The sequence below is a fragment of the Qipengyuania flavescens genome (assembly GCF_029688735.1).
Lineage (GTDB): Bacteria > Pseudomonadota > Alphaproteobacteria > Sphingomonadales > Sphingomonadaceae > Qipengyuania.
On the sequence record NZ_JARULD010000004.1, the window covers coordinates 226,359 to 279,057 of the forward strand.

Here is a 52,699-nt window from a genome sequence, read left to right on the forward strand (position 1 = left end):
CAGGCGATCCTGCAGCACGCCGCGGTGCGGTGGCACGGTAAGGTCGACCGCCTTGCTTCCCGGCAAGCTCATCCGCCCGCCAATGTGGTCGTAGAGAAACAGGCCGGCGCGCAGCATCCAGCGCGGGCGCATGCTCGGCTCGTGCGGCATGACGAAGCGCAGCGGCCAGATGATATGCGGCGCGGCACGCAGTAGCACTTCCCGCTCGCGCAGGGATTCCGCCACCAGCCGGAATTCGTACATCTCGAGATAGCGCAGGCCGCCATGTACCAGTTTGGTGCTGGCGGAAGAGGTGTGGGAAGCAAGGTCGTCCTTCTCCACTAGCAGCGCGCGCATGCCGCGACCCGCCGCATCGCGCGCAATGCCTGCGCCATTGATGCCGCCGCCGACGACCAGTAGGTCGTAAGCCTGGCTCATCCCCTGCCCAGCAGGCGGCCTGCCACCGCGTCCAGCTTGGCGACCAGCGCCCTGTCGTGTTTGTCCGGCGCGGTAATCACCGCGTCGGCGAGCGCCTGGTCGATGGGCGAAGGATTGCGCTTCTTTGGCAGGCCCTTGCAGAAGATTTCGACCGCCTTGCGCGCGATGGCGGCATTAGCGTTCATCTGCTTGACGATCTCCGCGACATCGACGCTTTCCGCATCGTCGCGCCAGCTGTCGTAATCCGTCACCATGGCAAGCAGGGCGTAGGGCAGCTCCGCCTCCCGCGCGAGTTTCGCTTCGGGCATGCCGGTCATGCCGATAACCTCGGCGCCCCAGTGGCGGTAGAGCTTGCTTTCCGCACGGCTCGAGAACTGCGGGCCTTCCATCGCGAGGTACGTCGCGCCCTCGCTGCACCCGCCGCCCGCTTTCTCGACTGCCTTGAGCGCGTGCTTCGACAGGCGCGGGCACACCGGTTCGGCCATGCTGACATGGGTGACGAAGCCGTCACCGTAGAAGCTCGAGGGGCGGCCCCTGGTGTTGTCGATGAACTGGTCGACGGTCACGAAGCGGCCGGGCGGCAGCTCTTCGGACAGCGAACCGACCGCGCTGATCGCGAGAATATCGGTGCAGCCCGCCCGCTTGAGCGCATCGATATTGGCGCGCGCGTTGATGCTCGAAGGCGCGATGCGGTGGCCGCGCCCGTGCCGCGGCAGGAAGCGGACGCGAACATGGCCGATCGTGCCGCACAGGATCTCGTCCGACGGCTCGCCCCAGGGCGACTTGACCGAAATCCACTGCGCATCCTCCAGCGCATCCATCGCATAGAGGCCGGAGCCGCCGATAATTCCGATGGTCCAGTCGCTCATGCCAGTCGTTCCATTGCTTGCATCATGCGCGCATCGGTGAAGCTTCGCACCCGCGCTGTCCAGCCCCTTGCGGACCTTCCTGCAACCAGTGCACGCCGCATGCGTATTCATGGACAACGGGGGCGCACTCGCCTTGACTTGCGCGGCGCATTCCCGCCGAACGGATCGCGATTTTATGCCGGAGGACACCCGAATGCCCGACCAGACGCTTGCCATCACGCTTGCTGGCCTAAGCGAAAGATTGCAGGAGCTTCATCGGCAGACGGCGCTGACCCCGCTGTTCAATCCCGTGTTCCAGCTGTCGCTCGACCTGTCGCGGCGGCTTGAGCGGGACGAGATCGGCATTGCGGAGCTTTCCCGGCTGATCGAGGAGCTGGAGGCCAAGTCGCTCGATGCGCGGGCGGAGCGGCTGCGCTGTCTTGTCGTGCCGCAGGACGCAGAGCAACGGCTTGATCGCCAGACTTCGGCCGATGGCGAATTCGACGCATTCCGCAATTTCTGGGAGCACCCGCACATGCAAACGGTGTTCACCGCGCATCCGACCTTCCTGCTGACGCCCGACCAGTCCGCGGCCGTAGCGCAGGCGGCCTCGCACGGCGGCGGGATCGCGCCCGGCAAGAGCGGCGAGCGGCCCGAGATCACGCTGCGCTATGAACACGAGCGAGCGATGTCTGCCATTGCCAATGCGCAGGACGCGCGCGATCGCATCGTGAGCGAGACGCTGGATACTGCGCATGAGAAATGGCCAAGCCGCTGGTTCGATTTCACCCCGCTGCCGTTCCGCTTCGCCACCTGGGTCGGTTACGACATGGACGGGCGGACGGATATCAAGTGGTACACCTCGATCGCTTTCCGCCTCGCCGAAAAGGCGCAGCGGCTGGAGCGCTACGCAGCGCAACTCGAAGCGATCGACGACGACCATGAATTGCTCGGGACGCTGCGGGCCGCAGCCACCCGCACGAGGGCAAGCGCCGACGAGTTCGCGGGAGACCTTTCGGACGCAAACGACTTGTCGGCAGCCGCCAACCGGCTGACCGAGGACGGCGAAGGTAAGCTACTATCCTTGCGCCAGACCATCGCGCAGCTTGAAGGCGAGGCGGCATCCTCCACCGCGGAAAAAGCCATCGCCCTGCGGACCCTCACTGCCGCGATGCGCGCCGACGGCCTCGGCATGGGTTGGATCCACTTCCGCGTGAACGCCAAGCAACTCCATAATGCGATCCGCACCCGGCTGGGGGATGCGGCGGACATCGATCTCGGCAGTCGCGGTGCGCTGGCTGCACTGCGCGAGCTGATCGCCAATGTGGAGCCCGCCAGCGCGAACTTCGCCAGCCTCGCGGTCGAAAGCTCGACTGCCGTGCGGCAATTCCTCGTGATGACGCAGATCCTCAAGCATATCGACGCCGATGCGCCGATCCGCATGCTGGTCGCCGAGTGCGAACAGCCCGCGACCGTCCTTGCCGCGCTCTATTTCGCCAAATTGTTCGGGATCGAGGACAAGGTCGACGTCTCGCCGCTGTTCGAAACCGAGACTGCGCTGGAGCATGGCGGCCGCTTCCTCGACGCGCTGCTGGCCGAGGACGAATATCGGACATACGCCAATCGCCGTGGCCGGATTGCCATCCAGACCGGCTTCTCCGATGCCGGACGCTTCGTCGGCCAGATCCCGGCCAGCCTCGCGATCGAGCGCCTGCAAGGCCGCCTGGCGCAGGCGATGGAGAACAACGGGCTGACCGATGTTGCCGCGCTGATCTTCGATACTCACGGCGAGGGAATGGGCCGCGGCGCGCATCCCTCCAGCTTCGAGGATCGTATCGAATGGCCGCTGTCGTCTTGGTCACAGCGCCGCTTTGCACGCGCCGGCATCCGGTTGGAGCCGGAGGCCAGCTTCCAGGGCGGCGATGGTTATCTGTTCTTCGCCACGCCCGAGCTGGCTTTGGCGACGCTTACCAAGATCGTCGAGCACACGCCCGCGCACACCGATGCGCAGGTGCCGACCGATCCTTTCTATCGGCGCACCGACCTCAGCCTCGATTTCTATCGCGCGATCAAGGAACACCAGCGCGACCACTTGGAAAGCCGGACCTACAGCCGCGCGGTGACGGCCTTCGGCCTCGGCCTACTGAACAAGACCGGCAGCCGCGTCTCGCGCCGCCAGTCGGACCTCTCTGCCGATCGCGAGATGAGCCTACGACAGATCCGCGCGATCCCTCACAATTCGATCCTCCAGCAGCTCGGCTATCCGGTGAATATCATCGCCGGCATCGGCAGCGCGGCGGAAGGAAATATCGAGGACATCGCCACGCTGCTCAACGAAAGCGCGCGTGGGCGGCAAATCATGCGGCTGGTCCGCGCCTCCAATTCGCTCGCCAGCATCAAGACCGTGGCTGCCTATGGCGAGCTGTTCAATTCCGCCTATTGGGCGAGCCGGCCCTATCGCGGGACCGAAGATCACCTTGGCGAAGCCTGCGAGGCGCTGGCGGAATATCTCATTTCGGACGATCGCAACGGAGTCTTCCGCCGCCTCGCCTCGCGCCTGCGCGTCGATGCGCTCAAGCTCCATCGTTTGTTCGAACTCGTGCCCGATGAAGAGCCGCATCCCGATCGCGAGAATGTGCGCCGGATCATCGGTGTGCTTCAGGCGGTGCGCCTCGCACTGCTCCAGCATATGTTCCTGAAAGCGGTCTCGGTCCCTGCCTTCAGCCGGGCGAACGACATCAGCCGCACCGACGTGCTGGAAATGGTCTTCTCGCTCCGCATCGACGATGCGCTGGCGCAGTTGCGGCGTGCTTATCCGGTCAGCTTCCCGCGCAAGGACGATTTCTCGATGGATGAGGAAGGCGAGTATCCGCGCGGACAGGGCGAAGGCTATGCCGATATTCGCGAGCGCTATATCGACCCGATCGACGATGCCTATGCGCTGTGCCTGCGTATTTCGACCTGCATCGCCAATGAGTTCGGCGCGCACGGCTGATTGATTCGCCAGCGGTTTGGCCTATCCTACCCGAAATCCATCGGGTGGGGGACCGGATCGTGATCGATATTCTTATTTGCATTGGCGCAGTGCTACTGAGCGTCGCAGTTATTCTTGCGATTGCGTTCAGGATCGTGCGGCGGGGTGCGCTGACCTTCGAGATCGACGGCTTTTACACCCATGTGATGGACGGCGATCCCGGCCCCATCATCCGAGATGTCCAGCGCGACGCGACTGCGGCGCTGGAATGCAAGCTCGACGATCCGATGAGCTGTTCCATCAAGGAAGCGGTGGAATGCCATGTCGAGGCCGAGGCGCCGGAGTGCAACGTGCTCTTGCTCTCGGGCGGCGGCCAGTGGGGCGCTTTCGGCGCGGGGTTGTTCAAGCGGTTGAGCGAACAGAGCGGTCCCAAGGAACTGGGGCTGGAAGGGATCGGCGTCATCACCGGAATATCGACCGGTTCGCTGCAGGCGCTGATGCTGATGGTGGCCCTCGATCCGAAGCAGAGCCCCGTAATGCGTCGCCATGCGCTCGACCGGCTGGTGTGGGGCTATTCGCCAGAGAAGGAGAGCGAGGTCGTGCGCCATACGGGCCTCGCGCTGGTCCCGTTCTTCGGCTCGGCCGCAGGCACTGCGCCACTGCGCAAGCGGATCATCGAGGCACTGTGTCCGGGCGGCGATTGCAAACTCGTCGAGGCCATCGGAAAGTCCAGCATCGCGGGTTATGCGGGCTTCGTCGAAGCCGACGACGGCAGCTTCCGCTACGCCGATTTGCGCGAACTGGTGAACAAGGCGCCGAGCCTGGAGAAAGCGGCGGAGGCGCTGGCGGCGGCCACCATGGCATCGTCGGCCATGCCGGTCTTCCACCAGCAGCTGAGGGTGGCCGGATCGGATGGCAAGGCAGTGTCGCTCTATGACGGCGGTGTGCGGCGATCGGTCTTCTTCGACCGTACCATGGCTATCGTCGATCGGCAGGTGCGCAAGGAAATGGCGTCGCATGGAGTGACCAAGGCTTCGACCATATCGCAAGAGAGCTTTGCAGCGGAATATCGCAAGACCGCGCCCAAGGTCTACGTCGTCCGCAACGGGCCAACGGTGCGCAAGCCTGCGCCCGAGCTTAACCGCAAGTCCGGCCCGCTCAAGAATGGCCAGCGCGGGTACGACCTGCTCGTCAACGAAAGCGAGATCGGCGCGATCGCTGCGCTGCGCCTTGGCAATCCCTATGGCGAGATCCTGCTGACCACGGCCGATATGTACGATACCTTCCCGAGCACGGTCGGCGAGAACTTCAAGGACGACGAGATGTTCAAGCCCGCTTTCATGGCGCGGCTACGCGACCTCGGCCGGTTCAAGGCGGATCGCAAGGACGGCCCCTGGTGGGAGCTCAGCAGGCTCGAGACGTAAGGATAGGATGTCCGGACAAAGACTGTTGGTGCGGTCGAGAAGACTCGAACTTCCACGGGTTATTCACCCACAACGACCTCAACGTTGCGCGTCTACCAGTTCCGCCACGACCGCACACAGTCTGCATCGAGAGCGCGTGAATCGCACGCCGTCCCGCCGGTAGAAGCGCGCCACTAGCAGCGCCGCCACGCCCTCGCAAGCATGTTTGTGAGTGGTTCGGCCCGGCTAACGCGGGGCCCAGCCGATATCCGCGAATACGGCCGATTTCGGCACGTCGGTCACGGCTTCGTTGATGGTCATTTCCTCGCCCGGAGCCAGCGTCGGCTGCGGCGGGTTGACGACCCAGCTGTAAACCTGCCGCTCCCGCTGGTCGAGCAGCACGATAAGGATCGGCGGTACATTGCGGCTTTCGCGCGCAGTGTTGCTCACCACGATCTTCGCACCGAAAAATTCCGTCCCGTTGGGCAGCGTGCGCCGCTCCTGCTCCTCGACCGGAAAGGACAGTTCGAGATCAGGCTGCGCCTGCCCGAACAGCGGCTTCGACACCGGCACCCAATCCGGCAGGCCGACGTAATTCACCGTGAGGATCGTGCCTACCGCCAGCAAAGCGAAGACCGCCGCGGCGATCGTCCACATCTTGGTGATGTTGCGGCGCGGGCGGAACGGCGGGGCATGGTCGAAGCTGGACGCGCTGTCGTCCGTATCTTCGGGTTCGGGCGCGGGCGGCAAATCGTCCTGCACCTCACCATAGGGTGGTTCCGCCTCGTCGAAATCCGGCCCGTCGCGCTGTTCCTCGGCAGCAGGGTCGGCACCGCCATAGCTGACGTCCGAGGCGGTGGCTGATGCGTCCGCATTCGTGGTGGCCGGCTGGGGGACAGGCGCGGGTTCGGGGGCCGGTTTCGGAGCCGGAGCCGGAGTTGGCGTGGCGGCAGCAGGGGGAGGCGGCGCAGGCACCGCAGCGGCCGCTGCGATCTGCTCTGCATCGGGTCCGTCCTGGTACCAGCTGTGCTTGCATTTCGCGCAGCGCACCGTCCGGCCTTCGATCCCGATGGCGCTATCGGGCACCACATATCGGGTCGAACAGGCGGGACAGGCGATGATCATGGTGAATACCTGCTTAGGGCGGCAGGCGAATCACGACAAGCGAGATGCCTGTTCGCAACCGCGCAGGGCGGCTTTTTTCCACATCGATGCGCGGTTATAGGCCTTGGCGACGATGAACGGCGCCATCAATCCTCCCTCGATCCGGGCCGAACGCGCGTGAGCGTGCCGGAAAGCGAGATCGTGCAGTTCGACAATGTCGGCCTGCGCTACGGCACCGATCGCGAAATCCTCTCGAACATTTCCTTCACCCTGTTTCCGGGCCGGTTTTACTTCCTCACCGGGGCGAGCGGGGCGGGCAAGACCTCGCTGCTCAAGCTGCTCTATCTGGCGCAGCGCCCGTCGCGCGGGGCGATCCGCATGTTCGGCACGGATGTCATCACCCTCCCGCGCGAGCGGCTGCCCGCCTATCGCAGGCGCATGGGCGTGGTATTCCAGGATTTCCGGCTGGTCGATCACTTGAGCGCTTTCGACAATATCGCGCTGCCGCTGCGCGTGTCGGGCGTGCGCGAAGCCGATCTGCAGGGGCCGGTCACCGACATGCTCGAGTGGGTCGGGCTGGGCCACCGCGCCGAGGCGCGTCCGGCGACGCTGTCTGGCGGCGAGCAACAGCGGGTGGCGATTGCCCGCGCGGTCATCGGTCGCCCCGACATGCTGGTGGCCGACGAGCCTACGGGTAACGTCGATCCCGAAATGGCGCTGAAGCTGATCCGTCTCTTCGAAGCGCTCAATCGCCTGGGTACGACGGTGGTGGTTGCAACGCACGACGTTCACCTGATCCGCAAAGTGCCGGATTCGCTCATCATGCGGCTCGACAAGGGGACGCTCGCCGACCCGACCGGTGCCTTGCGCTATCCGCCCCGACGGGTCGAGGCCGGGCGATGAAGCGCCCTCCCGTCGTCACGCGCGCAGTCGAGCGCGGCCTGTCGCCCTTCCGCGGGAAGCGAGCGGCACATCTTCTGCCGCGCGCCCGGTTGGGTGGGCCGATGCCTTGGGTGATCGCGATCATGGTCGCCATCACGGTGCTCGCGACGGCGGGCGGGCTGGCCCTGTCCAATCTCGTCGCGCGGGCGAGCGGGGATCTGGCCGGTAGCGCGACAGTGCAGATCGTCGACCCCGATCCCCGCACGCGTAGCGCGCAAGCGGAGGCCGCGCGCGATATCCTTGCTTCCGATCCGGTCGTCGTGAGCGTCGCTGTCCTGCCTGAAGATGAGGTGGAGGCATTGCTCGAACCGTGGCTTGGTGCCGGGGCCGAGGACGATGCCCTCCCGATACCGGCTTTGATCGAGTTGCGTTTGCGCGACGGTTCGAGCGAAACGGAACTGGCCCGGCTCGCCGATCGGTTGGCAGAGGCCGCACCTGACGCGCGGATCGATGCCCAGTCGGACTGGCTTGCACCGGTGCTCGGCGCCCTCTCCGCCTTGCGCTGGATGGCGTTCGGCCTCATCACCCTTCTTGCCTTCACCGGTGCCGCCGCCGTCTGGCTGGCAGCGCGCAATGCGCTCGGCTCCAATCGCGACACGATCGAGATCGTCCATCTGCTCGGCGGAAACGACGACCAGATCGCGCGCATCTTCCAGCGCTCCATCCTGCTCGATGCGCTGGTCGGCGGGCTGCTTGGCCTGTTGGCCGGATTTGCGGCCGTGCTGCTTATGGGAGCACAATTCGCGGTACTCGATTCCGGTCTCGTCGCGGGTGGCGGGCTCGAGAGGCTCGACTGGATGCTGCTCGCGCTGGTTCCGCTTTTCGCCATCGCGATTGCCGTCTACACGGCGCGCATGACCGTCCTCTCGTCCCTCAGGAAAATGCTGTGATCCTGCGTTTCGTCGCTGCCATACTGCTTGTCTATGCTTTCGGTTTCCTCGGCTTCGCGATGACGCTGCCCAAGCCGCTTGCCGGTGAGCCGACCGACGCGGTAATCGTTCCGACCGGCGGTCCCGGGCGGATTGCGCGCGGTCTCGATATCGTCGATCGGGGCCTGGCCAAGGAACTGTTCGTATCCGGTGTCGATCCCGAGGTGACAACGGAAGAGTTCGCCGCCGAATTCGACGTGTCGTCGAGAACGATGGATTGCTGCGTGACGCTGGGCCGCCTTGCGGTCGATACGCGCAGCAATGCGGGGGAGGCGGCGGAGTGGCTCAAGGAGCACGACTTTTCGTCCGTCCGCCTGGTTACGACCGACTGGCACATGGCCCGCGCGGCAAACGAATTCAGCGGAGCGCTGCCGGAGGGCACGGTGATCGAGAAGGATGCGGTGGTTTCGTCGCCCGAACTCGCAACGCTGTTCCTCGAATACAACAAGCTGATCGCGGCGGCGGTCTCGCAAGGCCTACCCGTCTGACGCCGCCATGCGATACTTGCGCAATTTCGCTTTCTACCCGGCCTTCTATCTCGGCTCGCTGTTGATTACGTCGGCGTCGCTGATCGCCCTGCCGTTCAGTGTTGAGCGCTTTCGCTATTTCGTACGCATGTGGTCGAATTGGCAGCGTTGGTGCCTGACGCACCTGCTTGGCTGCGAGATCGTGATCGAAGGGAGCGGCCCGCTCGACGAGCCGGTGCTCTACGCGGTCAAGCACGAGAGCTTTTTCGAGGCGATCGATGCGCCCGCACTCTTCGACACGCCGAGCGTATTCGCCAAGGAAGAGCTGTTTCGAATTCCCCTATGGGGTCGCGCTGCCGCTGCGTTCGGACTGGTCCCCGTGCAGCGCAATGCCGGCGCGCGGGCTCTGATGCAGATGATCCGCTCGGCCAAGGCGCTGGTGGCGGACGGGCGGCCGCTGGTCATCTTTCCCGAAGGCACCCGCGTGCCGCATGGCGAAACCAGACCACTCCAGTCGGGCTTCGCGGGGCTTTACAAGATGCTCGGTCTGCCGGTCGTACCGGTGGCGGTCGACAGCGGGCCGGTCTATCACCGCGGCCTGAAAAAGCCGGGCCGGATCACCTATCGTTTCGGCGAGCCGATCCCGCCGGGTCTCCCGCGAGACGAGATCGAAGTCCGCGTGCGGGAAGCCATCAACGCGCTGAACTGAACGCGGCTCAGGTCCCGGTAAATTCGGCCTTGCGCTTCTGCAGGAAGGCCATGCCACCCTCCATCGCGTCCTTCGTGCCGCCGGCAATTTTCTGTGTCTCGGCTTCGGCGCGCAGCGTGCTGCCGAAGTCGGACTGCAGCCCGTCGCGCAAGGTCTGCTTCATCAGGCCGAGCGCTACGGTGGGGCCATTGGCCAGCCTTTCGACCAGTGCATTGGCCTCGTCCATCAGCGCATCGTCCTCGACGCATTTGTAGATCAGGCCGATCCGCTCTGCTTCCTCGCCGTGGATCTTCTCGCCCAGCATCATCATCCGCGTGGCCTGCGCCGTGCCGACGAGGCGGGGGAGCATCCAGCTCGATCCGCCGTCGGGCACCAGGCCGATATTGACGAAGGCCTGCAGGAAGTAGCCGCTTTTGCCCGCCAGCACGAAATCGGCCGCCAGCGCAATCGAGCAGCCGACACCTGCGGCAGGACCCTGCACGGCCGAGACCACCGGCACCGGCAGGCTGGCGAGTGTCTGCACCATCGGGTTGTAATGCTGGGTCAGCGAGCGGAATGCGCCTTCGCCGCCCGTCACCGAACGCTCACCGCGCGCAGACAGGTCGGCACCCGAACAGAAGGCGCGGCCTTCGCCGGTCAGCAATACTGCGCGGGCATCGTCCAGATTGCGGACCGCGTCGAAAATCTCGTCCGCCATTTCGGGCGGGCAGGCGTTAAGGCGTTCCGGCCGGTTGAGCGTGACCTTGAGGACATTGCCGGTCTTTTCGGTCTTGATCGTCTGGTAATCGCTCATTGGTCGGCCTCTCTCGTCTCTTTCGTTGCGGTTTTGCGGTCTGCGCAATCGCGTTCGTAATTGCAACCCATCGCGCAGCTTGGCATGCAGGCCGCAACGCGAGAGGAGAGATACGCTTATGACCGATACCGCCAGCCACGGCCCGCTCACCGGCCTCAAGGTCGTCGAATTCCAAGGAATCGGGCCGGGCCCGCATGTCGCCATGCTACTCGCCGACATGGGGGCCGAGGTCGTGCGGATCGAGCGGCAGGGCTACCAGCCGATGAACCCGGTGGTCGAACGCGCCCGGCACCGCGTCGCCGTTGATTTGAAAAGCGATGAGGGCAAGCAATTCTGCCGCGATGCGTTGGCCAAGGCCGACGTGCTGATCGAGGGATTTCGTCCGGGCGTGATGGAGCGCCTTGGCCTCGGTCCCGACGAGCTGCTCCAAGCCAACCCGCGCCTCGTCTATGGCCGCATGACCGGTTGGGGGCAGGAGGGGCCGCTGGCGCAGGCCGCTGGGCACGATCTCAATTATATCGCCATCACCGGCGCGCTCGATGCTATCGGCAAGAAGGGCGATTTGCCGATCCCGCCGCAGAATCTGGTCGGCGATTTCGGTGGCGGCTCGATGTATTGCGCGCTGGGCATTCTCGCCGCGCTCTACGAACGTGAACGTAGCGGGAAGGGGCAGGTGGTCGACGCGGCGATCGTCGACGGCGTGACCAGCCTGATGAGCTTCTTCTTCGGCCAGCCGCCAAGTTCGATCCGCACGACCGAGCGCGGCACCGGCCTGCTCGGCGGTGCGGCCCATTTCTATCGTTGCTACGAATGTGCGGACGGCAAAGAGATCAGCGTCGGCGCGATCGAACCGCAATTCTATGCCGAGCTGCTCCAGCGCGCCGATGCGCCGGAGAAGTTGCGCGATGGGCAGATGAACCCGGCGAATTGGGACGACTACGCTGAAGACCTTGCCGCGATGTTCAAGACGAAGACGCAGGCCGAATGGGTCGAGCTGCTCGAAGGCACCGATGCCTGCTTCGCCCCGGTCGTGCCGATGGACGAGGCGCGCGAGCATCCGCACATGAAGGCGCGCGAGGCCTATGTCGAACATGGCGGCCGCTGGCACACGGCGCCCGCGCCGCGTTTCGACCGGACGCCGAACACCATCCGCGATGCGGCGGAAGACGGCGAAGAGGTGGTGGCGCGCTGGCGCGAAGGGAGCTAGTGGCTGCGCGCATAGAGGAGATACCCATGCGCGACTGCACCAAGTTCTACATCGACGGCCAGTGGGTCAACCCGGTCACCGAGAACCCCCAGCCGGTCGAGAACCCGGCGACCGAGGAAACCATCGGCCACATCAGCTTCGGCACCAAGGCCGATGTCGACAAGGCCGTCGCCGCGGCACGCCGAGCGTTCGAAAGCTTCTCGCAGACGAGCAAGGAAGAGCGCCTGACGCTGCTGCGCGCGATCCAGGCCGAAATCGAGAACCGCAAGGAAGAGCTCGCGACAGCGGTCAGCGACGAAATGGGTGCACCGATGAGCCTCGCCAACGGACCGCATGTCGGCCTGCTCGCCGGGCACTGCGCCAAGGCTATTGAAGTGCTCGAAGGGTTTGCGTTCGAGCGGCAGGATGGTCCGACCCTCCACGTCTGGGAACCGATCGGCGTGGTCGGCATGATCACGCCGTGGAACTGGCCGCTCAACCAGATCGCCTGCAAGGTCTTCCCCGCGCTGGCGACCGGCAACACCATGGTGCTCAAGCCGAGCGAGATCGCGCCGTTCAACGCCTATATCTTTGCCGAGATCATGGATGCGGCCGGCGTTCCGGCAGGCGTTTTCAACCTCGTCAACGGCGACGGGCCGGGTGTGGGCGAGGCCATCAGCGGCCATCCCGATATCGACATGGTCAGCTTCACCGGCTCGACCCGCGCGGGTGTGCTGATTGCCAAGAACGCGGCCGACACGGTGAAGCGCGTCGCGCAGGAACTGGGCGGCAAGAGCCCGAACATCGTGCTCGACGACAGCGCTTTTGCCAAGTCGGTGGCCAAGGGGACCGTCGGCATGATGGGCAATTCGGGCCAGACCTGCACCGCCCCCAGCCGCATGTTGGTGCCGCATGCGCGCATGGAAGAAGCCAAGGCCGCCGCAAAGGAAGCCGCCGAGGGCGTGGTGCCCGGCGATCCGAAAGGCAATGCCGCTATCGGCCCGGTCGTCAGCCGCACGCAGTGGGACAAAATTCAGGGCCTGATCGAGAAAGGCATCGAGGAAGGCGCCACGCTGGTCGCAGGCGGCCCCGGCAAGCCCGAGGGGCTGGAGACCGGCCACTACGTCAAGCCGACCGTGTTCGCCGATGTCGATAACGACATGACTATCGCCCGCGAGGAAATCTTCGGACCCGTGCTGACCATCATCGGCTATAAGGATTACGACGACGCGATCCGGATCGCCAACGACACCGAATACGGCCTCGCCAGCGCGATTACGGGCGAGGACATCGAACAGGCCCGCAGCCTCGCCAAGCGCATCCGCGCCGGCCGGGTGGCGATCAATGGCGGCTACGACATGAATGCGGCTTTCGGCGGCTACAAGAAGTCGGGCAACGGCCGCGAATGGGGCGAGTGGGGCTTCCACGATTTCCTCGAAGTGAAAGCCGTGATGGGGCATAGCTGATGGCGGGCCGGCATTTCGACGAATGGCAGGTCGGCGACCGGATCGAGCACGAGATTCGGCGCACCGTCACCGAGACGGATAATCTGCTCTTCACCACCATGACTCACAATCCGCAGCCGTTGCATCTCGATGCCGAAGCGGCGAAGGACAGCGAGTTCGGCCAGATCCTCGTCAACGGCACCTTCACATTCTCGCTGATGGTGGGGCTGTCCGTGGGGGACACCACACTCGGCACGCTGGTCGCCAATCTCGGTTACGACAAGCTGGTGATGCCCAAACCCGTGTTCATCGGCGATACCCTGCATGCGACGAGCGAGGTGATCGGCCTGCGCGAAAGCAAGTCGCGCCCCGGATCGGGCATCGTCACTTTCGTGCATGAGGCGATCAACCAGCGCGGCGAGGTCGTCTGCCGGTGCGAGCGTTCGGCGTTGCTGAAGTCCGCAGCTGCCTGACAGCGAACACTTTTTCGCTTCTCGCACGTTGAGGGCGTTGAGGAGAGCAGGATGAATAAGGAGGAGCCCGAGGGCGTCGAGGAAGTCCTCGGGCAGCTCGACGACCTGACGACGAAGTCGGGCAAGGTTTGCATCAGCGACGTACTCGACGATTTCGGCGGGCGCAGCTTCGGCCCGTTCATCATGCTGCCGGCTCTGCTGGAGCTTACTCCGGTGGGCGGAATACCCGGCGTCCCGACCTTCCTGGCCGCACTCATCGCGCTCGTCGCCGTCCAGTTGCTCATCGGCAAGGAGCACATATGGATGCCCGGCTTTCTCCAGAACCGGGCGGTCGAGAGCAAGAAACTGCACAAGGGAATCGCTAAGCTGCGTGGTGTCGCGCACTGGCTCGACGAGCACAGCCACGGGCGGCTAAAACCGATGACGCAGGGCGTGTGGGTCAAGATCGCCGCGCTTGTGGTGATCCTGCTGTGCATGACCGTCCCGCCGCTCGAAGTCCTTCCGTTTGCCAGTAGCGGACCCATGCTGGCGATTGCCGCCATCGGCCTGGCACTGACAGTGCGCGACGGCGTCGTCATGCTGATTGCCCTGGCGCTCGGCATCGCAGCGATCGGAGGAGGGACGTATTACTATTACACCTCCGACGAAGAAGAGGGCGGCGGCCAGACGGCGATGGCTCCCATTGTGATCGAGCATCTCTCTGCCTGAGAGCGAAAATATCGCGGGCGCAGTCAACTTGCCATTCACCGCAGCGATCCTACATTACCGGCGATGAAAGGATTCCGCGCATGAGCGACCAGAACACTCCGCCCGAGCCCGAGGGCAACGGCCCGAACCCGTGGGTGAAAAGCCTGATGGTGTGGGGCGGTATCTTCCTTGCCCTGCTGATGGTGGTGTCCGCCTTCGGTGGCGGGGGCCAGGGCAGCGGCGCGCAGATCCTTTATTCCGACTTCCGCAGTAAGGTAGCCGAAGGGTCGGTCGCTTCGGTGCAGATCTCGGAAACCCAGATCACCGGCGAAATGAAGAACGGCGAAGCGTTCAGCACCATGCGCGTCCCCGATGATTCGTCGCTGACCGAGCTGCTCAACGCAAATGGCGTACAATATACCGGCAAGGAAGCCGACGGCGGGAATATCCTGCTCTATGCGCTGATCCAGATCCTGCCCTTCATCCTGATCCTCGGCATCGCTGTGTTCGCCTTGCGCCAGGTCCAAAAGGGCGGCGGCGCAGGCGGTGCGATGGGCTTTGGCAAATCGAAGGCCAAGCTGCTGACCGAGCGCCAAGGCAAGGTGACCTTCGAAGATGTCGCAGGCATCGACGAGGCGCGTGAGGAGCTGGAAGAAATCGTCGAGTTCCTGAAGGACCCAAGCCGCTTCTCCAAGCTCGGCGGCCAGATCCCTAAGGGCGCGCTGCTGGTCGGCTCGCCCGGTACCGGCAAGACGCTGCTCGCCCGCGCGATTGCAGGCGAGGCAGGCGTCCCTTTCTTCACCATTTCGGGTTCGGACTTCGTCGAGATGTTCGTCGGCGTCGGCGCGAGCCGTGTGCGCGACATGTTCGAGCAGGCGAAAAAGAATGCGCCCTGCATCCTCTTCATCGACGAGATCGACGCCGTCGGTCGCAGCCGTGGCCACGGCCTCGGCAATTCGAACGACGAGCGCGAGCAGACGCTGAACCAGCTGCTGGTCGAGATGGACGGCTTCGAGGCGAACGAGGGCATCATCATCATCGCGGCGACCAACCGCCCCGATGTGCTTGACCCCGCGCTGCTGCGCCCGGGTCGCTTTGATCGCCAGGTCGTGGTGCCGGTGCCGGACATCGACGGGCGCGAGAAGATCCTCGCCGTCCATATGAAGAAGCTGCCGCTGGCGCCCGACGTGAACCCGCGCACGATCGCGCGCGGCACGCCGGGGTTCTCGGGCGCGGACCTCGCCAACCTCTGCAACGAAGCCGCCCTGCTGGCTGCTCGCCGCAACAAGCGCCTCGTCGCCATGCAGGAATTCGAAGACGCGAAGGACAAAGTCATGATGGGCGCGGAACGTCGTTCCATGGTCATGACCGAGGACGAGAAGAAGATGACCGCCTATCACGAGGCCGGCCACGCGCTGGTTTCGCTGAACGAGCCTGCATCGGACCCGATCCACAAGGCCACCATCATTCCGCGCGGCCGCGCGCTGGGCATGGTGATGCGCCTGCCGGAACGGGACAGCTACTCCTACCACCGCGACAAGATGCATGCGAACCTTGCCGTCGCCATGGGCGGACGCGTGGCGGAAGAGATCATCTTCGGTCACGAGAAGGTTTCGAGCGGCGCCTCGGGTGACATCCAGTATGCCACCGATCTGGCCAAGAACATGGTCACCAAATGGGGCATGTCCGACAAGCTTGGCCCGCTGCAGTACGAGCAGAGTCAGGAAGGCTATCTCGGCATGGGCCAGACCGCGCGGACGATGTCTGGCGCCGAAACAAACAAGCTGATCGACGAAGAGATCAAGCGGCTGGTGGAAGAAGGCCTCAAGCGTGCGACCGACATCCTGACCGATCAGGAAGACAAGCTGCATTTGCTTGCCCAGGCGATGCTCGAATACGAAACGCTGACCGGCGAAGAGATCGATCAGCTGATGAAGGACGGCAAGCTCAACCGCCCGGACGAGCCGAAAGGCCCGATTTCGGTCAAGCCGTCCGCCGGGGCTGCAGTCCCGAAAGCCGGCAAGAAGTTCGGCGGCGGGGCTGCGCCACAACCCGGCTGACAGGATCTGTGCTGGCGTTTAGCCGGTGTTCAGCAGACATCATGAAAGGCTCCGTTCGTGGTGTTGGGACGGATCCTTTTTCTATGCGAACATATCTCCTGGCCGGTCTCGGCCTGCTGGCATTTACAACTTCGGCGAGCGCAGGGCCGGCCGATGTGAATGCGCAAGCATTTTACGCCGATGCACAGCAACTCATGGGGAAGGGCATGCGCGCGATGTTCGACAAGCGGACCAAGCCGCGCATGGCGCAGCTCAAGGCCGCAGCAGAACTGGCCAAGGCCGAGAACGAACGGGCGACTGCCATGGGCCAGCCCATCTATTGCGTCAGCGATGCGGAGCGAAAGATGGGGCTTAATGCCAATGCTGTCGTAGCAATGCTCGGCGCAGTACCGGAGAGTGACCGACGGCGTATGACGCTGGCGCACGCATGGCGCGCCGCGCTGATTCGTAAATACCCCTGCCGGTGATCGCTGCTCCCGGAAACGCGACGGGCAATTCGCGCGTTATGGGGTCAGAACACCACGATTGATGAGGATATCGCCATGAACCGTCTCGCCATTGCCAGCCTTGCCGCCGTCGCTCTCGCAGGCACTGCTGCTTGCTCCGAGCAGACCCAGCAGGATGCCGCGCGCACAGCCGATCTCGTCGAGGACGATGCGCAGGCAAACCTCGAAGTTGCCGGGGAAGCGATCGAGGAAGGGGCGATCGAAGCCTCCGACGCGGTGAGCGAGGGAGCGGCAAATCTGCGCGACAATCTTGAGACTGGCGACACCGAGGAACCCGGCCCGGCGCCGATCACCGGCGGCGAACCGGCGCGGGACTAGAACGCGCCCAGTAGCAGCAGAAGCTGAAGGAACAGCAGGGCGATGAGGTTGATGAAGACCATGAGCACCGCCAGCCGCCAAATCGCCGATCTGCGGCGCAGGGCGTATGCTCCGCGCAGATGCTTGTAGATATGGATCGGAGGGATGAAGGCGATCATCGTGCCATAAAGCCATTCTGGCGCGCCGACCTTCACCAGCACCGAGATGACGATGAATAGCAGCGACATGAAGGCGATCGAGTAGGTTACGAATATCGCGTGGTCGTAAGCGCCGAAGCGTCGCTTCCAGAAGAAGAGCAGCCACACGAACGGGACCGAGAGGGGGATTAGCAGCCAGCTGAATTTATAGCTGTTGGCTTGCAGCTTGTAGAGCATGAGACCGGGATTGCTGCGCCATTTCTTGACGATCCCTTGATCGATCAAATCGATACCGGTCAGGTTGATCGACTGGCTCTGCCGGTTTCCGTCCTTGTCGCGGAAAGCATAATTCTCGCCTGCGTCGATGGCCTCGATGGCCGTGGTCAGGCCGGCGATTTCATCCTCGATCTCGGCGAGGCGTTCCGGATTGCTTTCGCCACGGGTGCTGCGTTCCTGCTCGAGCGCGGCTCTAGCCTCGACCGCCTGTCCCCGCGCCGAAAAACCAACCTGATCGATATCGCTCGGCGCGGTCAGGCCGAGGACCTGGAACACGGCGAACATCAGGAAGATCGAGAACAGGAACAGCGCCATCGGGCTGACGAAGCGCTTGCGCTCCCCCTCGATATAGCGCCGGGTGAGCTCGCCGGGCTTGAACGCCAGCATCGGCAACGTCTTCCACGTTTTGCCTTCGAAATGCAGCGCACCGTGGAGCAGATCGTGCATGAATGCGCCGAGCGTGCGGTGCAGATGCGCTTTTTGCCCGCAAGAGTGGCAGTGACTGCCGATCAGCTCGGTGCCGCAATTGAGGCAGGCGCCTTCCGCGAAATGCCCATCCTCCAACTCGCGGTGTTCGGGCTGGGCCTCGCTGCCCTTGCCGACCGCCTTGGCGAATAGTCCGCCCTCTACGGCCGTGCCGAATGCGTCACCGATTTCGCTCATGCCCACCTCCGGCACCCGTCATAAGAAACGACGGGCTGGAGGTCATCCCCCAACTTCGACAGGAACATTTTGGGAACATCGCTGTTGGTTCGGCAAAGGAGAATTCCATCATGACTGCAACGAAGCCAGCCGATCGACCCAAGACCGACCCCGTCTCCAATGCAGAGAAGGATCCCGACAACTGGACCACCGGCGATGAACGCATGACCGGCGCGCAGGCGAGCTATCTCAAGACGCTGTGCGAAGAAGCCGGTTGCCCGGATCGCTACGATCCCGAGCTGACCAAGGCCGACGCATCGAAGATGATCGACGAATTGCAGGCCGAAACCGGGCGCGGGCAATAAACTACAAACGAAAAAGGCCGCCCATGAGGCGGCCTTTTCATTCGTATCCTGTATTCTGCGATCAGCCGTCGTAATCGGCGCCGATCGAGGTCGAGCGGGTCGGGGCCGAGGCAGTGATGCGCAGGGCTTCGGCCGACTGGCTGAGCGAGCCGACCTCATCGATCTCGTCATCGTCGTCCGGCAGGATCTTCTGCAGATTGGTGACCGCTGCTTCCTGCAGGTCCTTCGGCTTGACCGACTGTTCGGCAATTTCGCGCAGGGCGACGACCGGGTTCTTGTCGCGATCGCGGTCGATGGTCAATTCCGCGCCGCCGGAAATCTCGCGCGCACGCTGGGCAGCCAGCAGGACGAGATCGAAACGGTTGGGGACCTTATCTACGCAGTCTTCGACGGTAACGCGCGCCATGGGGCACTCCGATGCAAATCAAGTGATTCCGGGAAAGAGCGCGACATAGGTACAGCATGGCTTCTCGTCAAGGAATTGCGCCGCGCCGCCAGCCGTTCTAGGCGAGTTCTGCATGGGGAGCGATCAACTCTACGCGCAGCAGGATGCGCAGGTTGTCTGGCAGGACGACGAGCCCTTCCATGTCGAAGCGCAGGGGCATAGCCTCACCATCTACCCGGCAGGTGAAGACCGGCTCGAAGCGCTGGTGGAACTGATAAACGGCGCGCAAAGCTCGCTCAGGCTGTTCTACTACATGTTCGTCGACGACGAGATCGGCACGCGCGTGCGCAACGCGCTGGTCGAGGCGGCCCGTCGCGGGGTATCGGTTTGTCTCATCGTCGATGGCTTCGGTGAGGATGTGGCCGACGATTTCTTCGATGGCTTCAAGGAGGCTGGCGGGCAATACGACCGCTTCATGGCCAAATGGTCGCGCCGCGCGCTGATCCGCAATCACCAGAAGATGGCGATCGTCGACGAAAAAGTCGCGATGATCGGCGGCTTCAATATCGAGAAGGCCTATTTCGAAGGCCCGGAAGCGAACGGCTGGCACGATCTGGGCGTCAAGCTGGAAGGGCAAGCGGTCGAGCAGCTCCTCGCCTGGTGGGACGAGCTGGCCGATTGGGTGGCGCAGCCGCGCGCACAATTCCGCTCGATCGTGCGCAAGGTCACGCGATGGAGCCCACCCAAGGGCCCGGTGCGCCTGTTGATCGGCGGGCCGACCAAGGGCCTGTCCAGCTGGGCACGCTGCGTCTCGGAGGACCTCGGAAAGGGCGAACGGCTCGACATGGTGATGGCCTATTTCTCGCCATCGAAGAAAATGCTCCGGCGGATCGGAAACATCGCTCTGCGGGGCGAGGCGCGGCTGGTGATGGCCGCCAAGTCCGACAATGGCGCCACCATCGGCGCGACCCGCTCGCTCTATCACTACCTGCTCAACAAGAACGCCAAGATCTGGGAATTCCGCCCTTGCAAGCTGCACATGAAACTGCTGGTGATCGACGACGCCGTCTATCTCGGCAGCGCCAATTTCGACATGCGCAGCCTTTATGTGAACCTGGAACTGATGCTGCGGATCGAGGATGCGGACTTCGCCGATCGCATGCGCGACTTTATCGCGCAGCATCATACCGCGTCCAAACAGATCACACCGGAAGAGCACCGCAAGCATTCGACGCTGTGGAACCGCATCCGCTGGAACCTCAGCTGGTTCCTCGTCGCGGTGGTCGATTACAACGTGGCGCGCAGGCTGAACCTCGGTCTCTGACCTTCTGCGGAACGAGCGGCGACGCTGGGGCGTAGCCTAACCGTGAAGGAGAATTCGATGCGTATTTTCATGCTGCCCGTCCTTGTCGGCGCCGTCGTTGGTTGTGCCGAGCCGGTCGAAGAGGATGAGGGCGCGATCGAACAGCCAGTTCCGATGACATCGGTCGACGCGCCGGCGAATACGCTTCCGCTGGTGCCTGGCGTTGTAAGTGAGACGATGCGGAGCGAGGCGAACCTCGTCTCCGACCTCGGATGTGTTTTCCGCCGCGGCGAAGAAACCCTGCTGGCCGCCGCAGCGAATTCGGTCTCTGCCGAAAGCGCGGAGGCGCTGATCGTACTGGACGGCAGTCCCGTCGAACTCGAAATGAATGGCGGGGGCGGTTACAATACGTTGAGCCGCGGAGCCAGTTTCGCAGGCCCCGATGGACTTGAAGTCGAAGTAGAAGTCCGCGCCTCTGCACCCGTAAGCGAGACGCCGGCACCCGTCGTGGCGGAACCGAACTTTACCGGAAGCCTGAATCTCAGACGCGGCTCGCAGACCGTGACTTTGGAAGGTATCTACAATTGCGGGATCGATGCGGTGGACGAACCTCAGTCGTAATCCTCGTAATTGCGCACGTCGGGGCTGCTGAACTTGGTATATTCGCTGTGGAACAATAGCGGCACGTTACCGGTCGAGCCGTGACGCTGCTTGGCGACGATCAGCGTCGCCTTGTTGACCAGCTCCAGATGGCGGGCCTCCCATTCGGCATATTTCATCCGCACTTCTTCGGAGGAGGTTTCGTCCGGCGTGTCGGGCTTGGTGGCGTTGTGATAATATTCGGCGCGGAAAATGAACCACACCATGTCGGCATCCTGTTCGATCGAGCCGGATTCGCGCAGATCGGCGAGTTGCGGACGCTTGTCCTCGCGCTGTTCGACTTGGCGCGAAAGCTGCGAAAGGGCGATCACCGGCACATGCAGCTCCTTGGCGAGCGTCTTGAGACCGCGGCTGATTTCCGAAATCTCGTTCACCCGGTTGTCGCTCGCGCGGCCCGAGCCCTGCAGCAGCTGCAGGTAATCGACAACCACAAGCCCGATATCGTGCCGCCGCTTCAGCCGCCGCGCCCGCGTGCGCAACGCGCCGATCGTCAGCGCAGGCGTGTCGTCGATATACAGGGGAAGGTCTGTCAGTTCCTGACTGGCGAATGACAGGCGCTGGAACTCCTCGCGGCTGAGTTTGCCCGAGCGCAGCTTCTCGCTGGAGATTTCCGCCTGTTCCGCGAGGATACGCGTAGCAAGCTGGTCGGCGCTCATTTCCAGGCTGAAGAAGGCCACGCCTGCGCCGGGCGAATCCGCGCGGTCGATCCCGTCGCGCTCGTCGCGCATCAGACGCGAGGCGGCGTTGAAGGCGATATTGGTCGCAAGCGAGGTCTTGCCCATCGCCGGACGACCCGCGAGAATCACGAGGTCCGAATTATGGAGCCCGCTGGTCTTGTCGTTGATCGTGTCGAGGCCGGTGGTCTTGCCGGAAAACCTCCCGCCCGAATTCATCGCCGCCTGCACCACCTGCAGCGCGCCGAACGCGGCAGTGCGGAAGCTTTGCGCCTCGCTGCCGGTGCTCGCCCCTTCGGCCACGCGGTAGAGATCGGCCTCGGCCTGCTCGATCTTGCGGAGCGGCTCGACCTCGTCCGACGTGTCGAGCGCCCCTTCGACCAGCGTGCGGCCGACGCTGACCAGCTGACGCAGCAAAGCGAGATCGTAAATCTGGTCGGCCAGTTCGCGCGGGTGCAGCAGGCCCTGGCCGTCGGCGGTAAGCTGCGCCAGATAGGTCGTGCCGCCAAGCTGTCTGAGCGCTTCGTCGCTCTCGAAATAGGGCTTGAGCGTGACCGGCGTCGCGACCGAATTGCGGTCGAGCAGCTTGAGCACCCGTTCGTAAATGCGCTGGTGCACCGGCTCGTGGAAATGATCGGGGACCAGCGGCGTCGTCAGTTCCTCGATCACCTTGTTGTCGATTAGCACGGCGCCGAGAAACGCCGCCTCCGCTTCGAGGTTGGCGGGCAGCTGCGTGCCCTTGTCCGCCTTGTCGGCAGTCGAATCGTCGGCGGGGAAGAGGAGATCGGTATCGGCCATCGGGCTCTGATGACGGGCGGGCACCCCTGCTGGCAAGTTGCAATGCAGCCACTTGCGCTGTGGATATCGGGGACTATTCGCCAAGCCCTTGCCCCGGCCCGCATAAACCTGCGAAAGCGGGCGCAAGCATGACCGATTCCGCTTCCGCCAGTCCCGATCATCGCATCGCCAAGGTCGACCTCGACGAGGAGACGATTATCTGGCGCAATGCCGATATCGAGCAGGAGAGGAAGATCGCGATCTTCGACCTGATCGAGGAGAACACCTTCAAGCCGCTGCGCGCAGCCGAGCGCGGGGCCAGCGGTCCCTATCACCTGCGGCTGGCGGTGCGCGACGGGCGGCTGTTGATGACGATCGCCGATACGTCGGACGAATTGCTCGAGGAACTATTGCTCGGCCTGGCCCGCTTCCGCCGCCCGATTCGCGAATATTTCGCCATTTGCGACAGCTATTACCAAGCAATCCGCAAGGCCACTCCGGCCGAGATCGAGACGATCGATATGGCTCGCCGCGGGGTGCACAATCGCGCCGCCGAACTGCTGATCGAGCGGCTGGAAGGCAAGATCGATACCGACTTCGCCACCGCGCGCAGGCTGTTCACGCTGATCTGCGTGCTGCATATCAAAGGCTGATCGGGTGGCTCGCAGCAAGCGCAAGCGCAAGGCGAAGCAGCAGGGGCTGTCCGGCGGTGCCAAGGCGGCGCTGTTCCTGTTGCTCATCGTCGGCGTCGGCTGCGCGTACTTATGGTACGACCGGCGCGACTGGCGTCCGGACGAGGCGGAATGGCCGGACCAGGGCGCAATCATTGCCATTAGCGACGGGCCGGTCGCTTTCGACACGCTTAAGGGGCTTGGAGCCAGCTTCGCCTATATCGAGGCGAGCGACGGCAACGAGGGCCGCGATGTCGCCTTCGCACAGAATTTCTCGCGGGCAAGAGCGGCCGGTCTCGAGGTCGGTGCCGCGCATCGGTTCGATCCTTGCAAAGTGGCGGACGGGCAATCGGCGAATTTCGTCACCATGGTGCCGCGCGATGCGAGCCTGTTGCCGCCGGCCATTCTGCTGGAACGCACCGCAGCTGATTGCCCGGAGCGCATCTCCGACGCCGCAGTCCAGAGCGAGTTGATGACGCTGGTCAACCAGATCGAGGCGCATTCCGGCAAGGCCGCGATCCTCGCGCCGACTGAAGAATTCGAGGAAGCCTACGGCGTGTCCCGCCGGATCGACCGGCAATTGTGGCTCACCAGCAGCTGGTTCGAACCCGAATATGGCGCGCGGCCGTGGCTGATGTGGACAGCCAACCGCTGGTACAAGAGCGAGGCTGCGGATGCGCCGCTCCGCTGGGTCGTAGTGCGACCCCTTTGACGAGGACGAAATGACCGACGACGAACTGATCGCTGCTGCGCGCGGTGCTGCCGAGCATTCCTATTCCCCCTATTCGCAATTCGCCGTGGGGGCGGCGCTGCGCTTTGCCGACGGCAGCGTGGTGACCGGGACCAACATCGAAAACGCCAGCTATGGCCTGGCGCTGTGCGCGGAGACGGTCGCGGTGTCGAAGGCCATGGCAGACGGCGTGCGCGGCGGGCTGGAAGCGATCGCGGTGACCGGCCCCGGCACCGCGCCGATCACCCCCTGCGGTCGCTGCCGCCAGGTACTTAACGAACTGGCGCAGTTGGGCGGCACCGATCCCGAAATCCTGTGCGTAGGTCCGGATAGCGTGCGCCGGGTCCGGCTGTCGCAACTGCTGCCCGACGCGTTCGGACCGGCCAGCCTGGTATGATCGACCGGCGGCAGGCGCTTGGCAGCATGGGCGGCGCGCTGCTTGCCACTGCATTGCCTGCCCCAGTGAGCGCCGCCGGCGCACGAAAAGCGCCGCGCTTGCGCGTCGGCGACACGGTCGGTCTCGTCGCGCCGGCAAGCGCCCTGACACTCCCGTGGGAACTCGACCGAGCGCAGCACTGGATCAGGGGGATGGGTCTGGTGCCGAAGCTCGGCCAGCATGTGCGCGAGCAGAACGGGTATCTTGCCGGGACCGACGCGCAGCGGGCCGAGGACTACATGGCGATGGTCGCCGATCCGGACGTGCGCGGCATTTTCGCGGTCCGCGGCGGCTGGGGTGGGGCGCGCATCCTGCCGTTGCTCGACTGGGATGCCATACGCGCCAATCCCAAGCTGCTGATCGGCTATTCCGACACGACCGCGCTGCATCTCGCGATCGCGGCGAGGGCGGGCTTCCCGACGATCCATGGCCCCAATGCCGCCAGCCGGTGGGAGCGCGAGAGCTGGGAGAGCCTGTGGCGGCTGGCCTTCGCTGCCGATACGCCGATGCTGGGCGGTGTCGAGGTGGAGCAGGCAAGCGGACGGGCCGGACGGACGATTACCGGTGGCACGGCGAGGGGCCGCTTGCTCGGGGGAAACCTCACCATCCTCTCGACCCTGATGGGCACGCCGTGGTTGCCCCGTTTCGACGGCGCGGTGCTGTTTCTCGAAGACGTGAACGAGGACGTCTATCGCGTCGATCGCATGCTCCAGCAGCTGCGGTTGGCCGGCATACTCGGCAAGCTGTCGGGTATCGTGTTCGGCCAATGCACGAGGTGCGAACCCGAAACGCAGGAGCAGTCGGGCTTCACCCTCGACGACATTCTCGACCATCATCTCGGTGCGCTCGGCATCCCGGCCTTTACCGGCGCGAATACCGGCCACGTCACCAACCAGCTCGCCATGCCGCATGGGGCAGAGGTTGAGCTCGACGCCGATTCGCGCACGCTGCGCTTGGTCGAACCGGTCGTCGCCTGATCGGGCTTGCGGGGGCGCGATCCGGCGCTAGTGTGGTGCGTCGAGGGAGTATTTCATGATTTCAACCGCAATTCGCACGGGCGCTATCGGCGCCTGCTCTGCATTGGCGCTCTGGGCTGGCGTTGCTCAGGCGCAGGAACGGGCCGTGGCGTTCGAGGGCGCGACCATTCATACCATGGCCGGCCCTGCGCTCGACAATGCTACGCTGGTGGTCGAGGGCGGCAAGATCGTTGCGGTCGGCACCAATGTGGCCGTTCCCGCCGATGCCGAGCGCCGCGATGCGAGTGGCATGGTCATCATGCCGGGTATCGTCGATACGCATTCGCACATCGGCTCGGTGGCGGGGGCGGATCGCAGCTCGCCGATCCAGCCTGAGGTGCGCGCAATGGATTCGATCAATCCCCGCGATGCCAGCATCGCGAAGGCGCGCTCCGGCGGGGTGACGACGGCCAATGTCATGCCCGGCTCGGGCTGGCTGGTAAGCGGGCAGACCTTCTACATGCGACTGCGCGATGGCGAGACGATCGAGGACATCGCGTGGTTCTTCCCGGACGGTTCGGTGATGGGCGGCCTCAAAATGGCCAATGGCACCAACCCGATCCGCGAAACGCCTGGCTTCCCGACCACCCGCGCCAAGTCCGCCGCGTTGGTCCGCGCTGCCTTCACCGAGGCGAAGGCCTATTGCGGCGGCGACAAGAAGACAGTCGATCTCGGCAAGGAAGTGCTGTGCGAAGTGCTGTCAGGCAAGCGGCTGGTGCATCACCACACCCACCGCGCCGACGACATCATGACCGTGCTGCGCTTGCAGCGCGAGTTCGGTTTCAAGGTGCTGATCCAGCACGGAATGGAAGCCTGGAAGGTCGCCGAGGAATTGGCCGCGGCCGGTGTTCCGGTCTCCAACATCCTCGTCGACAGCCCTGGCGGTAAACTGGAAGCACAGGAATCGCGGCTCGATACCGCCGCCACGTTGGAGCAGGCCGGTGTGCTGACTTCGCTGCATTCGGATGACGGCATCATCGATTCGCGCCTCATGTTCCGCCAGGCCGGCATTGCCGTGCGGGGCGGGATGAGCCGAGAGGGCGCGCTGCGGGCGCTCACCATCAATGGCGCGAAACAGCTGGGGCTGGAGGATCGCGTGGGGAGTCTGGAAGTCGGCAAGGACGCAGATTTCCTCCTGCTCTCGGGCGATCCGCTGTCGGTCTATACCGATTTAATGGAGACGTGGGTCGAAGGGGAAAAGCTGTTCGATCGCAAGACCGAGGAAGGCAAGCTGCTGGCCGAAGGTGGCTATGGCGCGGGCAGCCCGATGGAGCTCGCCCATCACCACTGGGAAGCAGCCGAAGCGGAGACCAGCCAATGATCAAGCATATCGCCAAGTCGCTCGCTGCAGCCGCCCTTGCTCTGGCCCCCTTCCAGCTCGCCGCGCAGGACGTCGCCGTCCGCGCAGAGACGCTACACACCATGGATGGCGCAGCGATCAGCGACGGTATCGTCGTGATCCGCGGCGGCAAGATCGTTAGCGTCGGCCCCGCTGCCAGCACCGGCGTGCCCGAAGGCATGGAAGTACTGACCGCCAAGGTGGCGACGCCCGGCTTCGTCGATGCGCGCACGGTGGTCGGCCTGGCCGGCTATCTCAACCAGTTCGACGACCAGGACCAGCTTGACACGGGCGCGGCGCTCCAGCCGCAGCTACGCGCGATCGACGGCTACAATCCGGACGAGACACTGGTCGACTGGGTCCGCTCGTTCGGAGTCACGACCATCCATACTGGCCACGGCCCCGGCACGGTCGTGTCGGGCCAGACCATGGTCGCGAAGACCTGGGCCAAGACGGCCGATGCGGCAGCGATCGTCCCGCGCGCGATGATCGCGGCCAATCTCGGCCCCAGTGCGCTCGACAGCGACAAGGGCCCCGGAACGCGGCCCAAGCAGATGGCGCTCCTCCGCGCGGCGCTGACTGCGGCGAAGGGCGGGGATGCCGATGCAAAGCCCGGCACCGCGACCAAGCTCGATGCACAGGTCTGGAAGGATGTGCTGGCGCGCCGCGTGCCGCTGATGGTCACTGCCAACCGCTCGCAGGACATCATGAGCGCGCTGCGCCTCAAGGAAGAGTTCGGCATCGATCTGGTCATCGACGGTGGGGCTGAAAGCTATCGCCTGCTCGACCAGTTGCGCGAGGCCGGGGTGACGGTGATCCTGCACCCGACCATGGGCAGGCACTATGGCGACATGGAGAATGCCAGTTTCACGACCGCCGCAACCTTGCGCGAAGCAGGTATCCCCTTCGCGCTGCAGTCTGGTTATGAAGCCTATGTGCCCAAGACCCGAGTGATCCTGTGGGAAGCGGGCTGGGCGGCGGCCAACGGCCTTGTGCCCGAGCATGCGCTGGCCTCGATCACCATCGACGCAGCCCGCGCCATCGGGGTCGGCGAGCGCGTCGGCTCGCTCAGCGTCGGGAAGGATGGCGATGTCGTGCTGTTCGATGGCGACCCGCTGGAGTACACCAGCCATGTCACCGGCGTCGTGATCGACGGGCGCGTGGCGAGCCGGGAGGTGCGCTGAACCGAGCGCCGGTCCGGCTCAGTTCTCCTTGCAGCGGATCCAGTGGGTCTTGCCGGCCCATGTCACCTGCCCGTCATAGGTCCAGCCATAGCGCTTCGTGCGCATGACCAGCAGCGTGTGCATCATGTCGGCATCGGTAAGCTCGATGCGCATTTCCTCGTCGTCCAGCCACCATTGCGGCGCTTGGACCGGAATTTTCTTGCCATCGACCCACAGGTGCTTGGCGACGATCGGTGCGCCGGGGACGTGACCGAAGCCGATGGAGACCTTGATCTCCGGTTTCGCTGCCGTCGTACAGAGAAGACCGCCGGTCGCGGCTGCCGAACTGGAGGCGAATGCAGCAGTCATTGCGGCGATGGATAGCAACTTACGCATCGGCCCGCGGTGCCATGCGCCAGCTGAATTTTCGCTGTCCGGAATTAACCATTGCGTACCGCTTGGTGCACTAGCCTCACCGCGTCAGGAGATGATTCGATGAAATTCGTGAAACTGGAATCGCGCGGCGGTAATTACCTCGTCGTCGCCAGCAATATTGCATGGCTCAGAACCGCCGAGAACGGCCAGACCAATGTCGGCATGGTCGGCGGCCAGCCGCTGCTCGTCACCGGCTCCATCGAAGAGGTCGCCCAGAAAGTACTCGACGGCATCGCCGCCGCCGCTTGATTCCAAGGCCGGGGCTGCATCGCGGCAGCCCGGCCCACCTCAGCCCTTGTCGCTATCCAGCCATTCGAGCAGGCTGGCAAGGCAATCGCGCGCCAGCATCTTGCAGCGTTCCGGGCTCCATCCCTGCTCGGGCTCGGGACTGGCCGGATTGTCCTTATAGGGCATTTCCAGCGTCATCGCCGTCGCACCGAAGCGCTCGGCGACCTGATTGGTGCTCATCGACAGATTGGCCTTGCCCGGCGCCGACTTCGTATAACCCTGCTCGGTCTGGAAATCCGGCGTACGCCGGTCGAGGATGCGCTCGTACAGATAAAAGCGTTCGCCATGCTCGTCGGTCCAGCTGGGGATGCCTTCGTAACCGGCGAGGAAGGCGACCGGGATCGCTTCGTCGCCATGCACGTCCATTGCGAAATGCACGCCGGTCTCGTCCATCGCATTGCGGATGGCGAGCACTTCGGGGCTCTTTTCCGCAGTCGGATTTTCCCATTCGCGGTTGAGATTGGTGCCCACCGCATTGGTGCGCAGGTGCCCGCGTTTCGATCCGTCGGGATTGGCATTGGGCACGACATGCAGGCGGCAGCGCTGGCGCAGCAGGCGGCCGACGCTGTCGGTGGGGTCGGTCAGCACTTCAAGCGCGCCTTCCATCCACCATTCGGCCTGCGTCTCGCCCGGGTGCTGGCGCGCATAGAGCCACACCTGCGTTTCGCCTTCGCCCATCGACAGGCAGTCGATCGGCTGCCCGTCGAGTGTTGTGCCGAGGCGCTTGTAATCCACGCCCTCGCTGGATGCGGCTTCGGCAACGAGATCGTGGTGACGGTCCATCGAATAGGGTGCGAAATAGGCGAAATAGGCGATGTCGCTTGCGGGGGTGTAGCGGATCGTGAGCGTGCCGTTGTCGGCGTTCTCGTCCCAGCTCGACGCCGCGCGGCCCCAATAGTCGCGATCTTCCGATACACAGGCATCGTATTGCGGCCAGCCGCCGGGATAGGCGCTGTCCTTGAGGCCGGTGATCTTCAGTTCGAGCTCGCGCCCGGCAGCGCCGCTCACGCGGAAGTGGAACCATTGCGCAAATTCGCTCTGGTGGTCCTTGCGGATGGCCAGCCTGGCACTCGCGCCGTCGACGGACAGGACTTCGATATTGCCACTGTCGAATGCGCAATCGATATGGATGTCGTTCACTCGGGTACCTTCACTTCGATCGTTTCGCCATTGTTGCCGGGAAACTCCCGGAACAGCGCGGAGGCGACCGTCTGGGCGTTCGCCGTGCCGCGCGCAAGGGGGGAGTCTTCGGGCGGGCTGAAATCCGCGCGGCCTTCCCACAGGCTGGCGCCACTCGCCGCTTCGCTGATGCGGACCGACAGTTCCGTGCCGAGCCGGTCCTTCTCGCCCCCGCCGAGGTTGATGCCGATCCCGACGCCGACACCCGAACCGTAGCTGCCCGTGCGCCCGCCGACGCCGACACTGACGGGGCTACGGCGGCCGTTCGATCCGATGACGTACCCATCGACCCCGACCTGGGCGATCTGGCTGGCACTGGCGCGGTCGGTCTCGACATAGCCGAGTGCAGTAAGTTCGCGGGCCACGGCAACCTTGTAGGGCGCCATGGCCAGGCTATCGCCGTCAGTTCCAGGCATCGTCTCGACGAAAATCGTGCCCTGGCCGAGCCGGGCAACGCTTTCGGGGGCGACGAACCGTGTGACTTCGACCGGCCCCGGCGGTGTCGCACATCCGGCGAGGGCAAGCGCGGCGCACAGTCCGCTCAGCGATAACATCGGTTTCATCATGCGATCCTTTAACGTCTCGTCGCCAGACTGCGACAATTGCTCAACGTATTGGGCCAACGCTTGGACAGGGGAATCCGCTCCGGGACGCGTCGGCAGGCCCTCTAGAGCGTTGCCGTTACCAATTCGTATGCTAGGGCGCGGGCGATGAATAGCGCAGAAAAAATGCCCGTGCTGGTGACCGGCGGGGCAGGCTATATCGGCAGTCACACGGTGCTCGCCCTGCGCGATGCAGGTTGGCCTGTGGCGGTGATCGACAACCTCTCGACCGGCTTTGCTTTTGCCGTGCCGGAAGAGGTGCCGCTCTACGAAGGCGACATCGCCGATGCGATCCTGTTGGAGCAGATTTTCCTCGAGCAGGGCATCGGTGCGATCATGCACTTCGCCGGATCGATCATCGTGCCGGAGTCGGTCGAGAACCCGCTCAAATATTACGACAACAACACGGTGAAAAGCCGCGCGCTGATCGAGGCTGCAGTTGATGGCGGAGTCGGCCATTTCATCTTCAGCTCGACTGCCGCAACCTACGGCACGCCCGATGTCGAGCAGGTGAGCGAAGACACGCCGAAGCAACCGATCAATCCCTATGGCTGGTCGAAGCTCATGACCGAGCAGATGTTGGCCGACGCCAGCGCAGCGCATGGTTTCAACCATTGCGCGCTGCGGTATTTCAATGTCGCCGGCGCCGATCCCGAGGGGCGGACCGGCCAGTCCACGGCTGGGGCGACGCATCTCATCAAGGTCGCCTGCGAGGCGGCGACCGGCAAGCGCGATCATGTCGCGGTCTTCGGGAGTGATTTCGAGACCCCCGATGGGACGGGGGTGCGCGACTATATCCATGTGAGCGACTTGGCGAAGGCGCATGTGCTGGCACTGGAGGCACTGATCGCGCAGCCCGACCGCTCGCTGACGATGAATTGCGGATATGGCCGCGGCTTTTCGGTGCTCGAAGTGCTCGACGCAGTGGACCGGGTAACCAACCAGACCATCGACCGCCGCATGCAGCCGCGCCGCGCGGGTGATCCGGCCAAACTGATCTCGGACCCGTCGCGCATCCGGGGGGCGTTGACGTGGGAGCCGCAGTTTGCGGATCTGGATACGATCGTGAGCCACGCGCTGCAGTGGGAGCGGCGGCTGGCGGAGATCAGGGGAGAGGGGTAGTTTTGTATGGTGTAGAAAGCGCATCCGCGCTTTCCTTGCGGTTGTTGCGTCCCACGGGGGCATGGGACGGAACAGCAAGGGCTGGACGGATGTCCGGCCCGCACGCAACTAAAACCTTCTCGAAGCCACCGTTCCCCCAATCACCCTTGACCGGAATCACCCCCGCCGCTAACGGGCGCCCTTGAATTTGCCGCGTCGGGGCTTATCTCCGGCGCGTATTAATATGACGAGACAAATCATGAAGATCCGCAACAGCCTCAAGTCCCTCAAGGGTCGCCATCGCGATTGCCGCGTCATCCGCCGTCGTGGGCGCACCTATGTGATCAACAAGACCAACCGCCGCTTCAAGGCCCGCCAGGGCTGATTTGGCGCGCTGCCGCACCGGCAGCGTAGTTGTGCAAGACCGGCCCGGCCCCGAAGGGGGTACGGGCCGTTCGTATTGGGGGCAGGCTTATGGGTAGCGACGCAATGACCGTCGAAGCCGTCGTGTTCGATGTCGGGCGCGTGCTTTACCAATGGCAGATGTCGCATTTGTTCGAACGGATCGTCGACGATCCGGCGCGGCTGGAATTCCTGCTGTCCGAGGTCGTGACCGAAAAGTGGCATTTCGAGCATGATCGCGGCCGTGCGCTGGCCGACATGGTGCCCGAGAGGATCGCGCTCTATCCCGAATATGAAGCCGAGATCCGCGCCTATGCGACGCGCTTCAACGAGACGATCCCCGGCCCGGTCCCCGGAAGCATCGAACTGGTCGAGCGATTGGCGGCGCGCGACGTCCCGCTGTACGCGATCACCAATTTCGGCGCCGAATTCTGGGTGGGCTTCCGACCGACTGCGCCGGTGTTCGACCGGTTCCGCGACATCCTGGTGTCCGGCCAAGAGAAGCTAGCGAAGCCCGATCCCGCCATCTTCGAACTCGCATGGAAGCGCTTCGGTCATGACGCTGGGGCGATGCTGTTCATCGACGACAATGCGGCCAATATCGCTTCGGCCAGAGAACTTGGTTGGCAGGTCCACCATTTCAGCGATGCCGCGAAGCTTGAAGTCGATCTCACCGCGCGAGAGTTGATCTGACATCAGGAAAAAGGGCCCCCACGATGACGCGGGGGCCCATGAGTCGTCCCCACGATGGAGAGGGCGGGGAGGGACGGGAGGGATCAGCCGTTGCACTTCGCCAGCTTGTCGTCGGCCAGCGCTTCGCCCTTGGCGGTGAAGCCGGCGATCTCGCCGACATCGCGCTGGAGTTCGCGGCACATGCGCATCGGACGCGACGTGCCCTTCTCGGCAACGCAGGTAGTGCCGTTGCACTGCCAGGCGACGCCGCCGGCGACGATCACGCGATCCTTGGCCGGCTGAGCCAATTCGGCGGTGTAGAACGGTGCGTTGGGGGCGGCGGAGGCGGGCGCGGGTGCAAGCGCCGCACCGAAGCTGGCGGTGGTCCAGGCGACGGCACCAACGATAGCACCGAAATTGACCGAGCGGGGGAGGGAGAGGGTCATGAGAGGGTCCTTCAAAAGCTTCAGTTCTGATCAACCGGGCTTGCCATTCGAACTATCAGGTTTCAAAAAGCAACCAGTTGCGAATCACTACCTATTACTTTAAGTTTCATGTAGCAACCTATTTTTTGAAATATTTTGGATTTGCGGCAATTTGCGCTAGATAGGTTGCAAGAAGGGAACTGATCCATGGGCGATATCCGCGAACCGCTGCGCGAACTGACCGAATGCGGGCTGCCGCAGGCGCTCGAAGTCATGGGAGAGCGCTGGTCCTTCATGATCCTCCGCGCCAGCTTCAACGGCCTGCATCACTTCGAGGAGTTCCTCAGCGAACTCGGGATCGCCCGCAACATCCTATCCAATCGCCTTGCCAAGCTGGTCGAGAACGGCATCCTCCGTCGTGATCCCTGTCCGGACGATCGCCGCAAGATCGAGTATCGCCTGACCGACAAGGGCTTCGACCTGCTGCCCGCCATGGTCGCACTGCGCCAATGGGGCCAGAAATACGGCGCGGAAGTGACCGAGAATCCGGTACTGGTCGATGAGCGCGATCGCCTGCCGATCGGCCCCACCTCGATCCTCAGCCACGATGGACGCATCCTCGGCCCGCAGGATCTCGCCCTGGTCGAACGCTCCGATCTCGGCGTGCGTGCCGATGGGAGCCAGGCGGACCAGGAGGGTTCCCTCGGCCTTGGCGAGGTAATCGACATCGAAAGCCTTCGCCGCGCCAAATCCGCCGCCTGAGCGCACGCACGACGGGCGCTATATCGTCGTTCGCGGCCGCTTGTGGCGCGCGAGCAATCCGCATCTAGCGGAGGGCGAGCACCAACGGCTTATCGACGCATTGATGGATGCGCGCCGGGCGGTCGGCGCGGCCAAACGCGCCGGCGATCCCGCTGCGGAAAAAGCCGCGCGGGCGAAAGTCCACCAAGCGAAAGTCGCGCTCGGCGAGCGGGGCCCGGTGTGGTGGGACGATGGCGCTCCCGACTACAATCGCCATCTGATCAAGAACACGCCCTATGCCGACGAAGACGAGGCGGATCAGGGCTCGCGCCGCAGCTCGTAGTCTATCCTGATGCGTACCCACTCGCCCACCTGCGGCTGTCCGCCGATCTGCGGTGGACGAACCTTGAATTGCCAGGCCGCCGCCAGCACCGCGCGCCCGATCTGCGAGCCGCTGGGCCATTCGTCGACCAGAACGCAATTCTCGACCCGGAATTGCGGCGCGGTCTGGCAATTGATCAGCCCCCAGCCGGGCCCACTGGCCGTCGAAAGATAGCCCGCGAGCTCCCCATTGGTCGGCTCGCGATACCAGCGCGCGGCATAGAGCGGTTCGCCGTTCGGCCCGCTCCCGGCAATGCGCTGCGAATCGCCCGGTCGCGGCGTGAATGCCGGACCGATGGGACCTGCACGCTCTCTACTTCGTGCCTGCGGTTGCTGCGCGAGATCGAAGCTGGGCGACGATGTCGGTGCGGTCCGAAGCAGGGCCGGAGGAGGGGTGGGCTGCGGAACCGCCTGGTCTGGAACGGGCTCCGGCGGGGACACTTGCGGTTGCGCTGTCGCAGGGGCGGGCGCGGGCTCTGCCAGCGCCTCGTCGGCCTCTTCCCGCACATCGCTCACATCGAATGTCGACACCGCATCCCGCATCGGCACCGGGTCGCGGCTCACCAGCCCGAGCGACAGCAGCAAAAGCAACAATAGCGCTTCGAGCAGAAGCGCGAACACCAGGCCGCCAGCCTTGCGCCGCGCATCGTCATCGAGTGCGTGCCACCACTCGCGCAGCCGCGAGATCGCGCCGTATGACGCCATTTGCTCGCCGGGTTCGGTGGATACGAAAGACATGGAGTTCAGGAAAACAGCCGGTGTTGCGTGACGTCACATGCCAGCGTGGCTGCGTGACGTCATCGTTAAAGTGATCTCAACCCGTCGCCCCTAATGCAGAATCGTATTCGCGAATCTGAATAACTAGGCCGGACCAATTTCGTGATCGATATCGAAGTTCAGAACGAGACCCACCAGACGGTTTTCACCATCAAGGCCGTCACCGTGCCGCGCATCGGCGAAGGCATTCGCCTGCAGGAGCCGGCCGGCCACTGGGCCTCCTACGACGTGCTCGACGTGTGGTACCAGAAAGCCGAATATGGCGACGTGTGGCTGCCCTACGTCCATGTTCGCATGACGCCCGACGAGCTGAAAGCCGTCGAGATGGCGAAATCGAACCCAATGGTCGACAAGGCTCAGCAGGTCCCGATCGAGGACTTCCTGAAGAAGTTCGAAGGCGACCACGAGCACGAGACGGTCAAGCTCAACCTCGACATGACCGAGGATTGACCGCTCCCCCTCAAGCCCGCGGCGCTTGCCTGCGATAGCTGAGCGCTTCTGCCACATGGATGCGGCCGACCTGCTCCGCTCCGGCGAGGTCGGCGATGGTGCGGGCGACCCGCAGCATGCGCGTATAGCTGCGGGCGGAGAGGCGCATGGCGGTGGCGGCCTGCATCAGCAACTGGCGGCCCGGTTCGTCGGGCGTGGCGAAGGTTTCAAGCGCCTCGCCGTCGAGGTCCGAATTGCTCCGCACGCCGGTCTGCTCTGCTCGGGCGGTCTGGCGCTGGCGAGCGGCTAGCACGCGCGCAGCGACCTCTTTGCTGCCCTCGGCAGGAGGCGGCAGGGCGAGGTCGGCGGCGCTGACGGGATCGACCTCCACATGCAGATCGATGCGGTCGAGCATCGGGCCGCTCACCTTGCTCTGGTAATCGGCGGCGCAGCGCGGGGCGCGGCTGCAGGCCAGCGCCGGATCGCCGAGATGGCCGCAGCGGCACGGGTTCATCGCCGCGATCAGCTGGACGTTGGCCGGAAAGGTCACATGCGCATTGGCGCGGGCGACATCGACAGATCCCGTCTCCAGCGGCTGGCGCAGTGAATCGAGCACGGCGCGCTGGAATTCCGGTATGGTGGAGTTATTGCACCAAAATATCCTACTGAAGAATAACAGATTTTTCGTTAACAATCGAGTCCATGACGACCGCAGATCAGATACCCGAACTTCCTTCTATTGACCGCCCCAATGTCCTATCAGGCTTGATGACGAAGCGCAGCGAGATAGCAGGCCTCGTTGAGGGTTTACAGGACAGGTTGCGGGAAGCGCTGATCAACCTCGATCACATCGACCAGACGATCCTGCTTTTCGATCCCGAGGCCGATCTAACGGAAGTGAAGGCGAAGCCACTGCCTCCGCGCCATGTTGCCTTCAAGGGGCAGGTTACGCGCTCCATACTGCATATGCTTCGGACAACGGGCGATGCGCTGGATAGCAAGGCTATAACACTTCGCCTAATGGCCGAGCGCGAGCTCAATGCGGCCGATGCCAGACTGCTGAAGACGATACAGAAGAGGGTAGGCGCGGCCCTGAGGAATTTGCGTGACCGAGAACTGCTGGTTTCACGTCAAGGCGAGAAAGGTCTGCTGTTGTGGTCTTTGAGAGCAACGAATGCTGAATGATCTACGTGGCAGCGTCCAGCGTGCCCGCGGCCACGATGTTATGGAACTCGGCGAGGATCTCAGGATGCTTGTCTTGGACATAGGCCGATATCGCATCGTTCGCGATGAGGCGTTCGACATAGCGCGATGCCAGGACGAGATGGAGGACATCGTCGCCGAATGTGGCTTCGACTGCCCGGAAGTCCTTGTTTAGGGATTCGAGCTCCCGTTCCATCCGCGCCATCTGTTCGGGCGTAACGCCCTTTACCCTCTTCGGCCGTTCAGGCCTGGCGAGGTCTTCCTGTCTGGTCGCTGCGAGGATGGCCTTCGCATAGGTGGCGGTGAAATTGTTCATCGATGCCATCAGCTCAGCGGTGGCGAACTGCCGCTCCGGCTTCATCCTGCGCAAGGTATCGAAGACCTGCGGATTGACTGGGCGATCCTTCAGGATGTCGACCGCTTCTGGAGCGATGCCGTCCAGCAGCTTGCTCCGGCGTTGGACCAGCTTCGCATCGATCCCGAGCGCGGCGGCGATCATGCTGGCAGGAACGCCGCGATCGAGCGCCCGCTGGATCATGTAATGTTCCTGGACGGTCGCAAGCCGGTTCACCCGCTTGTTGTAGGTGAAGGCCTCGTCGTCATGGGCGATGATGCATGGCGCGGTCGCTTTTCCCTCTTCCATGATGGCATGCAGCCGCAGATGCCCATCCAGCAGCAAGTTTCGACCCGAGGAGTCCGCCTTGGTTACCGCGAGTGGCTCGATTACTCCTATTTTCTTTATGGAGGTTGCGATCCTCGCATATTTCCTCGAGCCGGTTATGCGTGCCGTCATGGGCCGCAACGGCAGCAGGCTTTCCACGGGAAGGTCGAGCACCTTCTGTTCGAACGATATACGTATTGCTTCGCTCATCTCATGCCTCCGCGAGGCCGAGCCGTTCAGCGATTGGCTGCGGTAGAGTGGTCATTCCTTCGGCTCGCAAGAGCGCGACGAAATGATCCTCGGCCAGTAGGCGACCCATCGCCGAAGTGATGAACGCAAGGCGCCCTTGTGCCAGTCCTGCTTTCTTGAGCAACTGGCGTTGCCGATCGACTTCCTTCTGATAGGCGCGTACCAGTGCCGCGGAGGTCGGAGCGGCGGTTCGCGGCTTGCCGGTCCTGATGCTCTTGATGCCTTTACCGATCAGATTGCGGTCATCGACTATACGGCGGATGGCGAGGATCTGATCGCCCGGAAGGCTTCCGTTCTCGTAGGCCTCGGTCAGCGCGCGCTGCACGTCCTCGTCGTCGGCCTTGGATATCTCGGCGGCGATCGTGTGCGGGATAATGCCGCGCTCGACGGCATCGAGCAGGCGTTCCTCTCCCCGTTCGAGCAGGCCGACGATCGAATGCACATATTCTGCACTGAAACCGATCTTCTCACCGATTGCAGAATGCGTGTAGCCCTGCTCGCGTAGACGTCCGACCTCCCGGATGAGTTCGAGTGGTGAAAGATTTCGCCGGGCGAGGTTCTCGACCAGGCTCATGACGAAGCACTCCTCGCGGGTCGCATCGACGATCATTGCGGGGATCATGGATTGGCCGAGCTTCTCGAATGCTTCCTTCCGCCCTTGCCCACAGACGAGTTCGTAGCCGTTGCCAACTTCCGCTCTGCGGACCGTGATCGGGCGTTTCAGTCCGACCTTCGCTATGCTGTCGACCAGTTCTTCGAAGATGCGCTTGTTGCGCGCCCTCGGATTGAGGACCTCTATCGTTTTGATCGGAATGCTGATGATCTCGCCGTTCATGCTGCCCGTCCGATCGGGTGGCGCCTGAGCATGTGATATAGAGGATCGAGATCGTCGGTGCGATACGCGTCCAGAGCGATGCCGTTCTCCTCGCCCATCCGCATCGTTGCCAGTCGCCCGACGTCGAGCCACGGCAGGAGGTAATAGTCGCGGACGGTTCGGTTATCCGGGTTCATCCTGACGGCGAGAGTGATGTCGGGTCGGTGCCTGCTATCGAAGCGCAGCTTCCAGCGAAGCGACCCGGCAGCGGTTTCGGTACAACGGATCATGACGAGCGAGATTGATATCTCACCGTTGGCCACGATGATATCGGTCTGGGGATCGACCTCAATGCCTATGGCCATTTCGCGGATGCGCTCGACTGTATGTTCGAACGCATCACGCTGCAGAAGCCGCAGCACACGGTTGGTTTCGAGGTAGCGATAGTCGCGATCGGGCGTATAGCCGATCAGCTGGTATGCCCGCACGAGGCTGCCGAACCTATGCCGATACGCGGCAGTGGATGGCATCTCGTCGTCTTCGTCGATCAACAGCCCCGATAGTTCACCTCTCGATGCCAAGAGGTTCGACAGCATGGCGAGCAGCTCGTCGTCGGTGAAGCGCCGCGCCCGCGCAGCTAGGATCGCCTGTGCCGCATCGAACAGCTCGCGATCGATGATTGCCGCGAATGCACCGTCCCCTCGCACCCACATCTCCGGCTCGTTGACGACCCGTTTGCGCTTCAGCTTATTGGAGATGCGGTTGTAGACGTTGTTCCCGATGTATTTCTCGTTGATGAGGATCTGCCGGACCGTTGCCCTGGTCCATGTGCGCCCGAGGTCGGTAGTGACGCCTTCGTGGTTCAGTATCTCGGCGATCTCGCGTTCGGAGTGGCGCTGCAGAACGAACATGCGGTAGATCCGTTCAACGGTCCTGACCTCGTCTTCCGGGCCCGGGACGAGAATCACCCGATCCGTCTGAAGGCTTTTGTGCTCGCCGCGTGCCAGAGGGGCCTTCGGTTCGTCCCGCTCGTTCACGAGATGGCGACGCAAACCATAACCAGCGGGGCCTCCCTGACGGTAACCGAGCCGGATCAGGCGGCATTGTCCCGTAAAAACCTTGGCAGAGAGTTCGCGGCTGTATTCTCCTGCCATCGCCCGCTTGATGTTTTTCATGACAGTGGACGGCAGGCTGCCGTCGTTGTCGAACTGCTCTGCGCAGTAATGGATGTTGATGCCGCGCTCGCGGCAGATGAATTCGTAGTATGCGCTTTCGTCGGCATCCTGGAAGCGGCCCCACCGACTGATGTCGTAGACGAGGATAGCCTCGTAATCGGCACGCCCTTGTTGGACATCGTCGATGAGGCGCTTGAGCGAATCCCGTCCTGCGATGCTGAGGCCGCTGCGTCCTTCGTCGGCATAGGTCCTGACGATCTCGAAATTCCGTCGCGCGGCGTAGGCTTCGATGATCTCGGCCTGGTTCTCGGTCGAATAGCGCTGATGGTCTGTAGACATGCGCACGTATTGCGCTGCCCTTGTCTTCGTCTTTTTTCCTTCTGCTTCCATCTTGCCTGGCACCGGGTCTAGTGAGTCGGGCATTTCTCCCGATGAACCCGTTCGGCATAAGGGGAGTATGGTGGAATGTCTTTTTCGACGGATGACCGAAAACTTCGCGGTGAAAACGGAAATCGGTTTCCGATCGATCCCGCTGCGGAAACGGGAGCGTTGCTGGCGGAGGTGGTGGCAGAGGCTTTGAAGGCGGACTTCGGCACCATACCATCCCATGTGAAGCATCTGGCGCGTCTGACCGGAACCAATGAACGGACGGTCCACAACTGGCTGCTGGCTCGCAATGGACCCAGTGGCACGGCGCTCGTCGTCCTCATGCGTCACTCGGATGCGGTGACCGAGGCTGTTCTTGCGTTAGCAAATCGCAACGAACATTCCGCGGCGATCAGACTTATGAAGATGAAGAACATTGTTCGCACCAAGGCGCTGGAGCTCGTAGAGTGTCTGGGTCCAGTATGAAGCTTTTACTGGGAGAGGCTCTGCGTCCAAAGACATGGATTGTGAGCGCTTAGCTGTCCTGCCCTTCTCCACGACCCGATCCTGCACGATCAATCCTTTGTCTTGATCAGCTTTTCGAGCTTCGGCTTGTCGATGTTCACGCCGAGTGGCTTTACCACATCCTGCGCTGCCTCGAGCATGATAGTGCGGTTTTCCTTGTCCCAGTGTGCCCAGAACAGTCGCGAGAGATAGTGGCTTGCGATTGTGTAGCGAAGGAAGCTGGCGCGCGGCAGAGCCTTCATGCTTTCCTTCAGGAACTTCCTGCCGCTCTTGGGCATCAGGTCGACCATCCAGGATGCCTTTATCAACGTCTCCAGCTTGCCTTCGACCTCCGACTTGTCGACGCTCATGTAGAGGGCCGGGTGCCGGGCCTGTTCCGCAAGATATCCGAATATTTGCCGAATGGGCTGCGCGAGGATTGCGTATTCCATCACGTCGATGATGCTTCCGACGAACCTACGCCGATCGTCGATCTCATCTGGGAAATCTGTAGCGTTCAAGGCCTTGTCTGTGGTCAGATTCTCCTTCATCTTGTCGAAGTCAATTTCGAGGTTGATGCGACTCCACTCGTCCAGCGCGACTGCCGCACCATCGACCACCTTGGCGCTGAGGTCACGCTTCTCCTTTGCCTCGAGATGCTCGGCTCCCTGACCCAGCAGGACGACCGCTCTGGTCCACGCTGCACCAAGCCTGTCCAGATTCTCAAAGCGCTTACTGACGGCCTCGTCGTCATCGTCGGCGAACTGCTTGCCCGCTTCCTCGCGGACCTGTTCGGACACGTCCAGCATCTGCTGCTTCTGCTCGGCGTTGCGCGACCCTTCGCGCACCGCCTTCGCGGCGTTCTTGAGCCGCTCTCTCATCCTATCGGTGGCCTCGGTGCGCCTGATTGCAATCGGCGAGATCTCTTCAGAAAGCATGATGTTGTCGCCGGGATTTAGCTTCTTCAGATCGTCCGTGGCGGCCTTCAGCGTTTCGATGACGGCCTGCACTATCTCGTCGGACGCTCCGATCTCTGCGTAGAGTTCGAAGGCCGGATAGTCGAATGGCTCGGCCATCTGGAAGTAGCGCGATGCCAGGCTGGGATGATCATGCAGTTCTTGAGCGAGAAGGTAGGATTCGATGAAGGGAAGCGATATCTGCGCGCGCCCCTGTTCGAAGTGCATGATGCCATTGTCGACGAAATCGTTGACGAACTGCAATGGCTTGATCTGAAAGTCGTGCCTATCGGCAAATTCCTTGGCGAACGTGACCAGTTCGGCTTCATCGAAATTACGCTTCTCCAAGCGCATTTCTACGACGAGCTTGCGCAGGAACCTCTCGCGCGTGGTGCGGCCGAGATTTATGTCGGCTTGATCACCAGCGACGAGGAAGGTCAGGAAACCCACCACGGCCAGCTGGATCAGCTCGGACCGGCGATTGGCGTTGAGCAATGCCGTGAGCGTCTCCTTCGGGATCCCAGCGAAGTAGGTGGGATGGGCATCCAGACGGAAGTTGTCGAAGGTCTTGTAGAGCCTGTTTGCGATCACTTCGGATTCCTGGCAGCCCATCTGGAAGTTCTTCTCGAGGAAGAGCGCTATCTCCAGAAAAGAGACCTTTCCGGCGTCGTATGGAGCCGCAGCGGAACGGTTCATAAACGACGTCTCGCCGATCAGAGCGTCATCGCCGCGGCTCACGAATAGGAACCGGGCATCGGGATACATGTCGCACTGCTCGAGAATGGTGTCGATCCTGTGCTTTGACGAAAAGGGCATATTCTCGACGACGAAAACCATCTTGACGCCATCCGTCTGCTTCAGCTTGTCGAGGTCGACCGCCGCCGCGCTCGCGAAGGTATCCTGCTTGCCGCGGATGGCATCGCCGTCGATGACGATCGGGACGGCCTGGAGACCGTCGATCTCGCAGGTGAGAAGGTCCGCGGCGACCACCCAGGGCAGGCTCTTGTCGGGATAGGAACGTGGAATGTTGATCAGCGTGCGTTCGCGCGTCTTGAGCACCTCGCGCACGTCGATCGCCTCCTGCTGCGCATCGACTGGATCGCCCGATTGAGGCGTCTTTCGAATACGCGGGACAGGTAGGCGATACCCCTTCTCCTGCAGCTTGTATTCGGGAGACAGACGTCTGAGAGTCTCATCGATCTCCGCCTCGATCGTCTGCATGACCTGCTTCAGAGGAACGTCCGTTTCATCCTCGACCCCCAGGTCGAGAAGGTCGTCTCCGGATCCGCGCAGCTCGAGAAGGGCGCGTTGGAAGTAAGGGTTGGCAGTGATGTTGAGGTGCAGGAAACTCGCTGCATTTGCCGCCGCCAATTTCCTTACTGTGCCCTTGGTTGCTTCTTCCAGCTTGGTCTTGTTGCCGTCCGCGTAGTCGGAGATACCGCGGATCGTCATCGCGGGTTTGTCGTCACGGAATTTCGCTTGCGAGAACACACCTCCTGACTCGGTCTCGATCGCGAGAAGTGCACGTTCGACACCTTTCAGCTTCTTGTTGTAGAGCGCGCTCTTGTCGACCATTCCACATACGATCGTGCCGTCCTTGGTGGTCGTCCTTCCAATTTGTTCAAAGGTCTCGCCGCGGCTGGGGACCTCATCGGGTATGCCCTTCGTTGCGATCGCCTCTCGCTCCTGCTGCCAAGCGTCATACACGGGAATGAGCTGCGGTTGCGTTCGCATGAAGTTGAACGCCCGCGTGAAGCGCGTCGGCGTCGAATAGTGGGTGGGCGAGAACTCGATATCGAGAGCCTTGCCGTCGTCGATGTCCACCACCTTGTTGTTGTCGAGTACGTCAGCAATGTGTCCGCTGTAGCAGACGTCGGCGAGATCGAGATCATTGCTGATCCCGCCAGCGATCCCGAGGCACACCGTAAGGCCGATATCGAAGTGCTCGTGCAGATATTGCGTGGCGTTCGTGGCATGACGGTTGCCCATCGACGACTGCTGAATGACGATCATGCGCACGTCCGCATGGCCACTCTCGACTACATGGCACCAGACCGTATCGGTTCCTCTATTCTCGGTGGGCGGGAACTGATTGATCAGTTGGAGCAACTCGTCCTCGAGGGGCACCACGAGGCCGATGTCGAAATAATCGCGATTGTTGGGCTTATCGTTCATGCTCTGATCTTATCCACCAGCTTTTCCTCAGGCAATCGTTCCGTTATTGTTCTGCTCAGCTGGTTTAGGCCGCATCCTTGTCCTCGTTGGCCAGCCGGCGCGCGCGGCGGAAAAAATGGCGGGTGATCTGCTCACGCACCTTGGGATCGGTCAGCATCGCGCTCTTCATCTCGTTGTCGCGCTGGAACGAACGCACGGAGCCGCGGAAGAACATCTCGGCGAAGGCCTTGTAGACGACGTCATCGGGGTTGTTGCGGAGCATCTCGACGAGATCCTCGGTCATGATCTCCTCGTTGACGGCCTCGTAGCGCACGAAGTCGGCGTCGGTGAACTCTGTCCCGTGCCGATCGTTGAACGAGGACACGATCTCCGACAGCGAGCGCTGCTCCTCTTCCGTATAGGGCTTGGCGCCAAATTCGCTTATCGGGCTGAGCTTCGCCCCTGCTTCGGGAGCGAGCGAGGCGGAACCCTTTTCCTTCTCTTTCAGCGTAACGGCCTGTAGTCGCACCATGTCGTCGGTGATCTCGATGTCCCCTGGGATTTCTCGATCCGGCAGCAGTCGGTTGAGCCAGGTGCCGTAGGAGTAGAGCTTCTCCAGATCGGTGTCGCCCAAAGCCATGATCTGGCTGAGGAAGCTGTAGAAGCGCAGATAGCTCTTCACCACCTGCCGGAACTCCTCCTGTTCCTCCTCGTCCTCGTTGTCGAACCGCATGACAGCCTCGCGGACGATGCCTTCCAGTTTCGCCCGGTCGTGGCCATCGAGTTCGGATCGGTAATAGGTCTCGGCGAAGCGTTCGACCTCCGCATCGTGGATGATGCCGAACTCGTGCATGCGGCGTTCGAGCGTGTAGATCTGGTTGGGGTCGGAGTTCGCCTCCAGGCTGGTTTCGCCGTAGAAGGGTTCGAACGCGGTCTGGATGTCCTCGATCGTGTTCTGGAAGTCGAGCACGTAGGTGCGCCGCTTGTCCGGATAGATGCGATTGAGGCGTGAGAGCGTCTGCACAGCCTGTAGTCCGGCGAGCTTGCGGTCGAGATACATCGCGACGAGCTTGGGCTGATCGAAACCGGTCTGATATTTTTCGGCGACGATGAGCACCTTATACTGGTCGCCGTCGAAGCGTTTTGGCAGTTCCGTTTCGGCGAAGCCGTTGAGTTCCGCTTCGGTGTAGGTCTCGCCGTCGATGCGCAGGGGCCCCGAGAAGGCGACCAGAGCTTTGAGGCCATCGTATCCGTTGGCGTCGATGTAGCCCTGTAGGCGTCGGTAGTAGTTGAAGGCATGCTCGCGGCTCTGCGTGACGATCATGGCCTTGCCCTGACCGTCCAGTTCGCGGGCGACGTGACGGCGGAAGTGCTCGACGATGACCTCGACCTTCTGGTCGATGGCCGCGGGGTGGAGTGATGCGAACCTGGCGATGCGCCGGCGACTGCGCTTGGTGTCGAGGTCGGGATCGTCCTCGATCGCCTTCTCCAGCTGGTAGTAGGCCTTGTAGGTCATGTAGTTCTGCAGCACGTCGAGGATGAAGCCCTCCTCGATCGCCTGCCGCATGGAATAGAGGTGGAAAGGTTCGGGCGTGTCCTCAGATCCCTTGCGGCCGAAGCGTTCGAGCGTCGCGGTGCGCGGTGTCGCCGTAAAGGCGAAGTAGCTGATGTTGGGCTGGGGACCGCGCGCTTCCTGATAGGCCGCGACGACGTCCTCGAAGGTCTCCGCCGTCCCTTCGCCGTCTCGCGACAACGCCTCCGACATGGCCTGGGCGCTCTTGCCCGACTGGCTGCCGTGCGCCTCGTCTATGATGACGGCGAACTTGCGACCGGCCTGGCCCGTGATGGTGCTGAGGTGGTCGGTCGAGAACTTCTGGATGGTCGTGACGATGATGCGCGCGCCGCTGTCGAGGGCGGCCTTGAGCTGCTTGGATGTGCCGTCGATGATCTTCACCACGCCCGGTGTCTGGGCGAGCTTCTGGACGGTGTTCTGGAGCTGGCGGTCAAGGACGAGACGGTCGCTCACGATGATGGCCGTGTCGAACAAGGGCGCATCGTTCTCGTCGTGGAGCGTGATGACGCGGTGTGCCGTCCAGGCGATCGTGTTCGTCTTGCCCGAACCTGCTGAGTGCTGGACTAGGTAGTTGCGGCCCGTGCCGTGCTGACGGGCGTCGGCCATCATGCGCCGGACGGCATCGAGCTGCTGGAAGCGTGGGAAGATCATCGTCTCGCGTTTGTCCAGCGATCCGTCCGGCAGGAACACCTCCTCGGTCTCGAGGTGCAGAAGATTGCCGATGATGTCGAGCAGCACCTCGCGCGAGAGGACGGCGCGACCCTCGGGTTGGTCCGCCCAAATGTATGCGGTGCGGTGTTCCCCTGCGATGTCGGGGTTGCCGGCTCCCTTGTCTCGGCCGCGGTTGAATGGGAGGAAGCGGGTCTTCCCGTTCATGAGTCTTGTCGTCATCGAGACGTTGGAGGTGTCCATGGCGAAGTGGACGAGCGCGCCGCGCTTGAAGGTCAGCAGCGGTTCGTTGGCAGGAGAACGATCCTTGCGATACTGTTTCTCGGCGTGCCGGAAGGTGGATCCGGTGAGTTCGTTCTTCAGCTCGAAGGTCGCGACCGGGATGCCGTTGACGAAGATCACGACGTCGATCGCGTTCTCATTGCGGCGGCTGTAATGGACCTGTCGCGTGACAGAGAGAATGTTGGCTTCGTAGCGAGCCTGGAGAGCAGGGTTGACGTTCGAGGCCGGCTGGAAGGCACATAGGACGAACTTGATGCCCGGCACGATCTTGATGCCCTGCCGCAGCACTGGCAGGGTGCCCGAACGCTTGAGGTTGGCGGCGACCTGGGTCAGGAATTCCTTCTCGGCGGAAGTGCCGTAATGGCTTTCCAGCTTCTCCCATTCTTCGGGCTGCGTCGCCTTCACGAATTCGACGGTCAGCTGCGGATCCAGCGCTAAATCGCGATCGTAGTCTGCGTCGCTGCGCAGCCGATAGCCTTGGTGCTCGACGAGCTCGTCGACCATGTGCTGTTCGAGCACGTCTTCGAGATGGATCTTCGACGATTTATGAGGCTTTCTCATTGTCGCGCATCCCCGTCAGTTCCAGTGGTAAAAGCTTCTTTGGTATCTGGCTGACGTCCCCCAATTTCCTCTACGACCGTAGAGGCTTTTCGAACCCATAAGGAATGGAGTAGAGAGTCGGGCATGGCGACTTGGGCAGCCCGGTTTCCTCCGACAATGGAGATCAGCGCGTCACATTCATCGATTCCAGTCCTGATACGTTCGGTAATAGACTGCTGTTCGTTTCGAGGCGGAACGCTGATCCAGTCATTTGGAAAGTCTGCAAACGATATGGATTGCCGAACCCCGCTGCCGAGCGAATAGTAATACTTGCAGAGGTCAAGTGCGTAGAGAAAATAATACCAGTATTCGGGGATGTCGGATTGTCGGCAGGTCACGGCATCGTACGCCGAAGTTATGATGCCTCGTTCTGTGACCAGACCCTGCCGCAAACTTTTCTTGTCGTTCTGGAGATCCGTCAATCTCAAGACGATATCGCCGGGCTCGACGATCTGGTAGCCCTCATAGGATTCTGGGACGAGCCCTTCGCTGCTTTCGATGTCGCGCCGCACTATCCGCCCATAGCTGAGCGACAACAGGTTCTTTTCTACCATGCCAGCGTTGAGGTTGCCCTTCTTCAGCCGGAGGACATGCTTGACCTTGGTGACTTCCCAATGAGACGGCGGTGCCTCCCCAAATACGGTTTCTTGCAACGTCATTTCGAGATCACCTTCGTCAGAAGTTCTGCGAGATTGTCTTCCATGGCTGCTATGTTGGCATTCACGTCGGACAGGGTCGGCGGGCGTTCGAATTTGGCGAACAAGGTGTTGTAGGGAACGGAGTAGCCGAGGCGGCCGACTTTTTTGTCGGTCCGATCGATGTATTTCGTGTCAACCCACGCGCCCGGAGCGAATGGCTCAACCTCTTCAGCAAAAAATTCTTCCCACTTCCTGTCGATCGGCACGCGCTCGAAGTATTGCAGTAGCTTGTCGGGTTCGGGGTTCCCATTGCCGTTACGAATGACTTCCGCGTCAGGATCTAGCTCGCCGAAAGACTCTTCGATAGCTGACCTGAGGGGGGCTGAAATCTTGAATCCTTTTTCGGACATCGTGCTTGCCACCTTGGCATGAAATGCGTTGCCGTCTGACCAGGTTTCGCCGAAGCTCGGATCACCTAGGATGCTGAGCAACAGGTCTTTGACAGGCTGCTCCATGAGATTGAACGGCTTTGATTCGGAAAGACGAGTGATTCCATCCTCATCGACGCGGAAACGCCGTCTCTTCGGTTGTTGAATTTTGATCAGCCGGTAGGCGAAGGACCTGACTGGAAATACCTCTGCGAAATGACTCCCTTCGGCAGAGAAGCCATCGACGAACGCGTTGATAATTTTCGCTCGGGCATCATCTGTGATGAAGTTGGCTTTGTCACCTAGACTTTTTCTTAGAGGCTCGCAGAATTCTTCCGAAGATGCGTCGATGATCAGCATTTTATTGCGTTGAATGGTCGGCTTACGGTTGTTTAGTATCCAAATGAATGTCTGGATGCCGGTGTTATAGAAAAGATCGGGCGGAAGAGCTATTATTGCGGTGACATAGTCTTTTTCGAACAGCCAGCGTCTGATTTCACTTTCACCAGAGCCGGCATCACCAGTCCCCATTGGAGCGCCGTTCATGACGATGCCGATCTGCGAGCCCTGCTCGTCGTCGCGCATCTTGGCGACCATGTGTTGCAGGAATAGCAACTGCCCGTCGGAGATGCGCGGAAGGCCAGCGCCGAAGCGTCCGTCGTCGCCCAATTCCTTCCACTCCTCCTTAACGGCGCCGGCCGACGCCTTCCAGTCGACGCCGTAGGGCGGATTGGACATCATCCAGTGAAACTTCTGGCCGCGGTGCTGGTCATTGGCGAGCGTGTCGCCAAAGGCGATCTGCTCCGGGTCGTGACCGGTGATCAACATGTCCGAGCGGCAGATCGCGTAGGATTCCTTGTTCTGCTCCTGCCCGTAGAGTTCGACGCGCACGCCCTCGTTCATCGCCTTGATCTCGGCTTCGGCGATCGCGAGGATGCCGCCCGTGCCACACGCCGGATCGTAGACGGTGCGGATGAGACCGCGACCGGTGAGCGCCTTGTCGTTGGCGATGAGCAGGTCGACGATCAGATGGACGACCTCGCGCGGCGTGAAGTGTTCGCCGGCCGTCTCGTTCGACTGCTCCGAGAAGCGACGGATCAGCTCCTCGAAGACGTATCCCATCTCGAGGTTGGACACCTCGGACGGGCTCAGGTCGACGTCGGTGAACTGCTCGAACACGTCCCACAGGATGTCGTGGTCCTTCAGTTCCTTAAGCTGCTCGAGGAACTTGAACTTGTCGATGAAGATGTCGCGCATGTTGGCCGAGAAGCCCGTGATGTAGGCGACGAGGTTGTCGTGCAGATCAGCGGGGTTCTGACCCTTGATCTTGGCGAACGTGAGGGGTGACAGGTTGTAGACCTTCCCCGCCTTGGCGACGTCGAAGAGCAGCAGATCGCGTGTGTCCTCGTCGATGCCTTCGGGCAGGGAGTCCGCCATCTCGATGGTCGCGTCCTGCGTCGCCGAGAGCAGACAGTCGAGGCGGCGCAGGACAAAGAACGGCAGGATGACCTTGCCGTAGTCATGCGCCTTGAACTTCCCCCTGAGCGTGTCCGCGGTGCCCCAGATGAAGTTCGCGAGTTCGCGGACCTTGTTGTTCTGCATCGAAGTCTTTCCCTGATTTGGGGAGCTTATAGGATGCGTGGTGCGTGACAGCCAAGCACGGCTTTCGGCGCCGCGCTCGCGGCGTCCGGAGGCTTTCCCCGACATTAGGTTCTCCGATTATGATTAAGATGGTGACGGCTGCTATCGTCAGAGCCGATCGTGCCTGCTTCCGAGGGTGCAGGTTCAGGTCATCGCGGGTGCGTCTTTCTCACCCGATGAAGACCAATGGACGATTTGGAGACCATGCGGTGTCTGACCATTTCGTATTCGACATGAGCGATTAACACGATGTTAGCTATGTTGGCTCAAGGCATGATGAATGCCGAAGATGCTCAGCGAAGATATGAAATGGATGCGTGATCACCCGCTGGTCACGGGACTGATCATCCTGTTCGTCATCGTGTCCGCATGGCTTTTCTGGGGTGCGACTTCCTCGACCGATCAAGCGTATGATAGGATGGCAGCTTCCAGGCACACCGCCTTGGATGAGCCGTCACAGGTTCTGGAAGCCGACGACGCCGAACGCCAGATCAAAGAACGCCGCAAGGCCTACGTTCGTTATGACGCCTCCCAAGATCGCGTCATACTCCCACCGTCGCGTGAGGAGCGCCTCGCGACCGATAGTAGCCCATCCGAACAGGAATGGGCCGATCGTCAGTCCGAATATGAAGGCCGCACTTGTCAGGACGCTCCACTGGATGCGGGATATTCCGATCTTTGTGCGCAGTGGGCGAGTGTCTCCGCCACCCGATATGGAAATAGGATTGGAGCCGAGAACTACCGTGTATCCTCCTTCGCCGCGATCGTCAGTGGCCTGGCGCTCATCGCTACCGTGCTGGCCGTGGCTATCGCGGCTCTGGCCGCCCGGGACGCGAGCAAGGCCGTCAAGTTGATGAAGGAGGGAATGGTTCCGTTCCTTACCGTGCGCCCTGGTGGTATATCTGGTGTCGGTAAGATGAAGCTGATCAACGCCGGCACGGGAGTCGCGACCGGAGCTTTCGTCAAGGTTGGGAATGCGGAACTGCCCTTGCGCCGCCGCGTCCTGCAGGCTGGGGAAGAATTCCAGATTACTCACTCGGCGATAGCCGCCACGAACGGGGAACTGCAGGTCGTTCTGCGATACAATGACGGATCCGGCGAGGGCATCGAGCGCCGAGAGCGCTTTCGGCACGCTTCTGGAAAATGGGTCCAGATCGATTGATGCGTTTGCCGAAATAGCGGGCGTCAATGTAAGCAGCAGAGCAACAATTAACTTTTCCATATCTCTTCTCCTTCCGGTGGTCGCCCACCGTCGGGATCCAGAAATGTGGCCCTAGTGGGCTGTCAGTCGTCGTTGTCGTTAATGCCGAGAGCTCTCAGCACGTCGTGATTGCGATCGTTCTCGCGCCGTGGCCCCGATGCCTGCCAATAGCCGGCGAAGGTTCGCGAGGGCGGCAGGCCCATTGCGGCGCGGATCAGCTTCTGTACCTTGGAGCGGTCGTCCAGCCGCCTGTTTTCTTCCCGCCAGGCACCGTCGGCGGCGTAGAAATCGAGATAGTCGCCGGCGATATGATGATGGACACCGATCTCGGCCCGTCTCATCCGGGAGAATGCGCTCTCGGCACCATTGGTGTGGACACCCTCGTCGGTGCAGAATTCCTTCTTGTGGTTTACACGCTGCAGGCTGTGGCTGGCGTAGAGCGGCTCCCATCCCGATCCCTCGTCGGCGAGGATAGTCGCGCTGCGATCGACGCTTTCGGTGATCCAGGACACGGCCTGCCTTTCGCTCTTGAACGTGCGCGTCAGGAGGCGTCCCTGACCGCCGCGTTCGCGTAGCAGCACGACGCATTGGCGCTTGCGTCCATTGACGGGGATCCGCCGACGGTCGATGCGCTCGTCCTTCTTGTTGGCCTGCTTGAGATAGCCGCCGAAGTAGGCACCGTCGATCTCGACCTCGCCCACGAGGTGAACGTCCTCCTGATCGAGGAACATGACCTCCCGGAGCTTGTCGGTCAGCACCCAGACGGTCTTGTAGTCATGATCGTAGTCGTGGGACAGCCAGATCGAGGCCGCGCCCTTGGCGTGGACCGCCATGGCTCGCACGATGAACATGAGTTCCAGATAGGTGATCCGCTTGTGGGCGAACATCGTCCCGCTCGTGATCGAGAAGAACTTGTGACACTCCGGGTTGGCGCATTTGTATCGCTTCTGCGACTTGATGTTGTAGATCCGCTGGGAACCACAGTCGGGGCAGGTCGGATTTCCATCAGGCCATCGCGAGCGAAGAAATAATTCCCGGCAACCATCTTCGCCCATCTTGAAGACGTCGTGGATGCTCAGCGTGCGGCTCGCAGGGTTTTTCAGCCAATGGAGGCCCTGCTTCTTGCGCTTGAATGATTTGGTTGCACGAGTGGCCATTGAGGTGTCATATACGACACCTAATAGGACTATTCAATCTTAAAGTGCCGTATGCGACACCTGAGTTGCCGAATTCGCCTCCAGATTCTATAACCGACTCATGACACAGGCATGTGATGATGAATGGGAGCAGCTGGCGCGTAATCTGGTTCGTGGCCAGTTGATGACGCGCGGGATGTCCTATGCCGCGCTCAGGGACGCTCTGGCCGGGATCGGCGTCGAGGACACCGAGGGTGCCATCAAGAGCAAGATGAGCCGCGGCAGGTTCAGCGCCGTGTTCTTCCTGCAGTGCATGACAGCGATCGGCGTGGATTGGCTTCAGTTGCCGGGTGCTCCGGATGGTCCCGGCGCGTTCGCGATTGGCAAGCATGGCGCACAGGCATTGGCGAAAAAATCACCAGGAGAAAATTAAGAAGCGGGAATGCCCGCGAGAATCTACAGGGGTCGGGTCGCCCACGCTCGTAAATGTGCTCCCAATAGGTCGATCTATATCTGATTCGGAAGGCACATTCCTGATAGAAATCAGACTCCTACCTCAGATTTGGTGCAATAACTCCGCCATACCGTGGAATTCGGGCAGCTCGTCGAGGAACAGCACGCCGAGATGAGCGAGGCTGACTTCGCCCGGCTTCACCCGCAGGCCTCCGCCGGTCAGCGCAGCCATGCTGGCCGAATGGTGCGGCGCGCGAAACGGGCGGGCGCGGCTGATGCGGCCTTCCTCCAGCGTTCCGGCGACCGATTGCACCATGCTGACCTCCAGCGCCTCGGGCGGCGTCAGTGGCGGCAGGATTCCCGGCAGGCAGCTAGCCAGCAGCGACTTGCCGGCACCGGGGGGTCCGATCATCAACAGGTTGTGTCCGGCTACACTCGCACGGATAAATGCTGTGGAAAGCGGTCGAGAATGGCGGGAAGTGGGCCAATTGTGTTGAAAAACTCCGCAGGCACCTTCGGCGGGAAATATTAAAACTCATAAGAGCTCATGCCTGCATCATTACCTCAAGACGCCTTCTCCCGTTGAATCATTATTACGGAAAATCGGCTGCGGATCGGGTCAGGCCGAGTTTTTCAACACAATAGGGCCGATGCACGAACCCGCTTCGCGGGAGGGGTGCTGGCGGCGCGGGTGACGCCAGAGCAAGAACGTAGCGAGTAGATCGAACA

At 62.4% G+C, this 52,699-nt stretch carries 53 protein-coding genes, 1 tRNA gene and 2 pseudogenes (1 of these 56 running past the window's edge); 33 read left to right on the top strand and 23 right to left on the bottom strand.

Going from position 1 to position 52,699, the window contains the following annotated elements:
* Together glpD and mtnP are read right to left on the bottom strand one after the other, a co-directional pair.
* Nucleotides 1-417, bottom strand: the 5' end (the start) of a protein-coding gene (gene glpD, locus P8R33_RS12380; protein WP_278329271.1) for a glycerol-3-phosphate dehydrogenase. Its footprint begins 1,092 nt before the window's first position; only the first 417 of its 1,509 coding nucleotides appear in the window; it begins with the start codon at nt 415-417; the stop codon falls past the left edge of the window.
* Nucleotides 414-1,286, bottom strand: coding sequence for an S-methyl-5'-thioadenosine phosphorylase (gene mtnP, locus P8R33_RS12385; protein ID WP_278329272.1), 873 nt, complete (start codon nt 1,284-1,286; stop codon nt 414-416). Before mtnP ends, glpD begins: the two co-directional genes overlap by 4 nt.
* A 193-nt stretch (nt 1,287-1,479) precedes the next feature.
* Between mtnP and P8R33_RS12390 the strand changes: the two genes are divergently transcribed.
* Nucleotides 1,480-4,260 carry a phosphoenolpyruvate carboxylase gene (locus P8R33_RS12390; protein WP_278329273.1) on the top strand — a complete coding sequence of 927 codons (2,781 nt, stop codon included), beginning with the start codon at nt 1,480-1,482 and terminating at the stop codon, nt 4,258-4,260.
* 59 nt (nt 4,261-4,319) lie between these two features.
* On the top strand, nt 4,320-5,663 hold the full coding sequence (locus P8R33_RS12395) for a patatin-like phospholipase family protein (protein WP_278329274.1): 1,344 nt from the start codon (nt 4,320-4,322) through the stop codon (nt 5,661-5,663).
* A 26-nt stretch (nt 5,664-5,689) separates the two neighbouring features.
* Here P8R33_RS12395 and P8R33_RS12400 read toward each other — a convergent pair.
* Both P8R33_RS12400 and P8R33_RS12405 read right to left on the bottom strand, forming a co-directional pair.
* A tRNA-Leu gene (locus P8R33_RS12400) sits at nt 5,690-5,777 on the bottom strand.
* A gap of 111 nt (nt 5,778-5,888) precedes the next feature.
* The gene (locus P8R33_RS12405) at nt 5,889-6,767 is read right to left on the bottom strand and encodes an MJ0042-type zinc finger domain-containing protein (protein WP_278329275.1); all 879 of its coding nucleotides are present in this window, start codon (nt 6,765-6,767) and stop codon (nt 5,889-5,891) included.
* 156 nt (nt 6,768-6,923) lie between these two features.
* Here P8R33_RS12405 and ftsE point away from each other — a divergent pair, with 156 nt between their 5' ends.
* Genes ftsE through P8R33_RS12425 form a run of 4 tightly spaced genes read left to right on the top strand, consistent with a single transcriptional unit; the run spans nt 6,924 to nt 9,793 of the window.
* Nucleotides 6,924-7,649, top strand: a complete 726-nt coding sequence (ftsE, locus tag P8R33_RS12410) for a cell division ATP-binding protein FtsE (protein ID WP_278329276.1) — start codon at nt 6,924-6,926, stop codon at nt 7,647-7,649.
* Nucleotides 7,646-8,578, top strand: a complete 933-nt coding sequence (locus tag P8R33_RS12415; protein WP_278329277.1) for a cell division protein FtsX — start codon at nt 7,646-7,648, stop codon at nt 8,576-8,578. The genes ftsE and P8R33_RS12415 overlap by 4 nt, the downstream gene beginning before the upstream one ends.
* Nucleotides 8,575-9,105, top strand: coding sequence for a YdcF family protein (locus P8R33_RS12420; RefSeq protein WP_278329278.1), 531 nt, complete (start codon nt 8,575-8,577; stop codon nt 9,103-9,105). Before P8R33_RS12415 ends, P8R33_RS12420 begins: the two co-directional genes overlap by 4 nt.
* Before the next feature lie 7 nt (nt 9,106-9,112).
* Nucleotides 9,113-9,793, top strand: coding sequence for a lysophospholipid acyltransferase family protein (locus P8R33_RS12425; protein ID WP_278329279.1), 681 nt, complete (start codon nt 9,113-9,115; stop codon nt 9,791-9,793).
* 7 nt (nt 9,794-9,800) lie between these two features.
* Here P8R33_RS12425 and P8R33_RS12430 read toward each other — a convergent pair whose 3' ends face one another.
* A complete protein-coding gene (locus P8R33_RS12430) occupies nt 9,801-10,586 on the bottom strand; it encodes an enoyl-CoA hydratase-related protein (RefSeq protein ID WP_278329280.1) in 786 nt (261 codons plus the stop codon).
* Nucleotides 10,587-10,704: 118 nt separating this feature from the next.
* Here P8R33_RS12430 and P8R33_RS12435 point away from each other — a divergent pair, with 118 nt between their 5' ends.
* The 7 genes from P8R33_RS12435 (at nt 10,705) to P8R33_RS12465 (ending at nt 17,261) form a co-directional block, all read left to right on the top strand.
* On the top strand, nt 10,705-11,793 hold the full coding sequence (locus P8R33_RS12435) for a CaiB/BaiF CoA transferase family protein (protein WP_278329281.1): 1,089 nt from the start codon (nt 10,705-10,707) through the stop codon (nt 11,791-11,793).
* 26 nt (nt 11,794-11,819) lie between these two features.
* Nucleotides 11,820-13,238: an aldehyde dehydrogenase family protein gene (locus P8R33_RS12440; protein ID WP_278329282.1), complete on the top strand. Its 1,419-nt coding sequence runs from the start codon at nt 11,820-11,822 to the stop codon at nt 13,236-13,238.
* Nucleotides 13,238-13,690, top strand: a complete 453-nt coding sequence (locus P8R33_RS12445) for a MaoC family dehydratase (RefSeq protein ID WP_278329283.1) — start codon at nt 13,238-13,240, stop codon at nt 13,688-13,690. The genes P8R33_RS12440 and P8R33_RS12445 overlap by 1 nt, the downstream gene beginning before the upstream one ends.
* 51 nt (nt 13,691-13,741) lie before the next feature.
* A complete protein-coding gene (locus tag P8R33_RS12450) occupies nt 13,742-14,398 on the top strand; it encodes an exopolysaccharide biosynthesis protein (RefSeq protein WP_278329284.1) in 657 nt (218 codons plus the stop codon).
* 80 nt (nt 14,399-14,478) lie between these two features.
* Complete coding sequence (ftsH, locus tag P8R33_RS12455) at nt 14,479-16,437, top strand: ATP-dependent zinc metalloprotease FtsH (RefSeq protein ID WP_278329285.1); 1,959 nt, start codon at nt 14,479-14,481, stop codon at nt 16,435-16,437.
* Between the two features lie 83 nt (nt 16,438-16,520).
* Nucleotides 16,521-16,904, top strand: coding sequence for a hypothetical protein (locus P8R33_RS12460; protein WP_278329286.1), 384 nt, complete (start codon nt 16,521-16,523; stop codon nt 16,902-16,904).
* A gap of 75 nt (nt 16,905-16,979) precedes the next feature.
* A complete protein-coding gene (locus tag P8R33_RS12465) occupies nt 16,980-17,261 on the top strand; it encodes a hypothetical protein (RefSeq protein WP_278329287.1) in 282 nt (93 codons plus the stop codon).
* Here P8R33_RS12465 and P8R33_RS12470 read toward each other — a convergent pair.
* Nucleotides 17,258-18,337, bottom strand: coding sequence for a DUF3667 domain-containing protein (locus P8R33_RS12470; RefSeq protein ID WP_278329288.1), 1,080 nt, complete (start codon nt 18,335-18,337; stop codon nt 17,258-17,260). The two genes, P8R33_RS12465 and P8R33_RS12470, sit on opposite strands and share 4 nt — an antisense overlap.
* 110 nt (nt 18,338-18,447) lie before the next feature.
* Here P8R33_RS12470 and P8R33_RS12475 point away from each other — a divergent pair, with 110 nt between their 5' ends.
* Entirely contained in the window at nt 18,448-18,681 is a 234-nt protein-coding gene (locus P8R33_RS12475) for a DUF3072 domain-containing protein (protein ID WP_278329289.1), read from the top strand.
* Nucleotides 18,682-18,742: 61 nt separating this feature from the next.
* Here P8R33_RS12475 and rpoZ read toward each other — a convergent pair whose 3' ends face one another.
* Nucleotides 18,743-19,087, bottom strand: coding sequence for a DNA-directed RNA polymerase subunit omega (gene rpoZ, locus P8R33_RS12480; protein ID WP_278329290.1), 345 nt, complete (start codon nt 19,085-19,087; stop codon nt 18,743-18,745).
* A 112-nt stretch (nt 19,088-19,199) separates the two neighbouring features.
* Here rpoZ and P8R33_RS12485 point away from each other — a divergent pair, with 112 nt between their 5' ends.
* Together P8R33_RS12485 and P8R33_RS12490 are read left to right on the top strand one after the other, a co-directional pair.
* The gene (locus P8R33_RS12485) at nt 19,200-20,390 is read left to right on the top strand and encodes a phospholipase D-like domain-containing protein (RefSeq protein WP_278329291.1); all 1,191 of its coding nucleotides are present in this window, start codon (nt 19,200-19,202) and stop codon (nt 20,388-20,390) included.
* A gap of 57 nt (nt 20,391-20,447) precedes the next feature.
* Nucleotides 20,448-20,990, top strand: a complete 543-nt coding sequence (locus P8R33_RS12490) for a hypothetical protein (RefSeq protein ID WP_278329292.1) — start codon at nt 20,448-20,450, stop codon at nt 20,988-20,990.
* On the opposite strand, the gene P8R33_RS12495 is transcribed toward P8R33_RS12490, so the two are convergent.
* Nucleotides 20,981-22,501, bottom strand: coding sequence for a replicative DNA helicase (locus P8R33_RS12495; RefSeq protein ID WP_278329293.1), 1,521 nt, complete (start codon nt 22,499-22,501; stop codon nt 20,981-20,983). The two genes, P8R33_RS12490 and P8R33_RS12495, sit on opposite strands and share 10 nt — an antisense overlap.
* Nucleotides 22,502-22,629: 128 nt before the next feature.
* On the opposite strand from P8R33_RS12495, the gene P8R33_RS12500 reads away from it, so the two are divergent.
* Genes P8R33_RS12500 through P8R33_RS12525 form a run of 6 tightly spaced genes read left to right on the top strand, consistent with a single transcriptional unit; the run spans nt 22,630 to nt 27,856 of the window.
* Complete coding sequence (locus P8R33_RS12500) at nt 22,630-23,133, top strand: UPF0262 family protein (RefSeq protein ID WP_278329294.1); 504 nt, start codon at nt 22,630-22,632, stop codon at nt 23,131-23,133.
* 4 nt (nt 23,134-23,137) lie between these two features.
* On the top strand, nt 23,138-23,863 hold the full coding sequence (locus P8R33_RS12505; protein ID WP_278329295.1) for a glycoside hydrolase family 25 protein: 726 nt from the start codon (nt 23,138-23,140) through the stop codon (nt 23,861-23,863).
* Nucleotides 23,864-23,873: 10 nt separating this feature from the next.
* Nucleotides 23,874-24,278, top strand: a complete 405-nt coding sequence (locus P8R33_RS12510) for a cytidine deaminase (protein WP_278329296.1) — start codon at nt 23,874-23,876, stop codon at nt 24,276-24,278.
* Nucleotides 24,275-25,294 carry a S66 peptidase family protein gene (locus P8R33_RS12515; protein ID WP_278329297.1) on the top strand — a complete coding sequence of 340 codons (1,020 nt, stop codon included), beginning with the start codon at nt 24,275-24,277 and terminating at the stop codon, nt 25,292-25,294. The genes P8R33_RS12510 and P8R33_RS12515 overlap by 4 nt, the downstream gene beginning before the upstream one ends.
* Nucleotides 25,295-25,349: 55 nt before the next feature.
* Nucleotides 25,350-26,654, top strand: coding sequence for an amidohydrolase family protein (locus P8R33_RS12520; protein WP_278329298.1), 1,305 nt, complete (start codon nt 25,350-25,352; stop codon nt 26,652-26,654).
* The gene (locus tag P8R33_RS12525) at nt 26,651-27,856 is read left to right on the top strand and encodes an amidohydrolase family protein (RefSeq protein WP_278329299.1); all 1,206 of its coding nucleotides are present in this window, start codon (nt 26,651-26,653) and stop codon (nt 27,854-27,856) included. The genes P8R33_RS12520 and P8R33_RS12525 overlap by 4 nt, the downstream gene beginning before the upstream one ends.
* A gap of 18 nt (nt 27,857-27,874) precedes the next feature.
* Here P8R33_RS12525 and P8R33_RS12530 read toward each other — a convergent pair whose 3' ends face one another.
* Nucleotides 27,875-28,231: a hypothetical protein gene (locus tag P8R33_RS12530; protein WP_278329300.1), complete on the bottom strand. Its 357-nt coding sequence runs from the start codon at nt 28,229-28,231 to the stop codon at nt 27,875-27,877.
* A 99-nt stretch (nt 28,232-28,330) separates the two neighbouring features.
* Between P8R33_RS12530 and P8R33_RS12535 the strand changes: the two genes are divergently transcribed.
* A complete protein-coding gene (locus tag P8R33_RS12535; protein WP_278329301.1) occupies nt 28,331-28,519 on the top strand; it encodes a hypothetical protein in 189 nt (62 codons plus the stop codon).
* Nucleotides 28,520-28,558: 39 nt separating this feature from the next.
* Here the strand turns inward: P8R33_RS12535 and P8R33_RS12540 are convergent, their stop codons facing one another.
* On the bottom strand, nt 28,559-29,698 hold the full coding sequence (locus P8R33_RS12540; protein WP_278329302.1) for a M14 family metallopeptidase: 1,140 nt from the start codon (nt 29,696-29,698) through the stop codon (nt 28,559-28,561).
* The gene (locus tag P8R33_RS12545; protein WP_278329303.1) at nt 29,695-30,300 is read right to left on the bottom strand and encodes a DUF4136 domain-containing protein; all 606 of its coding nucleotides are present in this window, start codon (nt 30,298-30,300) and stop codon (nt 29,695-29,697) included. Before P8R33_RS12545 ends, P8R33_RS12540 begins: the two co-directional genes overlap by 4 nt.
* 147 nt (nt 30,301-30,447) lie before the next feature.
* Here P8R33_RS12545 and galE point away from each other — a divergent pair, with 147 nt between their 5' ends.
* The 3 genes from galE to P8R33_RS12560 all read left to right on the top strand — a co-directional run bounded on the left by galE (nt 30,448) and on the right by P8R33_RS12560 (nt 32,535).
* On the top strand, nt 30,448-31,461 hold the full coding sequence (galE, locus tag P8R33_RS12550) for a UDP-glucose 4-epimerase GalE (protein ID WP_278329304.1): 1,014 nt from the start codon (nt 30,448-30,450) through the stop codon (nt 31,459-31,461).
* Between the two features lie 238 nt (nt 31,462-31,699).
* Complete coding sequence (gene ykgO / locus P8R33_RS12555) at nt 31,700-31,825, top strand: type B 50S ribosomal protein L36 (protein WP_050599643.1); 126 nt, start codon at nt 31,700-31,702, stop codon at nt 31,823-31,825.
* An 89-nt stretch (nt 31,826-31,914) separates the two neighbouring features.
* Nucleotides 31,915-32,535, top strand: a complete 621-nt coding sequence (locus P8R33_RS12560; protein ID WP_278329305.1) for an HAD family hydrolase — start codon at nt 31,915-31,917, stop codon at nt 32,533-32,535.
* Between the two features lie 83 nt (nt 32,536-32,618).
* Here P8R33_RS12560 and P8R33_RS12565 read toward each other — a convergent pair whose 3' ends face one another.
* Entirely contained in the window at nt 32,619-32,960 is a 342-nt protein-coding gene (locus P8R33_RS12565) for a DUF8200 family protein (protein WP_278329306.1), read from the bottom strand.
* 186 nt (nt 32,961-33,146) lie between these two features.
* Here P8R33_RS12565 and P8R33_RS12570 point away from each other — a divergent pair, with 186 nt between their 5' ends.
* A complete protein-coding gene (locus tag P8R33_RS12570; protein ID WP_278329307.1) occupies nt 33,147-33,701 on the top strand; it encodes a winged helix-turn-helix transcriptional regulator in 555 nt (184 codons plus the stop codon).
* Nucleotides 33,702-33,804: 103 nt separating this feature from the next.
* On the top strand, nt 33,805-34,023 hold the full coding sequence (locus tag P8R33_RS12575; RefSeq protein ID WP_347569049.1) for a hypothetical protein: 219 nt from the start codon (nt 33,805-33,807) through the stop codon (nt 34,021-34,023).
* On the opposite strand, the gene P8R33_RS12580 is transcribed toward P8R33_RS12575, so the two are convergent.
* A complete protein-coding gene (locus P8R33_RS12580) occupies nt 33,999-34,799 on the bottom strand; it encodes a hypothetical protein (protein WP_278329308.1) in 801 nt (266 codons plus the stop codon). The two genes, P8R33_RS12575 and P8R33_RS12580, sit on opposite strands and share 25 nt — an antisense overlap.
* Nucleotides 34,800-34,940: 141 nt before the next feature.
* On the opposite strand from P8R33_RS12580, the gene P8R33_RS12585 reads away from it, so the two are divergent.
* Nucleotides 34,941-35,288: a hypothetical protein gene (locus P8R33_RS12585; RefSeq protein ID WP_278329309.1), complete on the top strand. Its 348-nt coding sequence runs from the start codon at nt 34,941-34,943 to the stop codon at nt 35,286-35,288.
* A gap of 10 nt (nt 35,289-35,298) precedes the next feature.
* Here P8R33_RS12585 and P8R33_RS12590 read toward each other — a convergent pair.
* Nucleotides 35,299-35,904, bottom strand: a pseudogene (locus P8R33_RS12590) (ATP-binding protein); the annotation flags it as partial.
* Between the two features lie 65 nt (nt 35,905-35,969).
* On the opposite strand from P8R33_RS12590, the gene P8R33_RS12595 reads away from it, so the two are divergent.
* The gene (locus P8R33_RS12595) at nt 35,970-36,452 is read left to right on the top strand and encodes a hypothetical protein (RefSeq protein ID WP_278329310.1); all 483 of its coding nucleotides are present in this window, start codon (nt 35,970-35,972) and stop codon (nt 36,450-36,452) included.
* 1 nt (nt 36,453) lies between these two features.
* Here the strand turns inward: P8R33_RS12595 and P8R33_RS12600 are convergent, their stop codons facing one another.
* From P8R33_RS12600 to P8R33_RS12610, 3 genes are read right to left on the bottom strand one after another with little or no spacing between them, the layout of a single operon-like run.
* Nucleotides 36,454-37,341, bottom strand: a complete 888-nt coding sequence (locus P8R33_RS12600) for a plasmid partitioning protein RepB C-terminal domain-containing protein (protein WP_278329311.1) — start codon at nt 37,339-37,341, stop codon at nt 36,454-36,456.
* A gap of 1 nt (nt 37,342) precedes the next feature.
* The gene (locus P8R33_RS12605; protein WP_160661983.1) at nt 37,343-38,215 is read right to left on the bottom strand and encodes a plasmid partitioning protein RepB C-terminal domain-containing protein; all 873 of its coding nucleotides are present in this window, start codon (nt 38,213-38,215) and stop codon (nt 37,343-37,345) included.
* A complete protein-coding gene (locus P8R33_RS12610) occupies nt 38,212-39,792 on the bottom strand; it encodes a recombinase family protein (protein ID WP_347569051.1) in 1,581 nt (526 codons plus the stop codon). Before P8R33_RS12610 ends, P8R33_RS12605 begins: the two co-directional genes overlap by 4 nt.
* Before the next feature lie 42 nt (nt 39,793-39,834).
* On the opposite strand from P8R33_RS12610, the gene P8R33_RS12615 reads away from it, so the two are divergent.
* Nucleotides 39,835-40,221 carry a hypothetical protein gene (locus P8R33_RS12615; protein ID WP_160661985.1) on the top strand — a complete coding sequence of 129 codons (387 nt, stop codon included), beginning with the start codon at nt 39,835-39,837 and terminating at the stop codon, nt 40,219-40,221.
* Between the two features lie 89 nt (nt 40,222-40,310).
* Here P8R33_RS12615 and P8R33_RS12620 read toward each other — a convergent pair whose 3' ends face one another.
* The 4 genes from P8R33_RS12620 to P8R33_RS12635 all read right to left on the bottom strand — a co-directional run bounded on the left by P8R33_RS12620 (nt 40,311) and on the right by P8R33_RS12635 (nt 49,141).
* A complete protein-coding gene (locus P8R33_RS12620) occupies nt 40,311-43,370 on the bottom strand; it encodes a 5'-methylthioadenosine/S-adenosylhomocysteine nucleosidase family protein (protein ID WP_278329312.1) in 3,060 nt (1,019 codons plus the stop codon).
* 64 nt (nt 43,371-43,434) lie between these two features.
* Nucleotides 43,435-46,434 (bottom strand): type I restriction endonuclease subunit R, encoded by a 3,000-nt coding sequence (locus P8R33_RS12625; protein WP_278329313.1) that lies wholly within the window; start codon nt 46,432-46,434, stop codon nt 43,435-43,437.
* On the bottom strand, nt 46,431-47,132 hold the full coding sequence (locus tag P8R33_RS12630; protein ID WP_160661988.1) for a restriction endonuclease subunit S domain-containing protein: 702 nt from the start codon (nt 47,130-47,132) through the stop codon (nt 46,431-46,433). The genes P8R33_RS12625 and P8R33_RS12630 overlap by 4 nt, the downstream gene beginning before the upstream one ends.
* Nucleotides 47,129-49,141 (bottom strand): type I restriction-modification system subunit M, encoded by a 2,013-nt coding sequence (locus P8R33_RS12635; RefSeq protein ID WP_278329314.1) that lies wholly within the window; start codon nt 49,139-49,141, stop codon nt 47,129-47,131. Before P8R33_RS12635 ends, P8R33_RS12630 begins: the two co-directional genes overlap by 4 nt.
* Before the next feature lie 319 nt (nt 49,142-49,460).
* Between P8R33_RS12635 and P8R33_RS12640 the strand changes: the two genes are divergently transcribed.
* Nucleotides 49,461-50,342 carry a hypothetical protein gene (locus P8R33_RS12640; RefSeq protein WP_278329315.1) on the top strand — a complete coding sequence of 294 codons (882 nt, stop codon included), beginning with the start codon at nt 49,461-49,463 and terminating at the stop codon, nt 50,340-50,342.
* Between the two features lie 122 nt (nt 50,343-50,464).
* Here P8R33_RS12640 and P8R33_RS12645 read toward each other — a convergent pair whose 3' ends face one another.
* A complete protein-coding gene (locus tag P8R33_RS12645; RefSeq protein ID WP_278329316.1) occupies nt 50,465-51,538 on the bottom strand; it encodes an IS1595 family transposase in 1,074 nt (357 codons plus the stop codon).
* Nucleotides 51,539-51,638: 100 nt separating this feature from the next.
* Between P8R33_RS12645 and P8R33_RS12650 the strand changes: the two genes are divergently transcribed.
* Complete coding sequence (locus tag P8R33_RS12650; protein WP_278329317.1) at nt 51,639-51,950, top strand: DUF6471 domain-containing protein; 312 nt, start codon at nt 51,639-51,641, stop codon at nt 51,948-51,950.
* 156 nt (nt 51,951-52,106) lie between these two features.
* Here P8R33_RS12650 and P8R33_RS12655 read toward each other — a convergent pair.
* Nucleotides 52,107-52,409, bottom strand: a pseudogene (locus tag P8R33_RS12655) (ATP-binding protein); the annotation flags it as partial.
* Nucleotides 52,410-52,699 lie beyond the last annotated feature (290 nt).

Excerpts from the sequence above, each read along its gene's own strand:
- P8R33_RS12465 (WP_278329287.1), top strand. The coding sequence starts at position 16,980 with ATGAACCGTCTCGCCATTGCCAGCCTTGCCGCCGTCGCTCTCGCAGGC.
- P8R33_RS12530 (WP_278329300.1), bottom strand. The coding sequence starts at position 28,231 with ATGCGTAAGTTGCTATCCATCGCCGCAATGACTGCTGCATTCGCCTCC.
- P8R33_RS12605 (WP_160661983.1), bottom strand. The coding sequence starts at position 38,215 with ATGAACGGCGAGATCATCAGCATTCCGATCAAAACGATAGAGGTCCTC.
- P8R33_RS12570 (WP_278329307.1), top strand. The coding sequence starts at position 33,147 with ATGGGCGATATCCGCGAACCGCTGCGCGAACTGACCGAATGCGGGCTG.
- P8R33_RS12475 (WP_278329289.1), top strand. The coding sequence starts at position 18,448 with ATGACTGCAACGAAGCCAGCCGATCGACCCAAGACCGACCCCGTCTCC.
- P8R33_RS12390 (WP_278329273.1), top strand. The coding sequence starts at position 1,480 with ATGCCCGACCAGACGCTTGCCATCACGCTTGCTGGCCTAAGCGAAAGA.
- P8R33_RS12635 (WP_278329314.1), bottom strand. The coding sequence starts at position 49,141 with ATGCAGAACAACAAGGTCCGCGAACTCGCGAACTTCATCTGGGGCACC.
- P8R33_RS12620 (WP_278329312.1), bottom strand. The coding sequence starts at position 43,370 with ATGAACGATAAGCCCAACAATCGCGATTATTTCGACATCGGCCTCGTG.
- P8R33_RS12515 (WP_278329297.1), top strand. The coding sequence starts at position 24,275 with ATGATCGACCGGCGGCAGGCGCTTGGCAGCATGGGCGGCGCGCTGCTT.
- galE (WP_278329304.1), top strand. The coding sequence starts at position 30,448 with ATGAATAGCGCAGAAAAAATGCCCGTGCTGGTGACCGGCGGGGCAGGC.
- P8R33_RS12425 (WP_278329279.1), top strand. The coding sequence starts at position 9,113 with ATGCGATACTTGCGCAATTTCGCTTTCTACCCGGCCTTCTATCTCGGC.
- P8R33_RS12510 (WP_278329296.1), top strand. The coding sequence starts at position 23,874 with ATGACCGACGACGAACTGATCGCTGCTGCGCGCGGTGCTGCCGAGCAT.
- P8R33_RS12460 (WP_278329286.1), top strand. The coding sequence starts at position 16,521 with ATGCGAACATATCTCCTGGCCGGTCTCGGCCTGCTGGCATTTACAACT.
- P8R33_RS12640 (WP_278329315.1), top strand. The coding sequence starts at position 49,461 with ATGCCGAAGATGCTCAGCGAAGATATGAAATGGATGCGTGATCACCCG.
- P8R33_RS12610 (WP_347569051.1), bottom strand. The coding sequence starts at position 39,792 with ATGCCCGACTCACTAGACCCGGTGCCAGGCAAGATGGAAGCAGAAGGA.
- P8R33_RS12490 (WP_278329292.1), top strand. The coding sequence starts at position 20,448 with ATGCGTATTTTCATGCTGCCCGTCCTTGTCGGCGCCGTCGTTGGTTGT.
- P8R33_RS12445 (WP_278329283.1), top strand. The coding sequence starts at position 13,238 with ATGGCGGGCCGGCATTTCGACGAATGGCAGGTCGGCGACCGGATCGAG.
- P8R33_RS12650 (WP_278329317.1), top strand. The coding sequence starts at position 51,639 with ATGACACAGGCATGTGATGATGAATGGGAGCAGCTGGCGCGTAATCTG.
- P8R33_RS12525 (WP_278329299.1), top strand. The coding sequence starts at position 26,651 with ATGATCAAGCATATCGCCAAGTCGCTCGCTGCAGCCGCCCTTGCTCTG.
- P8R33_RS12560 (WP_278329305.1), top strand. The coding sequence starts at position 31,915 with ATGGGTAGCGACGCAATGACCGTCGAAGCCGTCGTGTTCGATGTCGGG.
- P8R33_RS12545 (WP_278329303.1), bottom strand. The coding sequence starts at position 30,300 with ATGAAACCGATGTTATCGCTGAGCGGACTGTGCGCCGCGCTTGCCCTC.
- P8R33_RS12565 (WP_278329306.1), bottom strand. The coding sequence starts at position 32,960 with ATGACCCTCTCCCTCCCCCGCTCGGTCAATTTCGGTGCTATCGTTGGT.
- P8R33_RS12520 (WP_278329298.1), top strand. The coding sequence starts at position 25,350 with ATGATTTCAACCGCAATTCGCACGGGCGCTATCGGCGCCTGCTCTGCA.
- P8R33_RS12430 (WP_278329280.1), bottom strand. The coding sequence starts at position 10,586 with ATGAGCGATTACCAGACGATCAAGACCGAAAAGACCGGCAATGTCCTC.
- P8R33_RS12625 (WP_278329313.1), bottom strand. The coding sequence starts at position 46,434 with ATGAGAAAGCCTCATAAATCGTCGAAGATCCATCTCGAAGACGTGCTC.
- P8R33_RS12495 (WP_278329293.1), bottom strand. The coding sequence starts at position 22,501 with ATGGCCGATACCGATCTCCTCTTCCCCGCCGACGATTCGACTGCCGAC.
- mtnP (WP_278329272.1), bottom strand. The coding sequence starts at position 1,286 with ATGAGCGACTGGACCATCGGAATTATCGGCGGCTCCGGCCTCTATGCG.
- P8R33_RS12470 (WP_278329288.1), bottom strand. The coding sequence starts at position 18,337 with ATGAGCGAAATCGGTGACGCATTCGGCACGGCCGTAGAGGGCGGACTA.
- P8R33_RS12440 (WP_278329282.1), top strand. The coding sequence starts at position 11,820 with ATGCGCGACTGCACCAAGTTCTACATCGACGGCCAGTGGGTCAACCCG.
- P8R33_RS12485 (WP_278329291.1), top strand. The coding sequence starts at position 19,200 with ATGGGGAGCGATCAACTCTACGCGCAGCAGGATGCGCAGGTTGTCTGG.
- rpoZ (WP_278329290.1), bottom strand. The coding sequence starts at position 19,087 with ATGGCGCGCGTTACCGTCGAAGACTGCGTAGATAAGGTCCCCAACCGT.
- P8R33_RS12595 (WP_278329310.1), top strand. The coding sequence starts at position 35,970 with ATGACGACCGCAGATCAGATACCCGAACTTCCTTCTATTGACCGCCCC.
- P8R33_RS12575 (WP_347569049.1), top strand. The coding sequence starts at position 33,805 with ATGGATGCGCGCCGGGCGGTCGGCGCGGCCAAACGCGCCGGCGATCCC.
- P8R33_RS12600 (WP_278329311.1), bottom strand. The coding sequence starts at position 37,341 with ATGAGCGAAGCAATACGTATATCGTTCGAACAGAAGGTGCTCGACCTT.
- P8R33_RS12405 (WP_278329275.1), bottom strand. The coding sequence starts at position 6,767 with ATGATCATCGCCTGTCCCGCCTGTTCGACCCGATATGTGGTGCCCGAT.
- P8R33_RS12630 (WP_160661988.1), bottom strand. The coding sequence starts at position 47,132 with ATGACGTTGCAAGAAACCGTATTTGGGGAGGCACCGCCGTCTCATTGG.
- P8R33_RS12580 (WP_278329308.1), bottom strand. The coding sequence starts at position 34,799 with ATGTCTTTCGTATCCACCGAACCCGGCGAGCAAATGGCGTCATACGGC.
- P8R33_RS12535 (WP_278329301.1), top strand. The coding sequence starts at position 28,331 with ATGAAATTCGTGAAACTGGAATCGCGCGGCGGTAATTACCTCGTCGTC.
- P8R33_RS12645 (WP_278329316.1), bottom strand. The coding sequence starts at position 51,538 with ATGGCCACTCGTGCAACCAAATCATTCAAGCGCAAGAAGCAGGGCCTC.
- P8R33_RS12415 (WP_278329277.1), top strand. The coding sequence starts at position 7,646 with ATGAAGCGCCCTCCCGTCGTCACGCGCGCAGTCGAGCGCGGCCTGTCG.
- P8R33_RS12435 (WP_278329281.1), top strand. The coding sequence starts at position 10,705 with ATGACCGATACCGCCAGCCACGGCCCGCTCACCGGCCTCAAGGTCGTC.
- P8R33_RS12615 (WP_160661985.1), top strand. The coding sequence starts at position 39,835 with ATGTCTTTTTCGACGGATGACCGAAAACTTCGCGGTGAAAACGGAAAT.
- ykgO (WP_050599643.1), top strand. The coding sequence starts at position 31,700 with ATGAAGATCCGCAACAGCCTCAAGTCCCTCAAGGGTCGCCATCGCGAT.
- ftsH (WP_278329285.1), top strand. The coding sequence starts at position 14,479 with ATGAGCGACCAGAACACTCCGCCCGAGCCCGAGGGCAACGGCCCGAAC.
- P8R33_RS12500 (WP_278329294.1), top strand. The coding sequence starts at position 22,630 with ATGACCGATTCCGCTTCCGCCAGTCCCGATCATCGCATCGCCAAGGTC.
- P8R33_RS12450 (WP_278329284.1), top strand. The coding sequence starts at position 13,742 with ATGAATAAGGAGGAGCCCGAGGGCGTCGAGGAAGTCCTCGGGCAGCTC.